At 55.7% G+C, this 57,095-nt stretch carries 56 protein-coding genes, 2 pseudogenes and 1 other annotated feature (2 of these 59 running past the window's edge); of the genes and pseudogenes, 51 read left to right on the top strand and 7 right to left on the bottom strand.

Annotated elements, in window-relative coordinates; genetic code table 11:
• The 4 genes from MJA45_RS16190 to MJA45_RS16175 form a co-directional block, all read left to right on the top strand.
• On the top strand, positions 1 to 803 hold the 3' portion of the coding sequence (locus MJA45_RS16190) for a carboxypeptidase M32 (protein ID WP_315602953.1). It extends 712 nt beyond the left edge of the window; 803 of the gene's 1,515 nt are visible here — the last part of the coding sequence; its start codon lies off the left edge, out of view; its stop codon occupies positions 801 to 803.
• A gap of 122 nt (positions 804 to 925) precedes the next feature.
• Positions 926 to 1,927 carry an ABC transporter substrate-binding protein gene (locus tag MJA45_RS16185; RefSeq protein ID WP_315602952.1) on the top strand — a complete coding sequence of 334 codons (1,002 nt, stop codon included), beginning with the start codon at positions 926 to 928 and terminating at the stop codon, positions 1,925 to 1,927.
• Positions 1,928 to 1,984: 57 nt separating this feature from the next.
• A complete protein-coding gene (locus MJA45_RS16180; RefSeq protein ID WP_315602951.1) occupies positions 1,985 to 2,767 on the top strand; it encodes an ABC transporter ATP-binding protein in 783 nt (260 codons plus the stop codon).
• Positions 2,768 to 2,817: 50 nt separating this feature from the next.
• Positions 2,818 to 3,600: an ABC transporter permease gene (locus MJA45_RS16175; RefSeq protein WP_407083164.1), complete on the top strand. Its 783-nt coding sequence runs from the start codon at positions 2,818 to 2,820 to the stop codon at positions 3,598 to 3,600.
• A 107-nt stretch (positions 3,601 to 3,707) separates the two neighbouring features.
• Here the strand turns inward: MJA45_RS16175 and MJA45_RS16170 are convergent, their stop codons facing one another.
• Positions 3,708 to 3,878 (bottom strand): hypothetical protein, encoded by a 171-nt coding sequence (locus MJA45_RS16170; protein WP_315602949.1) that lies wholly within the window; start codon positions 3,876 to 3,878, stop codon positions 3,708 to 3,710.
• Between the two features lie 98 nt (positions 3,879 to 3,976).
• Positions 3,977 to 4,393, bottom strand: a complete 417-nt coding sequence (locus MJA45_RS16165; protein WP_315602948.1) for a response regulator — start codon at positions 4,391 to 4,393, stop codon at positions 3,977 to 3,979.
• 254 nt (positions 4,394 to 4,647) lie between these two features.
• Here MJA45_RS16165 and MJA45_RS16160 point away from each other — a divergent pair, with 254 nt between their 5' ends.
• The 7 genes from MJA45_RS16160 (at position 4,648) to mutL (ending at position 13,985) form a co-directional block, all read left to right on the top strand.
• Positions 4,648 to 5,304, top strand: coding sequence for a Na-translocating system protein MpsC family protein (locus MJA45_RS16160; protein WP_315602947.1), 657 nt, complete (start codon positions 4,648 to 4,650; stop codon positions 5,302 to 5,304).
• Between the two features lie 123 nt (positions 5,305 to 5,427).
• Entirely contained in the window at positions 5,428 to 5,796 is a 369-nt protein-coding gene (locus MJA45_RS16155; RefSeq protein WP_407083049.1) for a response regulator, read from the top strand.
• Positions 5,797 to 5,879: 83 nt separating this feature from the next.
• A complete protein-coding gene (locus MJA45_RS16150; protein ID WP_315602945.1) occupies positions 5,880 to 6,869 on the top strand; it encodes an aromatic acid exporter family protein in 990 nt (329 codons plus the stop codon).
• A 129-nt stretch (positions 6,870 to 6,998) separates the two neighbouring features.
• Positions 6,999 to 7,565, top strand: coding sequence for an outer spore coat protein CotE (locus MJA45_RS16145; RefSeq protein ID WP_315602944.1), 567 nt, complete (start codon positions 6,999 to 7,001; stop codon positions 7,563 to 7,565).
• Between the two features lie 141 nt (positions 7,566 to 7,706).
• A complete protein-coding gene (locus MJA45_RS16140) occupies positions 7,707 to 9,149 on the top strand; it encodes a putative amidoligase domain-containing protein (RefSeq protein ID WP_315602943.1) in 1,443 nt (480 codons plus the stop codon).
• Between the two features lie 62 nt (positions 9,150 to 9,211).
• A complete protein-coding gene (gene mutS, locus MJA45_RS16135) occupies positions 9,212 to 11,992 on the top strand; it encodes a DNA mismatch repair protein MutS (protein WP_315602942.1) in 2,781 nt (926 codons plus the stop codon).
• A gap of 13 nt (positions 11,993 to 12,005) precedes the next feature.
• Complete coding sequence (mutL, locus tag MJA45_RS16130) at positions 12,006 to 13,985, top strand: DNA mismatch repair endonuclease MutL (protein ID WP_315602941.1); 1,980 nt, start codon at positions 12,006 to 12,008, stop codon at positions 13,983 to 13,985.
• Positions 13,986 to 14,126: 141 nt separating this feature from the next.
• Here the strand turns inward: mutL and MJA45_RS16125 are convergent, their stop codons facing one another.
• Positions 14,127 to 14,474 (bottom strand): hypothetical protein, encoded by a 348-nt coding sequence (locus MJA45_RS16125; protein ID WP_315602940.1) that lies wholly within the window; start codon positions 14,472 to 14,474, stop codon positions 14,127 to 14,129.
• A 187-nt stretch (positions 14,475 to 14,661) separates the two neighbouring features.
• Here MJA45_RS16125 and MJA45_RS16120 point away from each other — a divergent pair, with 187 nt between their 5' ends.
• From MJA45_RS16120 to MJA45_RS16090, 7 genes are all read left to right on the top strand, one after another.
• Positions 14,662 to 15,456 carry a class I SAM-dependent methyltransferase gene (locus MJA45_RS16120; protein ID WP_407083048.1) on the top strand — a complete coding sequence of 265 codons (795 nt, stop codon included), beginning with the start codon at positions 14,662 to 14,664 and terminating at the stop codon, positions 15,454 to 15,456.
• Positions 15,440 to 16,405, top strand: coding sequence for a tRNA (adenosine(37)-N6)-dimethylallyltransferase MiaA (gene miaA / locus MJA45_RS16115; protein WP_315602938.1), 966 nt, complete (start codon positions 15,440 to 15,442; stop codon positions 16,403 to 16,405). The genes MJA45_RS16120 and miaA overlap by 17 nt, the downstream gene beginning before the upstream one ends.
• Before the next feature lie 60 nt (positions 16,406 to 16,465).
• The gene (hfq, locus tag MJA45_RS16110) at positions 16,466 to 16,708 is read left to right on the top strand and encodes an RNA chaperone Hfq (RefSeq protein WP_315602937.1); all 243 of its coding nucleotides are present in this window, start codon (positions 16,466 to 16,468) and stop codon (positions 16,706 to 16,708) included.
• A gap of 213 nt (positions 16,709 to 16,921) precedes the next feature.
• A complete protein-coding gene (locus tag MJA45_RS16105) occupies positions 16,922 to 19,399 on the top strand; it encodes a transglycosylase domain-containing protein (RefSeq protein ID WP_315602936.1) in 2,478 nt (825 codons plus the stop codon).
• A 173-nt stretch (positions 19,400 to 19,572) separates the two neighbouring features.
• On the top strand, positions 19,573 to 20,262 hold the full coding sequence (locus tag MJA45_RS16100) for a peptidylprolyl isomerase (RefSeq protein ID WP_315602935.1): 690 nt from the start codon (positions 19,573 to 19,575) through the stop codon (positions 20,260 to 20,262).
• 14 nt (positions 20,263 to 20,276) lie between these two features.
• On the top strand, positions 20,277 to 20,981 hold the full coding sequence (locus MJA45_RS16095) for an alpha/beta hydrolase (protein WP_315602934.1): 705 nt from the start codon (positions 20,277 to 20,279) through the stop codon (positions 20,979 to 20,981).
• Positions 20,974 to 21,582, top strand: a complete 609-nt coding sequence (locus MJA45_RS16090) for a YdcF family protein (RefSeq protein ID WP_315602933.1) — start codon at positions 20,974 to 20,976, stop codon at positions 21,580 to 21,582. Before MJA45_RS16095 ends, MJA45_RS16090 begins: the two co-directional genes overlap by 8 nt.
• Here the strand turns inward: MJA45_RS16090 and MJA45_RS16085 are convergent.
• Positions 21,569 to 22,327, bottom strand: a complete 759-nt coding sequence (locus MJA45_RS16085; protein ID WP_315602932.1) for a GNAT family N-acetyltransferase — start codon at positions 22,325 to 22,327, stop codon at positions 21,569 to 21,571. The two genes, MJA45_RS16090 and MJA45_RS16085, sit on opposite strands and share 14 nt — an antisense overlap.
• Before the next feature lie 167 nt (positions 22,328 to 22,494).
• Here MJA45_RS16085 and MJA45_RS16080 point away from each other — a divergent pair.
• From MJA45_RS16080 to glnA, 10 genes and pseudogenes are all read left to right on the top strand, one after another.
• A pseudogene (locus tag MJA45_RS16080) lies at positions 22,495 to 23,061 on the top strand (AAA family ATPase); the annotation flags it as partial.
• Between the two features lie 454 nt (positions 23,062 to 23,515).
• Positions 23,516 to 23,716 carry a cold-shock protein gene (locus tag MJA45_RS16075; RefSeq protein WP_315602931.1) on the top strand — a complete coding sequence of 67 codons (201 nt, stop codon included), beginning with the start codon at positions 23,516 to 23,518 and terminating at the stop codon, positions 23,714 to 23,716.
• A 61-nt stretch (positions 23,717 to 23,777) separates the two neighbouring features.
• Positions 23,778 to 23,984 carry a cold-inducible protein YdjO-related protein gene (locus MJA45_RS16070; protein WP_315602930.1) on the top strand — a complete coding sequence of 69 codons (207 nt, stop codon included), beginning with the start codon at positions 23,778 to 23,780 and terminating at the stop codon, positions 23,982 to 23,984.
• 130 nt (positions 23,985 to 24,114) lie between these two features.
• A complete protein-coding gene (locus tag MJA45_RS16065; protein WP_315602929.1) occupies positions 24,115 to 24,276 on the top strand; it encodes a hypothetical protein in 162 nt (53 codons plus the stop codon).
• Positions 24,277 to 24,313: 37 nt separating this feature from the next.
• A complete protein-coding gene (locus MJA45_RS16060) occupies positions 24,314 to 25,855 on the top strand; it encodes a recombinase family protein (protein ID WP_315602928.1) in 1,542 nt (513 codons plus the stop codon).
• Positions 25,827 to 26,249 (top strand): annotated as a pseudogene (locus MJA45_RS16055) (AAA family ATPase); the annotation flags it as partial. The gene MJA45_RS16060 and the pseudogene MJA45_RS16055, both read left to right, overlap by 29 nt.
• Before the next feature lie 100 nt (positions 26,250 to 26,349).
• On the top strand, positions 26,350 to 27,678 hold the full coding sequence (gene hflX / locus MJA45_RS16050; protein WP_315602927.1) for a GTPase HflX: 1,329 nt from the start codon (positions 26,350 to 26,352) through the stop codon (positions 27,676 to 27,678).
• Positions 27,665 to 28,915 (top strand): methionine gamma-lyase family protein, encoded by a 1,251-nt coding sequence (locus MJA45_RS16045; protein WP_315602926.1) that lies wholly within the window; start codon positions 27,665 to 27,667, stop codon positions 28,913 to 28,915. Before hflX ends, MJA45_RS16045 begins: the two co-directional genes overlap by 14 nt.
• A gap of 78 nt (positions 28,916 to 28,993) precedes the next feature.
• Entirely contained in the window at positions 28,994 to 29,407 is a 414-nt protein-coding gene (locus MJA45_RS16040) for a MerR family transcriptional regulator (protein ID WP_315602925.1), read from the top strand.
• Positions 29,408 to 29,428: 21 nt separating this feature from the next.
• Positions 29,429 to 30,769: a type I glutamate--ammonia ligase gene (gene glnA / locus MJA45_RS16035; protein ID WP_407083047.1), complete on the top strand. Its 1,341-nt coding sequence runs from the start codon at positions 29,429 to 29,431 to the stop codon at positions 30,767 to 30,769.
• A 128-nt stretch (positions 30,770 to 30,897) separates the two neighbouring features.
• Here glnA and lexA read toward each other — a convergent pair whose 3' ends face one another.
• Entirely contained in the window at positions 30,898 to 31,515 is a 618-nt protein-coding gene (lexA, locus tag MJA45_RS16030; RefSeq protein ID WP_315602923.1) for a transcriptional repressor LexA, read from the bottom strand.
• A gap of 372 nt (positions 31,516 to 31,887) precedes the next feature.
• Between lexA and MJA45_RS16025 the strand changes: the two genes are divergently transcribed.
• The 4 genes from MJA45_RS16025 (at position 31,888) to MJA45_RS16010 (ending at position 33,748) form a co-directional block, all read left to right on the top strand.
• Positions 31,888 to 32,043 (top strand): LysM peptidoglycan-binding domain-containing protein, encoded by a 156-nt coding sequence (locus tag MJA45_RS16025; RefSeq protein ID WP_315602922.1) that lies wholly within the window; start codon positions 31,888 to 31,890, stop codon positions 32,041 to 32,043.
• 165 nt (positions 32,044 to 32,208) lie between these two features.
• Positions 32,209 to 32,400, top strand: coding sequence for a DUF896 domain-containing protein (locus tag MJA45_RS16020; RefSeq protein ID WP_315602921.1), 192 nt, complete (start codon positions 32,209 to 32,211; stop codon positions 32,398 to 32,400).
• A complete protein-coding gene (locus MJA45_RS16015) occupies positions 32,390 to 32,905 on the top strand; it encodes a hypothetical protein (RefSeq protein WP_315602920.1) in 516 nt (171 codons plus the stop codon). Before MJA45_RS16020 ends, MJA45_RS16015 begins: the two co-directional genes overlap by 11 nt.
• A 45-nt stretch (positions 32,906 to 32,950) precedes the next feature.
• Positions 32,951 to 33,748 carry an HAD family hydrolase gene (locus MJA45_RS16010; protein WP_315602919.1) on the top strand — a complete coding sequence of 266 codons (798 nt, stop codon included), beginning with the start codon at positions 32,951 to 32,953 and terminating at the stop codon, positions 33,746 to 33,748.
• A gap of 131 nt (positions 33,749 to 33,879) precedes the next feature.
• Here MJA45_RS16010 and MJA45_RS16005 read toward each other — a convergent pair whose 3' ends face one another.
• The gene (locus tag MJA45_RS16005) at positions 33,880 to 34,422 is read right to left on the bottom strand and encodes a 1,2-dihydroxy-3-keto-5-methylthiopentene dioxygenase (RefSeq protein WP_315602918.1); all 543 of its coding nucleotides are present in this window, start codon (positions 34,420 to 34,422) and stop codon (positions 33,880 to 33,882) included.
• A 233-nt stretch (positions 34,423 to 34,655) separates the two neighbouring features.
• Between MJA45_RS16005 and metH the strand changes: the two genes are divergently transcribed.
• The gene (metH, locus tag MJA45_RS16000; RefSeq protein WP_315602917.1) at positions 34,656 to 38,099 is read left to right on the top strand and encodes a methionine synthase; all 3,444 of its coding nucleotides are present in this window, start codon (positions 34,656 to 34,658) and stop codon (positions 38,097 to 38,099) included.
• 168 nt (positions 38,100 to 38,267) lie between these two features.
• Entirely contained in the window at positions 38,268 to 39,191 is a 924-nt protein-coding gene (rnz, locus tag MJA45_RS15995) for a ribonuclease Z (protein WP_315602916.1), read from the top strand.
• A 111-nt stretch (positions 39,192 to 39,302) separates the two neighbouring features.
• Here the strand turns inward: rnz and tlp are convergent, their stop codons facing one another.
• Positions 39,303 to 39,527, bottom strand: a complete 225-nt coding sequence (gene tlp / locus MJA45_RS15990; RefSeq protein WP_315602915.1) for a small acid-soluble spore protein Tlp — start codon at positions 39,525 to 39,527, stop codon at positions 39,303 to 39,305.
• Positions 39,528 to 39,876: 349 nt separating this feature from the next.
• On the opposite strand from tlp, the gene MJA45_RS15985 reads away from it, so the two are divergent.
• The 17 genes from MJA45_RS15985 to MJA45_RS15905 form a co-directional block, all read left to right on the top strand.
• On the top strand, positions 39,877 to 40,611 hold the full coding sequence (locus MJA45_RS15985) for a DNA-3-methyladenine glycosylase family protein (protein WP_315602914.1): 735 nt from the start codon (positions 39,877 to 39,879) through the stop codon (positions 40,609 to 40,611).
• 64 nt (positions 40,612 to 40,675) lie between these two features.
• Positions 40,676 to 41,977 (top strand): UDP-N-acetylglucosamine 1-carboxyvinyltransferase, encoded by a 1,302-nt coding sequence (gene murA, locus MJA45_RS15980; protein ID WP_407083163.1) that lies wholly within the window; start codon positions 40,676 to 40,678, stop codon positions 41,975 to 41,977.
• A 138-nt stretch (positions 41,978 to 42,115) separates the two neighbouring features.
• Entirely contained in the window at positions 42,116 to 42,469 is a 354-nt protein-coding gene (locus MJA45_RS15975) for a CidA/LrgA family protein (protein WP_315602912.1), read from the top strand.
• Positions 42,462 to 43,151: an LrgB family protein gene (locus tag MJA45_RS15970; RefSeq protein WP_315602911.1), complete on the top strand. Its 690-nt coding sequence runs from the start codon at positions 42,462 to 42,464 to the stop codon at positions 43,149 to 43,151. The genes MJA45_RS15975 and MJA45_RS15970 overlap by 8 nt, the downstream gene beginning before the upstream one ends.
• A gap of 281 nt (positions 43,152 to 43,432) precedes the next feature.
• Entirely contained in the window at positions 43,433 to 45,679 is a 2,247-nt protein-coding gene (locus tag MJA45_RS15965) for a DEAD/DEAH box helicase (protein ID WP_315602910.1), read from the top strand.
• A 16-nt stretch (positions 45,680 to 45,695) separates the two neighbouring features.
• Positions 45,696 to 46,973, top strand: a complete 1,278-nt coding sequence (locus MJA45_RS15960) for a ribonuclease H-like domain-containing protein (protein ID WP_315602909.1) — start codon at positions 45,696 to 45,698, stop codon at positions 46,971 to 46,973.
• A 124-nt stretch (positions 46,974 to 47,097) separates the two neighbouring features.
• Positions 47,098 to 47,907 carry an Fpg/Nei family DNA glycosylase gene (locus MJA45_RS15955; RefSeq protein WP_315602908.1) on the top strand — a complete coding sequence of 270 codons (810 nt, stop codon included), beginning with the start codon at positions 47,098 to 47,100 and terminating at the stop codon, positions 47,905 to 47,907.
• A gap of 12 nt (positions 47,908 to 47,919) precedes the next feature.
• Complete coding sequence (locus tag MJA45_RS15950; RefSeq protein WP_315602907.1) at positions 47,920 to 48,765, top strand: deoxyribonuclease IV; 846 nt, start codon at positions 47,920 to 47,922, stop codon at positions 48,763 to 48,765.
• A 59-nt stretch (positions 48,766 to 48,824) separates the two neighbouring features.
• Positions 48,825 to 49,601, top strand: a complete 777-nt coding sequence (locus MJA45_RS15945; protein ID WP_315608036.1) for an ABC transporter ATP-binding protein — start codon at positions 48,825 to 48,827, stop codon at positions 49,599 to 49,601.
• Between the two features lie 49 nt (positions 49,602 to 49,650).
• Positions 49,651 to 49,929: a binding site (T-box leader), on the top strand.
• An 89-nt stretch (positions 49,930 to 50,018) separates the two neighbouring features.
• Positions 50,019 to 50,966: a threonine ammonia-lyase gene (gene ilvA / locus MJA45_RS15940; RefSeq protein WP_315602906.1), complete on the top strand. Its 948-nt coding sequence runs from the start codon at positions 50,019 to 50,021 to the stop codon at positions 50,964 to 50,966.
• A 121-nt stretch (positions 50,967 to 51,087) separates the two neighbouring features.
• On the top strand, positions 51,088 to 52,719 hold the full coding sequence (locus tag MJA45_RS15935) for a serine/threonine protein kinase (RefSeq protein ID WP_315602905.1): 1,632 nt from the start codon (positions 51,088 to 51,090) through the stop codon (positions 52,717 to 52,719).
• A gap of 11 nt (positions 52,720 to 52,730) precedes the next feature.
• Positions 52,731 to 52,943, top strand: a complete 213-nt coding sequence (locus tag MJA45_RS15930; RefSeq protein WP_315602904.1) for a hypothetical protein — start codon at positions 52,731 to 52,733, stop codon at positions 52,941 to 52,943.
• Between the two features lie 47 nt (positions 52,944 to 52,990).
• Positions 52,991 to 54,100, top strand: coding sequence for a nucleotide-binding protein (locus MJA45_RS15925; protein WP_315602903.1), 1,110 nt, complete (start codon positions 52,991 to 52,993; stop codon positions 54,098 to 54,100).
• Between the two features lie 23 nt (positions 54,101 to 54,123).
• A complete protein-coding gene (locus MJA45_RS15920; protein WP_315608035.1) occupies positions 54,124 to 55,317 on the top strand; it encodes a TadA family conjugal transfer-associated ATPase in 1,194 nt (397 codons plus the stop codon).
• Between the two features lie 29 nt (positions 55,318 to 55,346).
• Positions 55,347 to 56,186 (top strand): type II secretion system F family protein, encoded by an 840-nt coding sequence (locus MJA45_RS15915; protein WP_315602902.1) that lies wholly within the window; start codon positions 55,347 to 55,349, stop codon positions 56,184 to 56,186.
• Between the two features lie 5 nt (positions 56,187 to 56,191).
• Positions 56,192 to 56,986: a type II secretion system F family protein gene (locus MJA45_RS15910; RefSeq protein WP_315602901.1), complete on the top strand. Its 795-nt coding sequence runs from the start codon at positions 56,192 to 56,194 to the stop codon at positions 56,984 to 56,986.
• Between the two features lie 23 nt (positions 56,987 to 57,009).
• Positions 57,010 to 57,095: the 5' portion of a Flp1 family type IVb pilin gene (locus MJA45_RS15905; RefSeq protein ID WP_315602900.1), read on the top strand. The gene runs 145 nt beyond the window's last position; the window shows 86 of its 231 coding nt (coding positions 1–86); its start codon is at positions 57,010 to 57,012; its stop codon lies off the right edge, out of view.

The following is a 57,095-nucleotide window of genomic DNA, read 5'->3' as shown; positions in this document are numbered from 1 at the left end:
CGTTCGCTACAGGCTTGAATCCGGGGGACGTCCGGATCACGACCCGCTACTTGCCGGAGGATGTGGTCAGCGCGTTGTTCGGTACGATCCACGAAGGCGGCCATGCCTTGTATGAGCAGAACATTTCGTCTGATCTCATCGGCACCAACCTGTGCACGGGCACGTCCATGGGCATTCACGAATCCCAGTCCAGGTTCTGGGAGAATATGGTCGGCCGCAGCCGTGAGTTCTGGAACCGGTACTACGGGGAGCTGCAGCGCACCTTTCCGGGTCAGCTGGATCAAGTGCATGTGGAAGATTTCTATCGGGGCATCAACGAAGTCAAGCCTTCCCTGATCCGGATTGAGGCCGATGAGCTGACCTATAACCTGCATATCATGATCCGCTATGAAATCGAGAAAGCCCTCTTCAGCGAATCGGTGAAGGTGGCCGACCTGCCGGAGTTCTGGAACAGCAAATACAAAGAATACCTGGGCGTCGAACCATCCAATGATGGAGAAGGCGTTCTACAGGACGTGCACTGGTCCGGCGGCTCCTTCGGCTATTTCCCTTCGTATGCGCTCGGCAACATGTATGCGGCCCAAATCCGGCACACGATGCGGCAGAAGCTTCCCCAATTTGATGAGCTGGCGGAGCAGGGCAATCTGATTCCGATCAAGAAATGGCTGACCGACGAGATTTATCAGTACGGGAAGCTCCTTACCCCGAATGAAATCATTACCCAGATTAGCGGGGAAGAGCTGAACCCGGACTATTTGGTCGCTTATCTGGAGGACAAATACAAAGAGATCTATAAGCTGTAAAAGTCCATTCGGCGAACCATCCCGGCCACGGGATGGTTTTTTGGTGTTCCATACAGGCTTTCACCCCGGCCTGGGCTTCTGCATAGGATGATAGGAGCAAAGGAACAAAAGGGGATGAGACAATGCGCCTGTGGAAATGGCCGGCTGCCGTCCTGCTTGCCGCGGCCTTAGTGGTTTTCCCGGCATGCGGCGGGGGTCAGGAGAAGGCCAAAATCAGAATCGGAGAGGTGACCCGATCGATTTTTTATGCCCCTCAGTATGTGGCCCTCTCGCAAGGATTTTTTAAGGAGGAGGGGCTGGAGGTCGAGCTGCAGACAACGGCGGGCGGAGACAAGACCATGACGGCGCTGCTTTCGAATGCAATCGATGTGGCACTGGTTGGCTCGGAGACGTCGATCTACGTGTACCAGCAGGGCTCGGACGATCCCGTCATCAATTTTGCCCAGCTGACCCAGACGGACGGTACGTTCCTGTTTGCCCGCAAGCCCGGAGCATCCTTCGATTGGAACCAGCTGAAGGGAAGCCAGTTCCTGGGACAGCGCAAGGGCGGCATGCCGCAGATGGCCGGGGAATTCACCTTAAAGAAGCATGGCATCAATCCGCAGAAGGATCTGACTCTTATCCAGAACGTGGATTTTGCCAACATTCCGGGTGCCTTCGCGTCAGGTACGGGGGATTATGTTCAATTATTCGAGCCCCAGGCCTCCATCTTTGAGAAGGAGGGACGAGGGAAAGTCGTCGCCTCGTTCGGAGTGGAGAGCGGGCATTTGCCGTACACCGTCTTTATGACCAAGAAGAGCTATCTGTCCAAAAATGGTGCCGCCGTTCAGAAATTCACCAATGCCGTTCAGAAGGCAGAGAAGTGGGTGGCCTCCAAGCCCGTAGAGGAAATCGTAACGGCGATTAAGCCTTATTTTCCGGATACGGACCAGGAAATCTTGAAGAATGTCGTGAAGCGCTACAAAGACCAAGGCTCCTTCGCGGAGGACGGAATCATCGACGAGGCGGAATGGAACAACCTTCAAGCGGTCATGGAGACGGCGGGAGAGCTGAAGACGAAGGTTCCGTTCGGTACGCTGGTTGACAACCGATTTGCGGAGAAGGCTAAGCAGGAGGTCAAGTAAGATGAGACAGCCTCCGTCCGGCCCGCAAGTCGGACGTTTGGGGAAGGGGGAAGGGACGTGGAACAGGCCGCTGTCCGGCTGGACGGAATTACGCAAGTTTACGTAACGGAGAAAGCCGCTTCACTCGCGGTGGACCGGATCAGCCTGCAAATCCGGCAAGGGGAGTTTGTCAGCCTGGTAGGGCCGAGCGGCTGCGGCAAAACCACCCTGCTCTCCATTATAGCGGGCCTTCTCAAGCCGACCCGGGGGACGGTAGAGCTGAACGGGAACCCGGTCACGGGTCCGAGTCCCCGCGTGGGTTACATGCTTCAGCAGGATTATCTTTTTCCGTGGAGGACTATCCTTCAGAATGCCCTGATCGGCCTGGAGCTGAACGGCCAGCTGACTGACAAAACCACCATCTACATTCTTCATCTTCTTGATGAAATGGGGCTGTTATCGACGAAGGACCGCTATCCGGCCGAATTGTCCGGAGGCATGAGGCAGCGGGTGGCCCTGGTCCGCACGATGGCGGTTCAGCCGGAGGTTATGCTTCTCGACGAACCGTTCTCCGCTCTCGATTATCAGACGAAGCTTCAGATGGAGGAGCTGGTCGCCCATACGCTTAGCTCCCATGGCAAAACTGCCCTGCTCGTGACGCATGACATTACCGAGGCGATTGCCATGAGCGACCGTATTCTCATCATGGACCGGAACCCGGGGAGAATCTCCCGCGAAATGGTCGTTCCCGATTCCATTCGCCGGGCCTCTCCGCTGAAAGCAAGAGAGGAGCCCGGTTTTCACGAATTGTTTCATGCCATTTGGCAGGAACTGGAGCCTTCGGAAAGAAAGAAGGGATAACGGTGTCAAAAACCGACCTCTTGGCTCGGCAGCCGGAATTAATCCGGCATATTCACAAGGAGTATCTGTCCGGAAAAAGGGCGAGGGGAAGAAAGGTTCTGGCCGTCCAGTTTCTAATCCTGGCCGGCTTTCTGGGGTTGTGGGAGGCGGCGGGGAGGCTGAAGTGGATCGATGTCCTCCTGTTCAGTTACCCGTCGAAGGTAACCGGCTTGTTGATCTCGAAGCTGCAGGACGGTTCGCTGCTCCCTCATATCGGAATCACGGTCACCGAAACCGTGATCGGGTTTCTGCTGGGGACCCTGTGCGGGACGGCTCTGGCCGTCGTCATCTGGTGGTCGCCTTTTCTCGAGAAGGTGCTCGATCCCTATATCGTCGTTCTGAACAGCATGCCTAAGGTAGCCTTGGGGCCGCTGTTTATCGTCGGCTTGGGACCGGGGTTGTTCTCCATCATCGGAATTACCCTGTCGGTTACGGTTATTGTAACCACCCTGGTCATCTTCTCCAGCTTCCGCGAGGTGGACCCCAATTATATTAAAGTCGTCAGGCTGTTCGGAGGAAACCGCGCGGCGGTTTTCCGCAAGGTGGTGCTTCCGGCCGCCTTTCCCGCTATCGTCTCGACCCTAAAGGTCAATGTGGGGCTGGCGTGGATCGGAGTCATTGTAGGGGAGTTCCTGGTGTCCAAAGAGGGGCTGGGCTATCTGATCATATATGGTTTCCAGGTGTTCAACTTCACGCTAGTCATCGGCAGCCTGTTTATTATCGCACTGGTCGCCGCCGTCATGTACCAGGCGGTGGTCTATTTGGAGGGAAAGCTGATCGGAGGCAGGCGCTGAGCGTAGAGCCGCCGTCGTCCAGCTTCCTTTCCCCTCACCTCCTTTACAACGCGAAGCCCCCCGCCTCAATGGAAGGCAGGGGGCTTCGAGCCGTCATGACAGCGCTGCTATTCTTCGTCTAATTCAGAATAGAATTCGTTCGGCTGGCTGTCCTCGTCCGCGTTATAATTTTTGATCTGACTCAACCGGCCGTTCCGGAGCTCTCCCCGGTCAACCGTTGGAGGACGGTGGGTTTCCCCGTCCCCGTCATGCTTGCTATTGTTGTAGGTGTTCGTCATGTTCTATCCTCCTCGGACGGTTATCGTACCGGGAGTTAGTGTGCCGCAGGACGGAACACCCTATGCTTATGCTTTTTCTCTCTAAAGGCAATCCGGCTTCACAAGTCCCCGTTTACGAGAATTTTCTGAATTCGTTCTCTTCTCAGCGGTTTCTCTACATAATCCACGGCTCCGGCCGACAAGCATTTTTGTTTATCGGCATAACCAGGGTCGGATGTCAGAACAACTAGGGAAACAGACGGATTCCCGAGACGAGCCGCTTGCACGATCTCGGCAACGGTCAGGCTGTTCCTGCTCAACAGCTCGAGGTCCAAAAGGACATAATCGAAAGGCTCCTTCGAGCAAGTCTCCACTAGTTCGGCTGCCGAAAAGGCGATTTCCGAAATGCAGCCCAGGGACTGGACGATCTTGGAAAGAACCTGCTGGTTGATTTCATGCTCTTCCCCTATAAGAATACGCAAAACCTTCTTCTCAGCGGCAACGGTACCTAAGCTCTCTTGCATGATGGATTTCAAGCTCTCCCTTCTTGCCGGTCAAACCTGCTTCTTAACACAAAATCAATACTTATTAACCACAAGGAAGTTCGGTGAAACACTAAAAAGAAAATGGATTACTTCCAAATAATGTAACAAGCATTTGTCATATAAGCGGAGATATTATATGATAGAGGGGGCAGCCGGACAGGAAAGCCGGCGGCTAAACAAACCTCAGCATTGTCATGTAAAGGCGGTTGGATCATTTGTCGGTTGGGAACGAACAGAGGAATCAATTGGCAAGTTATTTAGGCAAACAGCTTCGGGACCGTTTCGGCAAAGGACCGGAGTCCGTCTACGTATCTTCGGACTCTTGCTTTGTCACCCTGCATATCCGTAATTTTCTCGGACCCGTCGAGAAATTTCTTCTCAGCAAGCAGGAAGAGAAAGCTTTCCGTTATACCCGGGAACTGCTCATGAAATCCCTGCTGCCGGAACTGAGCGATTCCATCCGCGAAACTTTAGGCCTTGAAGTAGAAGAGCTATATTACGATTGGGGAATTTATAATTCCTCCGGGGTGATCGTAGGGGTAGCCAAAGGCTCGGATTGGGTTACGCAGTTCCCTGATTACAAGGGAAAGAAGGAACTCCACGAACAAATTAACCGGGTAAGCGCAGAAGTGCAGAAGTGGCCCGAAATGACAAACTCTTACTGGATGAATCCCAGAACGCTTATCGTAATGCGGCGGGGAATCCTGATCAAAATCGAGAAAGAGCTCATTTCCCTAGGTTTTGAAGAGGATTTGAAGATAACCAAGAGGAAGCTGGAGAAACGTCATCTTGCTGAAGAAACCGCGGTAGGCGAGCTGTTTGGCAAGACGGTATCCGATATTTATGTAGACTGGGACTTTTCCTTGGATACCAGTGCGATTGTATATACATTCCAGGATTAAAATACAGGCGGGAATGAACCGGACATGGTGACATGAGCCGGACGTGAGCCGAAGAGGGAGCTATGCTCCTTCTTCGGCTTTTCCTGTTCTTAGGGGGAGGAAGAAACGAACAAGTACCGTGTATTGTGTATCGAAGATAACCGTTTGAACATGGACCTAATGATTCATTTGTTTCGGACATTGCCGGATATGGAACTGATTTGCGCTGAGAATGCGGAAGCGGGGCTTGAACTGGCCCTTTCTGAGCAGCCGGCCCTTATTCTCATGGACATTCATCTTCCCGGCATGAACGGGTACGAGGCGCTTGAGGCCTTGCGTAATCACCGGGAAACGGCAGAGATTCCGGTGATCGCCCTAAGCTCGTTCGCCATGGCGGATGATATCGAGAAAGGGCTGGCCGCGGGCTTCGCCGAATATGTGACTAAGCCGATCGACATTAAAGCATTCATTTCCCTCATCGATAAAATGGTCCGCCGCTCGCCCGTCAAGTGATAACCCGTCCTTTCTTATGCTACAATAAGCCCAAAACCGACGCCGTCGCAGACGGTGAACGGACGGGAGAGGAAACGGGTCGAATGGGAATTCGCGTTATCAAAACCGCATTAGCCGCCTTGCTCGCCATCTACTTGGCCCAATATCTACAACTAAGCTCTGCGCTTTCGGCAGGGCTGTTGGCCGTTCTCGGAGTGGACGTCACCAAGAAGAAAGGGCTCGAGAGCGTCACCGCCCGTCTTCTGGCCTCCATACTGGGCCTGCTGCTAGGATCGGCGCTTTTTGCCGTGTTCGGTTTCCAGGTGTGGGTAATTGCAGTGTTTATTGTGGTTACTTATCCGGTGCTCTCCAAGCTTAAGCTGCAGGATGGAATTGTAACCAGCACCGTTATCATGATACATCTGTTTACCGCCAGGCAGGTGACCCTTCCCCTGCTGTGGAACGAAGTTCTTCTGCTCACGGTGGGACTCGGCACGGCAACCGTCATCAATCTGTTGTACATGCCGAAGGCGTACCGGAATCTCGAAGAGGCCAAGGAAGGGACGGAGGCCGCGTTCTCCTCGATCTTCGAACACCTGGCCCGTCATCTTCGCGACCCGGATCAGATCTGGAACGGACAAGAGATTATAAGGGCCGGGGACTCCATCCGAGATGGCTTGTCCCATGCTAGAACGGCTTCCGAGAACAGCCTGTTTCAGCAGCAGGAGGAATGGCCCCGTTATTTTGCCATGCGCAGCCTTCAGCTCGAATCCATCCAGCGGATGCTGGGGCTGGTTTCCCAAGTCCACGAGAGCCTTCCGCACGGACAGTCCATTGCCGCCCTCTTCGAGGAGCTGAGCGGGGATGTCCGAAGCGAGTACTACGCGGGCAATGTGGAGCGTAAGCTGGATGAGCTGGAGCGCGACTTTCAGCGGATGCCGCTGCCCGAAACCCGGCCTGAATTCGAGGTGCGGTCGGCTTTGCTGCAGCTTTGTCTCGAACTTAGAACCTATCTATCCGTCGCCAAGGCCCGAAAGAAACCGAGAAGAGAAGAGGCCGAACAGCCGGATGCCGGCAAGGGACGCCGGGCGTAAGGCAACTTCAGGCCGCGCACCTCAGACGCGGAGCAAAAAATATTTGTCCCCGCTTTCTGTCGTGGTATCAACATTCGCCCATGTCCTGCATACAATTTAAAAGAATGATTGTATGGAGGAGGTTGAAACATGTCTATCGCAGATAAAGATTTGCAATATCGCGAAATATTAACGAAGGCTGTATGCGGCAAAGGACGTAAATTCAGTCAGGTGAGCCATACCGTCACTCCGCCGAACGCTCCAACCAGCATCCTGGGTGCATGGATTATCAATAACCAGTATGAAGCGGTTAGATCATCGGAAGGGGTCGAGGTCATCGGTACTTATGACGTCAACATCTGGTATTCCTACGACAAGAACACCAAAACAGATGTCGCGAAGGAAACCATTTCGTACGTGGACGTCGTTCCGCTCACTTATCTAGACAAAAGACATAAGTCGTCCACCGCGGAAGTGTCGGCGGTTTCCACCCAGGAGCCAAACTGTGTGGAAGCAAGCGTATCCTCCCGCGGCGACGGAGTCGTTCTCCGGGTCGAACGCGAATTCCAGGTGGAGCTGGTCGCGGAGACCAAGGTAACCGTGGTCGTGAATCCGAAAGGCTTGGATGACCTGGAAGACAAAAGCCTTGATTTTGACAGCGGCGACGGAGACTTCGAGGATTTGGACCTCGATCTCCTGGAGGATGAGCTTTCCTAAGAGCAAGGATTATACCATAAGGTATGCGGAAGAAAGGGCTTTTGCTTAAGGGCAGATGCCCTCTTTTTCGCTATGCGGATGTATTGCGGCTTCCCTCCTCGGCGATGGACCCAGGGGGCGCCGACGTGGAGGGGGATGGAAATGAGCATATTCTTTCTGCATGGAGGAGAGCCCGGGTTGGCGAGTTTGCTTGACCGGCTTACCGTCAAGCAGGGAACCCGGCCACCGGAGGCCGGAAGCGGTACCATTGTCATCCGATGGGGAAAGACGGCGCCCGAGCCTCCGGAAACGAAGATCATCGGAAGAATCCGGCCGGTGCTTCGGGCGGAGCAGGCGAGGACCGTCGCCGCTCTGCTGACACAGGAAGGAATCCGCACCGTGGATAGGAAGAGAGGGAAGGAGGAGCCCTTTCACTATCAATACGTGGTGCCGGTTTTCGACACACGGGCAATCGGTTTGTTTGAGAAGAAGCTTCCCCATCACGATGGCCCTGCTTTTCGTCCCCACGACGAACAGTCCGGCCGGTTTCGGGAGATAGCTCTATCCGGTGCGCCCTTTCACGCCAAGCGCGCGGCGCGGCAGGCCGTCCGGGCGGTCTATGCGCTTGGTCTCGATTACGGAATCGTCAAGATCGCCACCACCCTGAAGGGAGAAACGCTGGTCGAAGAGGTCGATCCGTCCCCCATCCCGGGACCGCGGCTTTCCTCTTTGTTTGCCGCGGCGATTGAACGGCTGCGGAAGGAGAGAGAAGCCGGGGAATCACGCCCGGAACCGCTACTGCTTGGAGCGGATCCGGAGTTTCTGCTCCGCCGTCCCGGGGGCAGAATCGTCTCCGCCTCCCGCTATATGGAACGGATGGGGGAGGCTGGCTGTGACGGGATTATCTTAAGAGGCCAACGCGTGATTTTGCCGCTGGCCGAACTGCGGCCGGAGCCTAGTCCGTCCCCGCGGGTACTTGTCGAGAATCTTAAAGAGGCCATGCTTCGGGCCTCCAGTCAGATCACCGATCCCGAGCTGGAATGGCTTACCGGGGGCATGCCCGTCCCGGGATTTCCGTTAGGGGGTCACATACATTTCAGCGGCATTCCCCTCACTTCCCGTCTTTTAAGGACGTTGGATACCTATTTGGCCCTTCCCCTGGTTCTGCTCGAAGATGAGCAGTCGCGCCGGAGGCGGCCCCGCTACGGAAGCCTGGGTGACTTTCGCCGCAAACGCCATGGAGGATTCGAATACCGAGCCCTCCCCAGCTGGCTCGACCACCCGGAACGGGCGGCCGGAGTGCTGGCTCTGGCTCGGCTCATCGCGCTGAGCAGCGACAGCCTTATGCAGGAACCGCTCGACCATCCGGATATCCGCAAGCTTTATTATGCCGGAGACAGCACGAGGCTGCTGCCCGTCGCAAGAAAGCTATGGGAGGAGCTGGAGACGATGCCTGCCTATGGAGAATACGGAACGGAGCTGAATCGGCTGAAGAGAGAGATTCTGGAGGAAACCGGAAGGGCGGTCGCGGAGGATTTTCGCCCCGCCTGGAAAATCCCCCCCTTCGGCCCGGCCAAAACGCCTCTCCCGGAGATTATGGTATAATAGAAGCAATAGAGTCTGCCGGCTGCCGGCAGACCTCAGCTATTTCGTTTCTGGGGGTTCCTATGACGCAATACACACCGATGATGCAGCAATATTTGTCCGTAAAGGCCGAGGTCCCGGACGCTTTTTTGTTTTTCCGGCTTGGTGATTTCTATGAAATGTTTTTCGAAGACGCCGTGCTCGCCTCCCGAGAGCTCGAGCTGACGCTGACGGGGCGAGTCGGCGGAGCGGAAGAGAAAATCCCCATGTGCGGCGTTCCCTATCATTCCGCTGAGGCTTACATAATCCGGTTGATCGAGAAGGGCTACAAGGTGGCCATATGCGAGCAGGTGGAGGACCCGGCGGAAGCCAAAGGAGTCGTCCGGCGGGAAATCGTCCGAATCGTGACCCCCGGAACGCTGATGGAAGGAAAGCTGCTGAAGGAAGCCGCCAATAATTACATTGTGGCCGTATCCGAGGAAGACAGCGGATATGGGTTTGCCGCCTGCGACATGACGACAGGCGAGCTGTACGTCACTTCTCTGCCCTCCGCGACGGAAGGGCTTTTGGACGAAATCATCGCTTACAGCCCTTCCGAGCTTCTTGGCCCCGCCCGGCTTCTGGATGCCATCCGCCCGATTCTTCCTCCGGCTATGAAGCCGGTAGTCATGACGAGATGGGACAAGCGTGACGATCCCTTTCTGGAGGAGCACTTTAGAGACGGAGAGACCGGCGGTTTGGACGGGGCGTCCTTTGCAGCCGTTTCTTTCCTGATGGCCTACCTGAAGGACACCCAGAAAAGAACGCTCGTCCATATCACCCGCATCCGCACCTATGAAACCCGTCAGTTTATGACCATGGATCCTTTTACCCGGCGCAACCTGGAGCTGGTCGAGACGGTAAGGGACCGCTCGAAGAAAGGGTCTCTTCTGTGGCTGCTCGACTCCACGGTTACCTCCATGGGAGGCCGGATGCTGAGGCGGTGGGTGGAAAAGCCGCTCATGAACCGGTCTCACATCGAAGAGCGTCTCGAAGCGGTGGATCGTCTCTATCACCAGCTTATCGTACGGGAAGAGCTGCGGACGGCCCTCAAGGACGTCTATGATCTGGAACGGCTGGTGGCGCGGATCTCGTACGGAAACGCGAACGGCCGTGATTTGGTGGCCCTGAGAAAATCGCTCGAGCAGATTCCTTCCTTCCGGGAGGCGTGCGTGGACTCCGGCTCCGCAACGCTCGGAAAGCTGGTGGAAGGCATGGACGCCTGCCAGGATGTGCGGGAATGGATTGAGGCCGCTATCGTGGAGGAGCCCCCCGTCTCCGTAAGGGACGGAGGCTTAATCAAGGACGGGTACCATGAACACCTGGACAAGCTGAAAGAAGCAGACCGCGGAGGGAAACAGTGGATCGCGGAGCTGGAGCGGCGGGAGCGGGAGAGAACGGGCATTGGTTCGCTCAAAGTCGGATTTAACAAAGTATTCGGCTATTATATCGAAGTCACCCGCACTCACCTCGGCAAGCTGCCGGAGGGGCTGTATGAGCGCAAGCAGACGCTCGCCAATGCCGAACGGTTTATTACTCCGGAGCTGAAGGAAAAGGAAGCGCTCATTCTGGAAGCCCAGGAGAAGATGGTCGATATCGAATACGAGCTGTTCTCGGAGCTTAGGGAGAAGATCGCCGGTCAAATCGGACGGCTGCAAAAGCTCGCAGAAATCATCGGAACGGCCGATGTGTACCAGTCGCTTGCCACGGTCAGCGCCGCCAACCGGTTCGTTCGGCCGGTGCTTGGCGAAGGATACGATCTCCAGCTGGAGGAGGCCCGGCATCCGGTCGTGGAGGCGGTTATGAAGGAGGGTGCCTTCATTGCCAACAGCACCAGCCTGACCCGCGACGAAGCCCGCATCCTGCTTATAACCGGTCCCAACATGGCCGGCAAAAGCACCTACATGCGCCAGGTGGCCATCGTCTGCATCATGGCGCAGATCGGGTGCTTCGTCCCGGCGGAGCGGGCCGAGGTTCCTCTGACCGACCGGATCTTCACCCGGATCGGGGCGGCTGACGACCTGATTGGCGGACAAAGCACCTTCATGGTGGAGATGATGGACATCCAGGTCATGACCGAGAAAGCGACCGAGCGAAGTCTGGTGATCATCGACGAGCTGGGCCGGGGGACCTCGACGGGCGAAGGCATGGCCATCGCCCAGGCCGTCATCGAGTTTCTTCACCATGAGATTGGATGCAAAACGCTCGTTTCCACCCACTTCCATGAGCTGGCTCATCTGGAGGAAAGCCTGCCCTACCTGCAAAATTACTGCATGGCCGTCAAGGAAAGCGGCCAGCAGGTCACTTTCCTGCGCAAGCTGATCCGCGGGGCGGCGGATACGAGCTACGGCATCTACTGCGCGGAGATCGCCGGTCTGCCCGAGAGCATCATCCAGCGGTCGTACGACCTGCTGAATGCCTTTGAGGAGCGGGCGGCGGCCTCCGCCGAGCGGGAAGCGGCGGCAGGGGCGGAAACACCGGCTCCCGCGCGTAAGCCGCATGAATCGGAGGGAAGGATCGCCTCCGGAGAAGAGAGACTCGCTTCCGGAGACGCACGCGTTGTCAGGGAAGCGGCCGCCGGACAAGCTTATCCCGCCGGCCCTTCCGCAGAGGCGGACAAGAACGGGGAAGGAGCCGAGCCAGGCAGGCGCGGCGGAGGATTCGTGCAGCTCAGCCTGTTTGCCGAGGAGCCGGCACCCGTCCCGAAGAAGGCCGATTCCAAAGCCGACCTCCTCGCCGAACGGATCCGCCAGGCGGATTTGATTAACATGACTCCTTTGCAGGCGATGAACCTGCTCTACGAGCTAAAGCAGAAGCTTCAGTAAGGAGGAAGCGCAAGTGGCCAAAATAACGATACTGGACGATCATATTGCGAACCTGATTGCCGCGGGCGAGGTGGTCGAGAGACCCTCCTCGGTGGTGAAGGAGCTGGTCGAGAACGCGGTCGATGCGGGCAGCACCCGCATCGACGTGACGATCGAAGAGGGCGGGCTGAAGCTTATTCGGGTGAAGGACAACGGCTCCGGGATGGAGCCGGAGGACATCTCCCTCGCCTTCGAGCGCCACGCCACCAGCAAGATTGCCACCGGCCGGGATCTGTTCCAGATCCGGACGCTAGGGTTTCGGGGAGAGGCGCTGCCGAGCATTGCGTCCGTTGCCAAGGTGGACTGCACCACCTCCGCCGAGACGAGCGGCCTTGGCCGCCGTCTTGTCGTCGAAGGGGGGAAGGTGGAAGCCTTGGAGGAAGTCACCGCCCCGCGGGGGACGGATATTCTCGTCAAGGAGCTCTTCTACAATACCCCCGCCCGGTTGAAATACATGAAAACCATCCAGACGGAGCTCGGGCACGTCTCCGATTATATTTACCGGCTGGCCCTTGCCCATCCGGGTATCGCCCTGACCCTGAAGCACAACGGGCATACCCTGCTCCAAACGCTGGGAAATGGGGACCTGCTTCAGGTCATCGCGGCCATCTACGGGACGGCTACCGCCAAGAGCATGCTTCCCGTCGAAGGGGAGGACCTGGATTACCGGCTCCACGGCTTCGTGTCGAAGCCGGAGCTGACGCGGGCGAACCGGATGGCGCTGTCCGTGGTCGTGAACGGCCGCTACATCCGCAGCAACGCCCTCGCTCACGCCATCATGAGAGCTTATCACACCCTGCTGCCGATCAACCGCTATCCGGTGGCGGTGCTTCATCTGGAAATGGCCCCCTCCTTGCTGGATGTCAACGTGCATCCGGCGAAGCTCGAGGTCCGCTTCAGCAAGGAAGCCGAGCTGCTTGAGTTCACCGAGCAGCAGGTCCGGGCGGTGCTCCAGCGGCAGGTGCACATCCCGCAGGCGGCCAAGCAAAGCATCGGCCGCACCGCGGTCGTGCAGGAGCAGCTCGCGCTCTACCGCCCGGGCGCCGAGCCGGCCCCCGCCGCGGATGCGCCGCTGCCGCCGGCCCCGCCGGAGCCCGGCGGCGAGCCGGCCGCCGACGGCCAGCCGCCTGCCGCGAGCTGGCCGCAGGCCGAAGCCGCGGCGGCTTCGGCACCCGCGCGCAGCGGCGCACCGGCGGGCGGCTGGCCGGCTCCGGAGCGCTACGCCGGAGCTTCCGCGGCCCGCCCCTCGGGGGGCGGCAGCGGCGGCTCGGCTTGGCGGCCCGCGGTTCCGGCGCCGCCGCTGCCGGCGGACATGCTGGCCCGGCTCGCTTCGGCGCCGGATGCAGTCGGCGGGCCGGCCAGGCTGCCGGAGTTCCCGAAGCTCGCCCCGATCGGGCAGCTTCACGGCACGTACCTCGTCGCCCAGAACGAGGAGGGCATGTTCCTCATCGACCAGCATGCCGCTCACGAACGGATCAACTACGAGTATTATTACGAGAAGTTCGGCAAACCGGCAGAAGCGAGCCAGGAGCTCCTCGTTCCCATCACGCTGGAATTTACCCCGTCGGAGACGGAGCTGATGAAAGCCAGGCTGCCGGTATTCGAGCAGGCGGGCGTCTATATCGAGCCTTTCGGAGGGAATTCCTTCATTGTCCGGGCTTATCCCCACTGGTTCCCGGACGGGGAAGAGAAGCGAATCATCGAAGAGATGGCCGAGTGGATTCTTTCCGAGAGGAAGGCGGTGGACATCGCCAAATTGAGGGAGAAGGCCTCCACGCTGTGCTCTTGCAAAGCTTCCATTAAAGCGAACCAGAGCCAGACAAAGGTGGAGATGGAGGCTCTCCTCGATCGGCTGGCGGCCTGCCGGAATCCTTATACGTGCCCGCATGGCCGTCCCATCGTGGTCAGCTTCTCTACCTATGAGCTGGAGAAGATGTTCAAGCGCGTCATGTAAGCGTTCTGAGCATAAGGAACGGCCGTTTAATAAAACGATGGGGAATGCGCCTCCAGTTGGGGGCGTGTTCAGCCTAAAAAAGGGAGCCGGGCGTGTTCGCCCCGGCTCCCTTTATGATGACTTGGCTATTGGTCTCCCGGCTTATTTCTCTATGAGTTCATTGCCGTTCCTTGGCTGGAGAACCCTCATCTGCTCAATATGAGCTTTGGTTTCCGGAACCCCCAGCCGATGGATCAGCTTGTACACCTCTTGAAGGCGGATGTCCGACGGCAAATTCTTCTCGTCCTGGTCGTCCTCCGGAAACGCTTCATAAGGCGTTTTGGCCCGGCCGATCAGCCACTGCTCGGTATCCTCCGATTCTTCGATAAGCTCTTGAAGGAGCCCGACTTCCTCCGGCGTCGCTTCTATTTCAAATTCATATTCTTTCGATTCCTCCAAAGGAAGGATTTCATTTCTGCCTAGGCTTACCCCATAAGAAAGTTTGTCCATGATCGTTTCACTCCTCTTCTTAAGGCCTTTACACAACCAATACCCGATAAGCAGCCGCAAGAAACAGGAGAAGGGGCCTGGCTTATCAAACCCGGCCAAAAAGAGTATACTCGTTAAGGAAACCGCCGCAGGCCTGAAACGCTTCGTTGTCCACGAGAAAGCCGGGCTGCGGCAACATTAGGAGGAGGTGAACGGTTTGATTGTAACCACGTCCTACAATCCCTCCGAAACCATAGTGGGCCGCTCCCGCCAATGGGCCGCCGAGCTGGGAGCCCAATGGGTGCCGAGGAGGCGGCTGTCGATCCGCCAATTGAGGGAACGGTATGCGACGGCCGGCATTCTGCTCCAGACCGAGCGCCAGCTTCAATATTACCCGGAAGGGGAGGACTTCCTCTATTTTCATCCCAGCATGGCTCATGTGCGGATCAAAAGGCTGGAGAGAGGGGAGCCCGATCCGATGCTGGAGCTCTCGGGAGCGAGGCCAGGGGATGCTATCCTCGACTGCACGGCGGGACTTGCGTCCGACGCCCTGGTTTTTTCGTACGCCGCAGGAGCGTCGGGAAAGGTGACCGCCCTGGAAAGCGAACGCGTGCTGGCTCTTCTGCTGCGGGAAGGCTTGCAGGCTTATCCCACGGATCTGGCCCCGTTGGAGGAGGCGATGAGGAGAATCGAAATCCGGCATGCCGAGCATCTGTCGTATTTGCGCTCCCAGCCGGATGATAGCTGCGATATTGTCTATTTCGATCCGATGTTCCGGCTGCCTCTCGAGGACTCCAGTGCCATTTCCCCGCTTCGCCAGGCGGCGAATCCCCATCCTCTGTCACCGGAGGCCGTAAAGGAAGCGGTCCGCGTGGCACGCCGGAGAGTGGTTCTGAAGGACCACCGGGACAGTCCGGAGTTCGAGCGCCTCGGCTTTTACCGTCCGAAGCGGACCCGCACCAAAATTACATACGGAGTGATCGATTGTGGAACGTCATCTTGAGAACAAGCCGGAGCTTCTAGTCCTCATTGGGCCGACGGCTGTAGGCAAAACCAAGCTCAGTATAGCCCTGGCAAGGGCCCACGGGTGTGAAATCATATCCGGAGACTCCATGCAGGTATACCGGGGGATGGACATCGGAACAGCCAAGATCACCCCGGAGGAACAGCAGGGCGTTCCCCACCATCTGATCGATATTCTTAATCCGGACGAGCCCTTTTCGGCGGCCGATTTTCAGGAGCGGGCGGGTCAAGCTATCCGGGATATCCGTTCCCGGAACCGTCTGCCTTTTGTAGTGGGAGGGACGGGTCTTTATATTGAATCTTTATGCTACCAGTACCGGTTCAGCGAAGGGGGAGCGGATGAAGCGTTCCGCGAGGAGCAAATGAGGTATCTGCAGGACTACGGGCCCGAAGCGCTCCACGACCGCTTAAGGGAAGTGGATCCCCCGTCGGCTGACCGGCTGCATCCGAACGATTACCGCCGGGTGATCCGGGCGCTCGAAATCCATCACGTGACGGGCGCCACCTTGTCGGAACAGCTCGCCGGCCAGAACAAGGAATCTCCTTACCGGCTCTGCCTGATCGGGCTGACGATGGACAGGGCGCTGCTCTACAAACGGATCGAAGAAAGGATCGACGAGATGCTCGAAAAAGGGCTTCTGCGCGAAGTGCAAGGGCTTCTGGAGAGGGGCTGCTCCCCGGATTTGATTTCCATGCAGGCGTTGGGGTATAAAGAAATGGTGGGATATTTGCGCGGGGACTATTCCTATGAGCATGCCGTTTACCTGCTGAAACGGGACACCCGGAGGTTCGCCAAGCGGCAGCTTTCCTGGTTCCGGCATATGAAGGATATCCACTGGGTGGATGTGACGGATACGGTAAACTTTGCTGGGCATTTACAGACAATTAATGCTATAATAGCAACAAAGTATACCGAATCCGAAGCTTGACGGAAGCTCATCGAACTACGCGATGACGGGAATTTTTCCATATTTGAAGGGGGACCACTAATGAATAAGTCGATCAACATTCAAGACAATTTTCTTAACTCACTGCGTAAGGAAAGCATACCCGTTACCGTATACTTGACCAACGGTTTCCAAATCCGGGGATTGATTAAAGCGTTCGATAACTTCACCATCATTATCGACAGCGAAGGAAGACAGCAAATGGTGTACAAGCATGCCATTTCGACGTTTACTCCTCTTCGCTCGGTTCAATTCCTCCAGGATCATTCCGCAGAAGGCCAGTAATCCGGCAGGAGGGAAGGGCCTCTCGTAAGGAATCGTTATCCCCTATAGCAAATACCGGAACAACCCAATGTTGACTTGGGTTGTTCTTTTTATAAAAGCTTAAGAATTTGATAAGATGAATGTGCAGGAATTTCAGGGTAAGGTTCTGGTATACTCGTCAGGCAGGGTATAAGAATAGTAAATAGACAGAGACAGAAGGGGGAAATCATCCGAATGGCCAATAAACGCACATCCTCACCCTCCGGCAAGAAGAAGAAAAAGCCGTTCAGCTGGTCCAAGCTCCTTTCCTGGAGTCTGGTAGCTGCGGCACTGGCCATCATCTGCGGGCTCGCGGGTTACATTTTTATTATTTTCAACGGCCAGAAAGAGCTCAAGGCTAACATGGACAAGCTGAACATGCCTCAAGCCTCCACCATTTACGATGTGAACAAGAACGAGGTCACGAAGCTGGGGGTCAACCGGCAGGTGGTCGAGAATATTCCCGAGAAGGTGACGAATGCCTTCGTTGCGACGGAGGACCGGCGGTTCTGGGAGCATTCGGGAGTGGACTTCTGGTCCATCGGACGGGCTCTGGTTAAGGACGTTGTCGCCAGGTCCGCCGTGGAGGGCGGCAGCACCATCACCCAGCAGCTGGCGAAAAACATGTTTCTGAATGCGGACAAAACGCTGTTCCGCAAAGGGACGGAAATGTCCATTGCCATGGCGCTGGAAGGCCAGTTTACCAAGCAGCAAATTCTCGAGATGTATTTGAACCAGATCAACTTCGGCAAAGGCGCCCTGGGGATCCAGGCGGCCGCCAAGCGTTATTTCGGGGTCGACAAGCTGGATAATCTGGAAACGTGGCAGATTGCCACGCTGGCGGGAATCCCGAAGGCTCCGTCCAACTACAACCCGATCGACAACCCGGAGCGTTCCAAGGACCGACGAGCCGTCGTTCTGCAGCTTATGGCCGATCAGGGCTATATTACCCAGGCCGAGAAGGAGCAGGCGGCCAAAATGGAATACGACCCCAACAAGGCCGTCAAAGCGGGCTCCACGAACAAGTTCCTGACCTACACGGATTATGTGCTTAAAGAAGCTTCCGAGACCTACCAGATCGAGGAGAGTGTTCTCCGAAGTGGAGGCTACAAGATTTACACGACCTTGAATCCGATCGCCCAGCAAAATATGGAAGACACCTATAACAACGACAAGTTCTTCCAGAAGGACATGAACGGACTTCCTATGCAGAGCAGTATGGTGATTGTCGATAACAAGGATGGCGGAATTGTCGCCATGATCGGAGGACGGGACTACGAGAGCAAGGGACGCAACCGGGCGCTCGATCCGCGGTCTCCCGGATCCGCCATGAAGCCTCTGGTTGTGTATGCTCCCGCTATTGAAAGCGGAGAGTACGGTCCGAATTCAATGCTCAAGGATGAGCCCATCAATATCGGGGGATATGCTCCTAAGGATCTGGGTTCGTACCGCGGTCAAGTCGATATGACGACGGCTATCCAGAAGTCGATCAACGTTCCCGCTGTTTGGCTCTTGAACGAAATCGGCTTGAAGAAAGGCAAGACCTTCGCCTCCAACCTCGGGATCCCCTTCGACGAGAAGGATAATAACCTGGCGATTGCCCTGGGCGGGATGACGTACGGAGCCAGTCCGCTGCAGATGGCGCAGGCGTACAGCGCCTTCCCGAACAACGGAACCCAGTACAAGGCCCACGCCGTCCTTAGCATCGTCGATTCCGACGGCAAGGAAGTGGCAAGCTACAAAGGGGATAAAGGAAAGCAGGTCATGAAGCCGAAGACGGCTTATTACATGACCCAAATGATGCAGACGGTGCTCGAGCCGGGGGGAACCGGAACGGCCGGCAAAATGAACCGTCCGGCAGCAGGCAAGACCGGCTCCACCCAGCTGGACATCAAGGGATTGGAGAAGAACAACACCGACCTCTGGTTTGCCGGGTATACCCCGGAGTGGACCGCGGCCGTTTGGATGGGCTTCGACAGGACAGACAAAGATCACTATATTACGATGGGCAGCGGAGCGGCGGCCGCGATCTTCAAGGATGTCATGGAGAAATCGCTCGCCAAGGTTCCGGTTAAGCCTTTTGAACGCCCTAACGGAGTTTCGGATATTAAAGAACCTCCTAAGGGCATAGGAGACTTCGCCGCCACTTACTATCCCGATCTGAAGAAGGTCCGGATGACCTGGACGGCTTCCGAAGGCCAGACGTCTTATCAAATATACCGCAAGGACTCCCAGAGCGACTTCACCCTTCTGCAGGAAGTGAAGAGTCCGGCGGAGGTGTACGATACGACGGTTAAACCAGGGGAGACTTACCAGTATTACGTCATTCCCGTCAATCTGGAGAACAACGTGAAGGGAGAGAAGTCGAACGTTTCGGAAGTGGCCATTCCGTCCGAATCGCCGTCTCCGTCCCCAAGTCCGACGCCTTCCGCCACTCCTTCAGCGAGCCCGTCGGGCAGCCCGGGACCGGGAACCTCTCCTGGGCCGGGCCAAGGCTCTCCAGGTCCGAGCGGGCCGGGCAGGTCGCCGGAGCCGTCGGGCCAGCCAGGCAGCAGCCCGGGAGGAAACCGCACGCCTCGTCCATCGGCTACGTCAAGTCCTGCCCCGAGCCAGCCGGCTTCTTCTTCGGCTACGCCCGGACAGAGCGGTTCGCCCGCCCCTCAGAACCCATAAAGAGAGAGTGAGAAGAGCAGCCCCGGGCTGCTCTTTTTGGGTTGGGGAAGGAGAGAGGATTACGGGCGGGACCTATCCCTCCGGTTGGAGAGAAGGCGAGGGGAAGGGCTTTGGTTTCCCGTCGCGGTTTGCTATAATTTAAGCAGTTTAGCTGAACAGAAGGAGTCGTGGATATGAGGAAGGTTCGATTAGCAAGTATGGTTGGCCTGCTGGTGCTGGCGGGACTTTTAGCCTCCGGCTGCGGACAGGCTAAGAACGAGGGGAGTGCGGGAGGGAGTGCGCCGCCATCCCAATCCAGCGGAGGACAAGCCGCAGGCAAGAGCTGGTCGAAAGCGCCCGAGATGAAGATTGACCAGAACAAGAGCTACCAGGCCCAGGTCGATACATCCAAAGGAAGCTTCACTATTGATTTATTTGCCAAGGAAGCACCGATTACGGTGAACAACTTTGTTTTCTTGGCGAAGGAAAATTTCTATAACGGAATTACGTTTCACCGCATCATTAAAGAGTTTATGGTACAGACGGGGGATCCTCTCGGCACGGGAGCCGGCGGACCGGGTTATACGATCAAGGACGAGCGCAACATGACGCACAGCAAGTATGACGAGGGCATCGTGGCGATGGCCCGGACCCGGGCTCCGAACTCGGCAGGAAGCCAATTTTTTATATGCACGGGACCTTCCTGCGCCGGCCTGAATGCCCAGCCGGATTACGCCATTTTCGGCAAGGTAAGCCAGGGCATGGATACGGTTCAGAAAATCGCGTCGACTCCTGTAAAGATGGCGCAGGGCTCCCCGGATCAAACGCCCAGCCAGCCTACGGAGAAGGTAACCATCAACTCGGTCAAAATTATTGAAAAATAAAGGAGGCAGGCCCGTTGAGTGACCGCGCATGCCTGCTGCTGCATGGATTTACGGGGGGAGCCTACGAGGTACATCCCCTTGCCCGCCACCTGCATGATGGGGGATGGGATTGCTTCACGCCGACGCTTCCCGGGCACGGGGGCGATCTTAGAAAGCTGAAGAACGTGTCCCGCAGAGATTGGCTGAAGGCCGCTGAAGAGGAAGCGGATAAGCTGGCCGGACGGTACGGGAGGTTCGATTTGGTCGGCTTCTCCATGGGTGGCCTGATTGCCGCTTATTTGGCCAACCGGTATCCGGTCCGCCGCCTGGTGTTCTTGAATGCCGCCGTCTACTATGTAAGCCCGGCCCGGCTCGCCCGTGATGTGTACCGGCAATGGCGCAAAGGGGACACTTCCTATTACCGCCGCAAGGAACGCACTCCGCTGCCGGCCGTTGTCCAGTTCATGCGGCTCGTCCGCGAGCTTAAACCCGAATTTGACGAAGTGACCGCTTCGACCTTAATTGTTCAAGGCGCCCGCGATCAAATCGTTCATCCCTACAGCGCCCGTTATATTCATAAACGCCTCAAGGGGGATAAGGAGCTTCACTTCTTTCCGGAGTCCCGTCATATCATCTGCACGGATGTGGAAGCCAGGGAAGTGTTTACCCGTGTGGAAGGGTTTCTGGGCAGGGAAACGCGGGGAGACGGAAGGCCCCTTTCGGGTATTGGCCATGGGTAAACGGGGAAGAGCTTGGAGGAAGCCGGCGGCCATCCTCGTCCTTCTCGCTGTCCTATGGACAGGTTATATCCAGTGGCGGATCTATCACCTGGAAACCGAACCCCTGACGGGAAAAAGTGATGTAGGCATTGTTCTTGGAGCGTCCTTATGGAAGGATGAGCCCAGTCCGGGCTTGAAGGAAAGATTGGATCACGCTTACCGCCTGTACCGGGAAGGCCGGTTCGCCGTCTTCCTCGTATCAGGCGGGCTAGATGCGAACGGAGCGACCATCACGGAAGCCGAAGGCATGAGAAGGTATTTACTAGCGAAGGGAGTTCCGGAACAAGCCGTTCTAACCGAAACGAAGAGCACCTCCACCTACGAGAATTTACGGTTTTCCCAAGCCATTATGAAGGCGTCCGGCTTGAAAAGCTCCATCGTTATTACGCATGCTTATCATGGCGCCCGCTCGGAAGACATAGCCCGTTACTTGAGAATGGAGCCGTTCCAGGTGTCCGTATGCGGCTCCACCGTTCTGAATATGGCCTGGCACAAATCAAGAGAGACGCTTGCCTTCACGAAGTGGGAGCTGCAGAAGCTCGGAATGTTCATTCGCTCTTAACCCGGTAGTGGTAATCATACAGCCGTTCGAAGCCCGCTTTCCGGTAGAGCCGGACAGCGGGCTCGTTGTCTTCTATTACCTGCAGGTAGGTATGCTCCGCCCCTTGGGCGAGGCTCCACTGCGTCAATGCGCGGGCAATCTCGGTACCGATGCCCATCCGGCGATACCGTTGATCGGCCACCACATTGATCCAGCCGGCCCAGCCGTCCTCGGCAACAGCCGCCGCCATGCCCACCGTCTCGCCTTCCAGAAGAACGAGAAAGAAGCCCTTGGTAGGTTGAATGGAACGGAACATGCGTTCATAGACCGGCCGGCGGCTGTCCGGGAATTCTTCCATATCCAGAAACCGGTCAAGCCACTCCTCCTGCATGTCCATTTGAATATCGGTCTCGAAACCGGCGGTCGAACGGCCCAGATTTCGGTTAATCGTCTCTGTTCGAGCAGTCATGACCCAGCAGGGGACAATCTTCTCATACCCGAGCTGTTCCAAATGGGCGTCCAGCCCCTCAGGGGATCCGCTGCTAACCTGAAACTGGGACGGAAGCCCCTGCTCCCGGTAAAAGGCTTCCGCCGCGGCCAGCCAATCTCCTTCGGGATAGTCGCCGGCCGTCAGAACGCTGTTGGCTCTTTTGGTTACTCCTCTTGAAGCCCGGAGCCTCCAGGCGCCAAGCTCCACCTCCTTTTCCGGGGGCCATGTTCTTGCGGCCATTCTTTCGATCTTGCGAAACATGTCGGGACGTCTCATTCTCTCTGTACTCCTCCTGCGAACGGAATTCAACCTTATCGGTAAATAAGTATACATTTGAATGAATAAATATACAATCGGTTGCAGCAGAAAAAAATAGCCCAGGCACACATATGCCTGGGCTCCTGCGTATACTTTAAATACCCATTCGAAGAGGTGATGAGCTAATGAGCGGACGCAGCATCGTGACCGACCTGAAAAAGGAACAGCGCCCTTCCCGGCAGATCAATGTTGTCCTTCGTCAAGCCGAACCGGTTCCGGCTCCCTTGGAAGCCGAAGCGTCGGCACTATCCAAGGCAGCCGAGGCACCGGGGCCTTTTTCGGATATTCTAAAGGAATTCGACCGGATGACCGGTCTCGACAATGTCAAGGAGCTTCTCTACGAAGTCTACGCGCTCCTGACGATCAAGCAGTACCGGGCGGATGCCGGCCTGCAGAGTCCTTCCCAGGTTTACCATATGATCTTCAAAGGCAATCCCGGAACCGGTAAAACAACGGTGGCCCGTCTCGTCGCCAAGCTTTTTCAAGACATGGGCGTCCTGAGTAAAGGTCACTTGGTGGAAGCCGAGCGGGCCGACCTGGTTGGGGAGTATATCGGGCATACGGCCCTGAAAACGCGCGAGCTGATCAAGAAATCGCTCGGCGGCATTCTGTTCATCGACGAAGCCTACAGCCTCGCCCGAGGAGGCGAGAAAGACTTCGGCAAGGAAGCCATCGATGCGTTAGTCAAAAGCACCGCAGCCCTTTCCCGATTTATGCTACAATTTGCCCCGGTCTGCCGTTCGGCAGCCTAGCATCTTACTCTATATCCAATCTTGTTGAAGATTCTTGCTGTTCTTACCGTTAATGGGTCCAAAACAACGAAAGCCCTGCCTCTCTTTCATCCTTGCGGCTCCGAAGACCGCGCCAGTGAGAATCGGTACATCCAAATGTTACGGTTACTGCCTTTTCGTGCCTATTCGTGAGATCATACGCACCGTTCATCTTAGCGGGTTGTGGGAATAGATGAAACTAAAAGGGGATAGGTAGGAGGGGTAAATTGTAAACAAGTCTTAACTATACCAGAGGAAAAGGATAATGTAAAGGATAATTTTTGCTAAAGCTTTCTGAATAGTTCCCTACAATTAACATATACTGTTAAGGTTAAGACGAATATCTTGTCCATTTGGGTATGGAGGTTAGAAAAGAATGCAGAACGGTACGGTCAAATGGTTTAACCCCGACAAAGGCTATGGTTTTATTCAGCAGGAAGGCGGCACCGACGTGTTCGTTCATTACAGCGCGATCGCGGGAGAAGGCTTCAAGACATTGGAGGAAGGCCAGCGGGTCTCCTTTAATGTGGTTCAAGGCAACCGGGGAGCTCAAGCCGAGCAGGTTACAAAGCTGTAAGCGTCGCGTCAACAGGGCTGGTCTGAGTTAAACCAAGCATGAGGAAGAAGGAGGGGAAGGCATGTTTTCCAAAAAAATGCCCGAAATCATTCCGGAAGAAGACACGAATGTATGGGCTTGCTCGAGTCCGGAATGCAAAGGATGGATGAGGCAAAATTTTGCCTTTCAAGCGGTTCCCGATTGTCCCTTATGCGGCTCTGGCATGAATGAGGAATCCCGGATGCTTCCCGCTTTGACGAATACGACCCGCAATATGGCGTTCAGCTGATTCCTCCCGATATGCCCCAAGACTGCCAGCCGGCAGTCTTTTTCTTCGTTATGGCGCCGATTCCTGGAACAAGCCGCGGGGAATGGGACATTCTGTACTTCTCATATACATGGCGTCAGGAGGGATGCCCATGCCGAGAAAACCGCTGTCCGCCAAGGAGTTAACCGTGGAAGAGAGCTATACGGGAAGCGTGGAACAAACCGTACTGGTCATGGAGACACTGAGGGAAGCCTGGGAGGACCCGGACGGCCTCCTGCCGGTTTGTGCTGGAGAGGCAGGCGGATTACAATGAAGGAAAGGGGAATCCGCCCGCATCGGGGTAATAAGATATGACGGACTGGGCTATCATTTATGCCCGGGTGTCGACGGAGGATCAGGCTGAGAAGGGCTACAGCCTGGAAGCCCAGGTGGAGGACTGCCTCCGGAAGGCGGAGGAGCTCGGCTATGCCCGGGAGACGGTACGGATCCTGACCGATGAGGTATCCGGCGCCGGCATGGACCGTCCGGGCTTGAACCGGCTTCGGGAGCTGACGGCCTCCGTCCACAAGCCGGCGTGCGTCATCATGTACGACCCGGACCGGTTTGCCCGCAAGCTCGCCCATCAGCTGATCCTGACCGACGAAATCCTTAAAAACAAAGTCGGCCTTGAATTCGTTAACTTTACATGGAACAATACAGCAGAAGGGCGCATGTTCTACCAGCTTAGAGGCATGTTCGCTGAGTTCGAGCGCGAGAAGATCAAGGAGAGAACCATCCGCGGCCGGATGGCCAAAATCCAAAACCACGGGAAGCTGAGCTGCAATCCCCGGTTGTTCGGATATGCCTTTGACAAGGAGGAGGATGTTCTTCAGCCCGATCCTTTGACCGCTCCGGTGGTGAAGGAAATGTTCGAGCTCGCCGCGGAAGGACGCAGCGCAGCCGCCATCGCCCGCCTGCTGGAGGCGGAAGGAACACCCGGCCCCCGCGGAGAAGCCTGGCATGCCTCCACGGTTTCGCGTATTCTGCGGAACACGAGTTACCTCGGGACTTATATGGCGTATAAAGTCGATTATCATCAGGGCTTCCGGCGGAAGAGGCCGGTAGAGGAGCAGTTTCCCCTTCCTCTTGAGGCGCTGATCACGGAGGAGCTGTTCGACCGCGCCCAGCAGGCTTTGGAGAAGCACCGGAAGCATTCCGGAAGGCCGCCGGAGCGGGAATACCTGCTCGCCGGGCTGGGGCGGTGCAGCTGCGGACGTCCCATGGCCGCCGATCCCGGCTCCGGAGGAAGGACTTCCTATTACCGGTGCTCCGGGAAGAAGCGTTCCCGATCGCCGGCAGGGCGGGGGGAAGGAGCCGGGCCGCCCTGCGACAGCCCGTACTGGAGTACCGGTGTCGTGGATGGGGTAGTGTGGGACGCACTGGACGCCCACGTAACGGCATGGCTTAAGGCTCTGGCCGCCGGCCTGGCACCGAAATCTCTCGATAAGGCTTGCCAGGCTGCAGAGCAGAATCCGGACAGCTGTCCTCTCCTCCGGAAACGAAAGCAGCTGGAGGGCCGCAGGGAACGGCTGCTGGAGCTCTATTTGAGCGGAGGACTTGAACGTCCGGCTTACGAGCGCAAACGGCTGGAGCTGGAGAGGGAAAGGGAGACGCTGGAAAGCCGCCTGCGCGAGAAGAACCGGGGGCAGGTTCCTGCCCATAGGGGATGGGAGGAGACGGCGAACCGCTGGGAGTCGCTTCGGGGGAGCCTTTCTTTCGCAGAAAAGAGGAGGATGGCCGAGAAGCTACTGCTCCAGGTTGGTTTTCACAAGGGCTGGCGCCTGGAGCTGGAATACCGCACGGCCGAATTGCCGGGAAACCTTGACGATAGTCAAAGCCATGGAGGATTATAAAAATCAGTTCATCCTCATTCTGGCCGGCTATCCGGAGGAAATGGACTTTTTTCTCCAGCAGAATCCCGGGCTTCCTTCCCGGTTTCCGGTTCAGCTGGATTTTCCCGACTATACGGTCGACCAGCTGCTCCAGATCGCCAACCTGATGCTGAAAGAGCGGCAGTATGTGCTCGCTCCCAATGCCGAATGGAAGCTGCGCCAGCATCTTTCGAAGGAGAAGCACAGCTTCGGCGAATCGTTCAGCAACGCACGCTACGTCCGCAACCTGATTGAAAAGGCCCTTCGGCAGCAGGCGGTCCGGCTGCTTCAGCATACCATCGGGGTCCCTTCCCGTCAGGAGCTGATGACGCTGCGCCCGGAGGATTTCATGCTGGAGCGCGGCCGGACTCCATAATCCCGGTTAACCGGAAGGGGCATAGCGGTTCTAACAAGATCCATAACGCAAATTGTCTTATACTTACACTAAAGGACGCAGCAAAGGAGGCGGAACGACTATGAAACCCCATACCCATGAAGTGGCGGGTCCGAAGGACGAACGCGCGGTTCTCGTCAGCTTGGTGACCCAAGCCCAGAAAATAAGCGCCGAAATGGCGGAATACTCCCTTCAGGAGCTGGTCAGCCTCGCCGAAACGGCGGGAGTTGAAGTAGTGGAAACCATGACCCAGAACCGGGAAACCCCCGATACGAAATGGTTTATTGGCAAAGGGAAGGTCGATGAGCTTCGGGGACTGCTGGAAATGACGAAGGCGAACACCGCCATCTTCGATCAGGAGCTCTCGGGAGCCCAGGTTCGAAACCTGGAGGAAGCCTTGGATGTCAAAATCATTGACCGTACCCAGCTTATCCTCGACATTTTCGCCCAACGCGCGAAAACACGGGAAGGCATTCTGCAGGTCGAGCTTGCCCAGCTGAGCTATCTGTTGCCGCGTCTCTCCGGCCACGGGAAAAATCTTTCCCGTCTCGGCGGAGGAATCGGAACGCGGGGGCCAGGGGAGTCGAAGCTCGAGACCGACCGCCGGCACATCCGCAACCGCATCAGCGAGCTGAAGCGGCAGCTCGCCGAGGTAGTCCGGCACCGGACCCTTCACCGGGAGCGCCGCAAAAAGACGGGCATTTACCAAGTCGCCCTCGTCGGCTACACCAACGCAGGCAAGTCCACGCTGCTTAAGCAGCTCACGGACGCCGATGTGTACGTGGAGAACCAGTTGTTCGCGACGCTTGATCCCACCTCGCGCAACCTGGTCCTGCCAAGCGGCAAAGAGATCGTCCTGACGGATACCGTTGGATTCATCCAGAACCTGCCCCATGATTTGATCGCCGCCTTCCGGGCTACGCTCGAGGAAGCCAACGAAGCGGATCTCATTCTGCATGTCGTGGACGGCTCCTCGGAGATGAGGACGGAGCAGATGAAGGTTGTCGGCGAGGTTCTCGAAGAGCTCGGAGCCCACGGCAAAGAGCAGCTTACCTTGTTTAACAAGATTGATCTGCTGTCCCATCCCGAACAGGAGCTCCTGACCGTGGAAGGGGATTATCTGAAGGTGTCGGCCTACCGGGATAGTGATCTCGAGCGGATCAAGGAGCGCATCCAAGAGAGGCTCGCAGGAGACCGCAAAACGTTCCGGATTCCGGCGGATCGGGGCGATCTGATTTCGCTCGTGTACCGGATCGGCGACGTACTTACGACCGGGGAAGAAGAAGGGACGATGCTCCTGAAGGTTCAAGTGGACGAAACGGATTATGCGATAAACGGCTATAAGCTTGCGGACTACGAAGTGGACGGAGCAGAGGATAAGGGAGAGAAAGAACGGCATGACGGCATCTAAGCGAATCGAAGAGGTGGTGGATCAGGCGGAAGCTCTGATCGACGGCCGACTTAAGGAAATGGACCGAACGGTTGACCATAACCAGTGGAAGGTCATCCGGGCTTTTCAGAAATATCAAGTAAGCGATTTTCATTTTGCCGGCTCGACCGGGTACGGGTATAACGACAGAGGCCGCGAGGTGCTCGATCTGGTTTACGCGGAGGCGTTTGGAGCGGAGGCCGCTTTGGTGCGGCCTCATTTTGTGTCCGGGACGCACACGATCGGAACGGCTCTGTTCGGAGTTCTGCGCCCGGGGGACAAGCTGCTGTACATTACGGGGCGACCCTATGACACGCTCCACAAAGTCATTGGCCGGGGAAAGGACGGCTCCGGCTCCCTTGGGGACTGGGGCATCGCCTATGACGAGGCGCCTCTTCGCGGGGACGGATCTCCCGATTGGGATACCATTCGCGAGAAGCTGACCCCCGATACTCGGGTGGTAGGCATACAACGCTCCCGCGGCTACGATTGGCGGCCGTCCTTTACGGTGAGCCAGATTAAGGAAATGGTCGACTTCGTCAAAGGGATCCGGCCGGACGTGATCGTCTTCGTCGACAATTGCTACGGGGAGTTCACCGAGCGGACGGAGCCGACGGAGGCCGGCGTCGATCTTATGGCAGGCTCCCTCATCAAGAACCCGGGCGGCGGCATTGCGGCAACGGGAGGATATATCGCCGGCCGCGCCGATCTCGTGGAGAAAGCGGCCTACCGCTTGACCGCACCCGGAATCGGGGGAGAGGTAGGGGCGATGCTGGGAACGACGCGCAGCTTGTTCCAGGGCTTCTTCCTCGCTCCCCATCTGGTCGGACAGGCCCTCAAGGGTAGCGTCTTTGCTGCAGCCGTCTTCGAACGGCTCGGGTTTGAGACGCATCCCCGCTGGGAGGAGCCGCGGACCGACCTCATTCAGGCGATCCGCTTCACGGGAGAGGAGCACCTGATCGCCTTCGTGCAGGGCATCCAGAAGGCTTCGGCCGTCGATGCCCACGTCGTTCCCGAGCCGTGGGACATGCCGGGGTACGAGCACCCCGTTATCATGGCGGCGGGCACGTTCATGCAGGGCGGAAGCTTGGAGCTCTCGGCGGATGCTCCTATCCGGGAGCCGTATATCGGCTACATGCAGGGGGGCTTGACTTATTCCCACGCCAAGCTGGGGGTTCTATGCGCTCTTGAGAATATGGCCAAACGCGGATTATTGTAATTAAACCTCACATTTCTTGACACCTTTATGGGATAACGGTACAATAAATGTGACTAACCGTCACAGGAGTGATTGGCTATGGCTAACAATGATGAATTGCGCAAGAACATGGCGCTGTTCCCTATCGGGATAGTCATGAAATTAACCGATTTAACCGCCAGACAGATTCGGTATTATGAACAGCATGAATTGGTTAAGCCTGCCCGTACGGGCGGGAACCAGCGTTTGTACTCATTCATCGACGTACAACGGCTGCTTGAGATCAAAGATCTGATTGAGAAGGGCGTAAACATAGCCGGAATCAAACAGGTCCTGCTCCCGGTATCGGGTGATTCCGAGGAGGCGACGGTCATTACCGAACAAACCGAGATGAAGCGCAAGGAATTGACGGAAACCCAGCTCCACAAGATGCTCAAGCAGCAGTTGATCAGCGGCAAGCGTCCCGGTCAGGTTTCTCTGATTCAGGGAGAGCTTTCCCGATTTTTTCATTAATTCATGGGAGGAGATTTAACAGTGGGTTACAACAAAGGATATACCAAAGAAGATATTCTGCGCATTGCCAAAGAGGAAAACGTAAGATTCATCCGCCTGCAGTTTACGGATCTCCTCGGCACCATCAAGAATGTGGAAATCCCGGTCAGCCAGCTGGAAAAGGCATTGGACAACAAAATGATGTTCGACGGGTCTTCCATCGAAGGGTATGTGCGGATTGAGGAATCCGATATGTACCTGTATCCGGATCTCGACACCTGGGTCATTTTCCCTTGGGTGGCGGAAGACCGCATCGCCCGTCTGATTTGCGACATTTATCTGCCGGACGGCACTCCGTTTGCCGGGGATCCTCGCGGCATTCTGAAGAAAGTGCTGAAGGAAGCGAACGATAAAGGCTACTCGACGATGAACGTCGGACCAGAGCCGGAATTCTTCCTGTTCAAGTCCGACGAGAAGGGCAACCCGACGCTGGAGCTTAACGACCAAGGCGGTTACTTCGATTTAGCCCCTACGGACCTCGGGGAAAACTGCCGCCGCGAGATTGTGCTGACACTGGAGGAAATGGGCTTTGAGATCGAAGCTTCCCACCATGAGGTAGCCCCCGGCCAGCACGAAATCGACTTCAAATATGCCGACGCCATCAAAGCGGCCGACCAGATCCAGACGTTCAAGCTCGTGGTCAAGACGATCGCCCGCCAGCACGGCCTGCACGCGACCTTCATGCCGAAGCCGCTGTTCGGGGTGAACGGCTCCGGGATGCACTGCCACCAGTCCTTGTTCCGCGGCAGCGAGAACGCCTTCTACGACGAGAAGGATAAGCTGGGCTTGAGCGATGAGGCGAGACAATACATGGCGGGAATCTTGAAGCACGCCCGCTCGTTCGCCGCCATCACGAATCCGACGGTGAACTCTTACAAGCGTCTTGTTCCCGGGTATGAGGCTCCTTGCTACGTGGCCTGGTCGGCGAGCAACCGCAGTCCGATGATCCGGATCCCGGCTTCCCGCGGGCTGAGCACCCGGGTGGAAGTGCGCAATCCGGACCCGGCCGCCAACCCTTATCTGGCTCTCGCCGTTATGTTGAAGGCCGGCTTGGACGGCATCGAGAACAAGATGTCTCTGCCGGCTCCGACCGACCGCAACATCTATGTCATGAGCGAAGAAGAGAGAGAAGAGCAAGGCATCCCAAGCCTGCCGGCCGATTTGAAAGAGGCCTTGAACGAGCTCATTCGCGACGAAGTGATCTGCGACGCTCTGGGCGAGCATGCTCTTTCCCATTTCTATGAGCTGAAAGAAATCGAGTGGGACATGTACCGCACCCAGGTTCATTCCTGGGAACGCGATCAGTATATCACCCTTTATTAATCTTGCTTGCAAACGACCCCTTGGCCTTCGGGCCAAGGGGTTTCGTGTTTTGCCGATAGGGGGCGGAGAGAGCGGTGCAGCCAAAAAAGACCTGCGCCGAGGAGGCACAGGTCTTGGTAGAGTTCCTACTATTGAATGTCGCGGAAGATTCCGATGACCTTCCCGAGAATCGTTACGTTCTGAAGTAGAATCGGCTCCATCGTCGGATTCTCCGGCTGGAGGCGGATATGATCGCGCTCTTTATAGAAGGTCTTGACTGTCGCTTCATCATCTTCCGTCATGGCGACGACAATTTCGCCGTTATTGGCATTCGGCTGCTGGCGGACGATGACATAGTCGCCGTTGTGAATGCCCGCATCGATCATACTTTCACCGATGACGGAAAGCATGAAGACGTTGTCATCCCCGACATAATGCATGGGGAGCGGGAAATAATCCTCGATATTCTCGGTTGCGGTAATGGGTACCCCTGCCGTAACTTTACCGATCAGAGGGACTCGGGCAACCGAGAAGGAGAACATGGCTTCGCTGTCCTCTCCTAAGAGCTCAATCGCCCTCGGCTTGGTAGGATCGCGGCGGATCAGACCCTTCTTCTCCAGACGTTCGAGGTGGCCGTGCACGGTAGAACTGGAGGCTAGTCCGACCGCTTCCCCGATTTCCCGGACGGAAGGCGGATAGCCTTTCTCACGCACTTCGGTTTTGATAAAATCCAGGATCGCCTGCTGGCGGCCGGAAATTTTGCTCACAGTCATCACTCCAATAGGAAATATTAAGGAAAGTATATCATAGAACCGGAGTTCGTACAAACATTAGTTCGAGTTTCGACAAATCCAGCTCTCCTCAAAAAGGGAAACAAATGTTCTAAAAATGGTTGACCTGAACACATGTTCGTGTTATTCTCGTAACAGAACAAATGTTTGGGGGAGATTTCGGTGAATTCCTTTACGAAGACGGTAAGCAGTAAGCGTTCTGGGACGGTAAGCCATAAGCGTTCGGGCAAGGCTATTCGTTATCTTGTTCTTACTTTGGCCGTAGCTCTTTCGTTCTCCTTCGGCCTATTCTTTAAAGCATACGCGGGGAGCAGCGACGATCTGCAATCCCTTCCCGCTTCTCATAAAATGACGGATGTAATTAAGGGGGATACGCTCTGGAGCATTGCCCAGGAGAACGCTCCTAAGGGAGAGAGCGTGCGTTCGTATATGCAGCAGATCAAGAAGCTTAATCATCTGGAAGGAACTACTCTTAGACCGGGACAAATTCTATACTTGCCCTAACCCGGTGCAATGGGTTGTCCTCCTAACGCGAATTTAGAGCACTTTATGGACTGGCTTTCCGTAGACACGGAAGGCCTTTTGACATTCTAGCCGTCCCTTGACAGGCCGGGGGGTTAATGGCAAAGTAAGAAAGAAACGAGCCGTACAGCAGGGAGGCGAAACCTAATGGGAATGGACGAAACCATTGCAAGAATTAACGAACTGGCGCGCAAAGCCAAAACCGTAGGTCTTACCGACGAGGAAGTGGAAGAACGAAACGAGCTTCGCAAAATTTATATAGAAGCTTTCAAATCCAGTCTGAAGGTTCAACTGGATTCCATTAAGTATGTAGAGGATGAGGAAGACAATGTCCCGTAAGTGGGAACGAATGGTAGAGAAGAACCGGAAGACCGCTAACAAGCGCAGGCTTAAGCAGGGACAGGAGCGAATTTCCTACTCGGGCACCGAAGAGGTGGAAGTGTTTCGCGGCAGAAGCTGGATTCTGCCCCTCGTTCTCATTCTGTTCGCCGCAGCTTATGCCCTCGCTTTCTACGGATACTATGACCAGGATACTTCGTTCTGGATTACGGTAGCCTGTTACGGTCTGCTTGGTCTCTTCCTGTTTGCGTTCCGGCGGCCTATCCTCCGGATCGGTCGGAACCGGATCTCCTCGCGGCGGTTCGCCGGCGACAAGTGGCTGGAACCGGGAGAGATCGACGAGATTATTCTTTCGCCGAGAACCGCGGTTATTCAGCTGAAGGAGAAGAGAGTCCGCTGGATCTTTACCCGTTTCCTTCACCGGATGCCGATCGGGGATCTTTCCGCCAGGCTGAGGGAGTACGCCGCACGTCACGGCGTGAAGCTGACGGAGCAGAGCAAGTAAGCGGTTGTTACCGCAAACACCAGAGATAGAGAAGGGGAGCAGATAATGGCATTGAAGGCGGTTTTGTTTGATCTGGATGATACGCTTCTTTGGGACGAGCGCAGCGTCCGGGAGGCCTTTGAGGCAACCTGCCGTTCAGCGGCTGAATGGTATCCGGACATCAAGCCGGAGGAACTGGAAGCGTCCGTCCGTAAGGAAGCCCGGGCTTTATATGAAGGATATGAAACGTATCCTTTTACCCAGATGATCGGAATCAATCCCTTTGAAGGGTTATGGGCTAACTTTACGGAAGGGGAGCATGACAGCTTCCGCAAGCTGCAGGCGTTAGCGCCGGGCTACCGGAAGGAGGCTTGGACGCGCGGACTGAAAGGAATCGGCATTGAAGACGCCGGGCTGGGAGCTGAACTGGCGGAGCGGTTTCCTAGAGAACGCCGGGCCCGGCCGATTGTGTACGAAGAAACCTTTGAAGTTCTCGATTCCCTCAAGGGAAAGGTCAAGCTGCTCCTTCTTACGAACGGATCCCCGGATCTTCAGCAAGAAAAGCTGGCGGGCTTTCCGGAGCTGGCCGCCTACTTTGATCATATCCTCATTTCGGGCACATTCGGAGAGGGCAAGCCGGCCGTTACTATCTTTAACCACGCGGCAGGTCTGCTCGAAATCGATCCCGCCGAAGGGCTCATGGTGGGGGACAAGCTGACCACCGATATCAAAGGCTCCGCTGCCATCGGCATGAAGAACGTCTGGATCAATTCTCACGGGGCCGAGATCACCGGAGACGTGACTCCCACCTATGAGATCGGCCGATTAAGGGAGCTTCTTCCGATTGTGGAATCCCTGCTTTAATCCATAAATGAGAAACCCGCCTGGGCGCTGAAGCCCGGGCGGGTTTGTTTTACGGATATCTTTATTCACAACTGCTGCACAAGGAAGCTGTCTTTCTCCCGGCCTCATGCCGTCTAAATGCTTAATAAGACTTAGGCCTTGATGAAGGCTGGGTCATCGAACGGATGAGCAATCCAGCCCTCGGTTTCGATGAACAGACGGACGGCGACGATTTTACGGTCCTCCATGAGGGTAAAGAAGTGCGGTTTGTGCTCCGGTACCGAGATAACATCGCCGGCGGTCAGTTCGACGTCGAAGTAGCCGACATCGTCCGTTCCTTTGATAATGAAGATCCCGTTGCCCGCCGTGATGGCGCGAACCTCATCCTCGGTATGGGTATGCACCTGCTCGAATTTCTTCAGCAGCTCTTCAATGTTCGGAGTTGCCTCGGACAGCACGACGATGTCCCAGGTGCGGTAGCCGCGTCTTGCCGCCAAGTCGCGAATCTCGGAGTCGAAGGTTTGGAGAATTTGAGCCTTCTCCTCATCGGAAAGATCGAATCTTTCCTGCAGGCTGGCGGGGAGCTTGCCCGGGTCCCAATGCTCATAAAGCACTTCCTGCTTATCGAGAAAAGCTTTGACCTGCTCTTCCCCGGTGATGCGTTCGTTGGTGCTGCGAATGCGAATTTCGGCCATGATGAACGTCCTCCTCTAACAATCTTTACTCTATGTTTTCTATTATAAAGCACGACTCCCCCGGTTGTCGATGAAGGGGACAGAAATATTCCGGGTAAAACGATGGGAAATAACTTGGATTTGAGTCTTTTATAAATCCGTAGGTTTTGGTAAACTAATTTTTAATCAAACAGAGAGATAATGGACCAACGGACGGTTACTCGGGCGGTCAAGTGGAAAGGGAGTTTGCTATGATGACGAAACCATCACTGCAGGAGCAGCTGCAGAAGAAGATTATGATTTTGGACGGCGCCATGGGAACGATGATCCAGCAGGAGAATCTGACGGAAGAGGATTTCGGAGGAGAAGACCTGGACGGCTGCAACGAGATTCTGGTGCTGACCCGGCCGGATGTCATCCGGAAGATTCATGAGGCTTATTTCGCCGCGGGGTCGGATATTATTGAAACGAACACCTTCGGGGCGACGAGTGTCGTTCTTGCCGAATACGGGCTTCAAGACCGGGCCGAGGAAATCAACAAAGCAGCGGCGAAGCTGGCGGTGGAGGCAGCCGAAAAATACTCCACACCGGAATGGCCCCGTTACGTGGCGGGAGCCTTAGGACCGACGACCAAAACGTTGTCGGTTACAGGAGGCGTAACCTTTGACGAGCTGGTGGACAGCTACTACGAACAAGCGAAAGCATTAATCGAATCGAAGGTGGATGCGCTTCTACTGGAGACGTCCCAGGATACCTTGAACGTAAAAGCGGGAAGTCTCGGAATACGCCGGGCTATGGACGAGTTAGGGGTTCAGCTTCCCATCATGATTTCCGGTACGATCGAGCCTATGGGAACGACCCTTGCGGGTCAGAACATCGAATCGTTCTACATTTCGCTGGAGCATCTGAATCCCATCTCCGTCGGATTGAACTGCGCCACCGGCCCCGAATTCATGAGGGATCATATCCGGTCGCTGTCGCAAATTGCCGGAATGGCCGTCAGCTGTTACCCGAACGCCGGGCTTCCCGATGAGAACGGACATTACCATGAATCGCCGGAGTCACTGGCGAAGAAAATGGCCGGTTTTGCCGAGCGGGGCTGGCTGAACATTGCCGGCGGCTGCTGCGGGACGACTCCGGAGCATATCCATGCTCTCGCCGAAACGCTTAAGGATTATGCGCCGCGTCCGCAAACGGGTACCCATCCGCCTGCCGTTTCCGGAATCGAGACGGTCTACATCGAGCCGGAGAACCGGCCCGTAATGGTAGGGGAACGGACGAACGTTTCGGGCTCGCGTAAGTTCAAGCGCCTCATCAAAGAAGGAAAATACGAGGAAGCTTCCGAGGTCGCCCGCGCCCAGGTCAAGAAAGGCGCTCATATCATCGACATCAATCTTCAGGATACGGATATCGATGAGGCTTACGCGATGGAAACTTTCCTTCAGCAGGTCGTTAAGAAGGTCAAGGTTCCCCTCATGATCGACTCGACCTATGACCATATCATTGAGCTCGGGCTGAAATATTCCCAAGGAAAAGCGGTCATCAACTCCATCAATCTGGAGGACGGCGAATCCAAGTTCGAAGCGATCGTTCCCCTGATTCATAAATACGGAGCAGCCGTGGTCTGCATTCTCATTGATGAGAGTGGGCAGGCCGTCTCCCGCCAGGCCAAAATCGAGGTTGCCACGCGCGCCTACGACCTGCTGGTAAACAAGTACGGCTTGAAGCCGCACGATATTATTTTTGACCCGAATATGTTCCCGATCGGCTCCGGCGACCCTCAATACCTGGGATCCGCGGTAGAGACCATTGAAGGAATCAAGCTCATCAAAGAGAAGTTTCCCGAGTGCAAAACCATTCTCGGCTTGAGCAACATCTCGTTCGGCCTTCCGCCTGCAGGACGTGAGGTGCTGAATTCCGTTTACCTCTATCACTGTACGAAGGCTGGATTGGATTACGCCATAGTCAACACGGAGACGCTGGAGCGCTATGCCTCCATTCCGGAGCATGAGAGAGAGCTGGCGGAGAACCTGATCTTCAACACGAACGATGAGACGCTCGCCGAATTCGTGTCCGTTTTCCGGGAGAAGAAAGTCGACAAGATCGAGAAGATCTCCAACCTGAGCTTGGAGGAGCGTCTCGCTTCCTATGTCGTGGAGGGAACGAAGGAAGGGCTCATTCCCGACCTGGAGGAAGCCCTGAAGAAATATCCGCCGCTTCAAGTGATAAACGGACCGCTTATGAAAGGGATGGAAGAGGTCGGGCGGCTCTTTAATAACAACGAGCTGATCGTGGCCGAGGTTCTTCAGAGCGCAGAGGTCATGAAGGCCTCCGTGGCTTACCTGGAGCCTTTTATGGAGAAGAACGAATCCGCGGTAAAAGGAAAGATTCTGCTCGCCACCGTCAAGGGAGACGTTCACGACATTGGCAAAAACCTGGTGGAGATCATTCTCTCCAACAACGGGTACCAGATTGTGAACCTGGGGATCAAGGTACCGCCGGAGCAGCTGATTCAAGCTTTCCGGGAAGAGAAGCCCGACGCCATCGGCCTATCCGGCCTGCTGGTCAAATCCGCCCAGCAAATGGTCGTGACGGCGCAGGATTTGAAGACGGCCGGCATCGACGTGCCGATTCTTGTCGGAGGCGCCGCGCTCACGCGCAAGTTCACCAAAACACGCATTCTTCCGGAATATGACGGCTTGGTTCTCTATGCGAAGGACGCCATGGATGGCCTCGACATCGCAAACAAGCTGAGCGACAGCCAGCAGCGTCAGAAGCTGATTGACGAGCTGCGGGAGTGGAAGGAATCCGACGTGATGGAAACCGGCCGCAAGCCCTCGGACAACATCGTTCCGTCGCGAGCCAGAAGCACGGCGATTTCTCAAGATGCGCCGGTCTTTATCCCACCCGATACCGAACGTCACATCCTCCGGGAATACCCGCTTCCTCACCTGCTTCCTTACGTGAATCAGGAGATGCTGCTTGGGAAGCATCTGGGAATCCGCGGATCGGTGGAGAAGCTTCTTAAGGAAGGCGATCCGAAGGCCACTCAGCTAAAAGAAGTGGTGGACGGGATTTATGCGGAAGCCCAGTCGGAGGGCATCATCAAAGCTCACGGCATGTACCGGTTCTTCCCGGCCCAGTCAGAAGGTAACGATATTCTCGTCTATGACCCGGACGACCATTCCCGCGTCATTCAGCGGTTCTCGTTCCCCCGTCAGGAGGTGGATCCGTTCCTCTGCCTCGCCGATTTCCTGAAATCGACCGAGAGCGGCACGATGGATTATGTCGGCTTCCTGGTGGTCACCGCCGGGCATGGAATCCGGGAGCTCTCCGGGCAGTGGAAGGACCAGGGCGATTACCTGCGTTCCCATGCGCTCCAGGCATGCGCCCTGGAGACGGCCGAGGCCTTTGCCGAACGGATACATCACATCATGAGAGATGTGTGGGGCTTCCCGGATCCGGCCGAAATGACCATGAAGCAGCGGCACGGAGCCCGTTACCAGGGAATCCGGGTATCCTTCGGTTACCCGGCTTGTCCGAACCTGGAGGACCAGGAGCTTCTTTTCCAGCTGATGAAGCCGGAAGACATCGGGGTAGAGCTCACGGAAGGCTGCATGATGGATCCCGAAGCCTCCGTCTCCGCGATGGTGTTCGCCCATCCTCAAGCCCAATATTTCAATGTGGATAAGGTTTAAAATCTACCGAAAAGCGTTAATTCTTTTAGAGAATTAGCGCTTTTTTTCTGGTTTTTAATGGCTCCCTATCCAATAGGGTTAACAAGAATCCCTGGAAGGGAAGAGAATAAATACCAGGTTTTTTGGCAAAATAATGAAACCGGTACATGATGGATGGAGGAAGCCTTGATGGAATACTATTTTCTGGGAACGGGAGCGGGGAGGCCTTCCAAGCAGCGGAACGTAACATCCGGGATATTGAATCTGCTGGCAGAATGCGGGACTTGCTGGCTGTTCGACTGCGGAGAAGGGACCCAGCACCAGCTGATGAAATCCCCCTATAAGCCGGGTAAAATATCCAAAGTGTTCGTCACTCATTTACACGGAGATCATATTTTTGGCCTTCCGGGTTTTCTGACAAGCCGTTCGTATCAGGGAGGCCACTCGAAGGTAACCGTGTACGGACCTCCGGGCATCCAACTCTTTCTGAAAACAGTCTTCCAGGTGAGCGAATCTCATCTGGATTACGAGCTCGAAGTGGTGGAAATCCAGGAAGGGATTGTCATGGAGGATAACCGGTTTAAAGTGGAAGCCGCCATGGTGGATCATCGGATTGACAGCTTCGGGTACCGGGTTACCGAGAAGGCGGGGGAGCGTCCCCTCTACGCAGGGAAGCTGAAAGAGAGAGGAATTGCGCCTGGCCCTCTGTTTGCCCAATTGAAGCGCGGGGAATCCGTCTGCCTGGAGAATGGGGAACAGCTTCACGCGAAGGATTTTCTCGGACCCGCCGTTACCGGCCGAACGCTTGCGGTTATTGGAGATACGAGAAGCTGCGCCCGCTCGGTTGAGCTTGCCCAAGACTGCGATCTGCTCGTACACGAGGCGACTTTTGCCCATCGGCATCAAAGCCTGGCAGCGGATTACGGTCATTCCACCGCGGTGGAGGCGGCGGAGATCGCCAAGGAGGCGGGAGTCCAGAAGCTGGTTATCACCCATCTGAGCTCCCGTTACCAGGAAGAGGAGGCGGGGCTGCTGGCAGAGGCAAAGGAGATTTTCCCGGAGACTTATTTGGCTCACGATTTCTGGGGAACGGCAGTTCCAAAAAGGAAATAAGATAGGGATCCCCTTAAAAAGAAGAGCCGATTACGAATACTATGGCCGGGGCAGCTGTCACCTATGAAAAAGGCCTCTTCCCGAGGGAAAAGGCTTCAAAGGAAGCAATGCTTAAACGTCCTGCGAGTGGGCTTCGTCCTTAACTTCTTCCCTGAAAGCGGCAAGGCTTTCCCGGCGGCGGTCGTTCTTGTTCTGAAGGGTTTCCCGTTCTTCGGAAGAAATCTCATCGGCATGCTCGTTAAGGTAGCTTTCGGACTCCTCCAGGTTGTCGATCGTGTTCTGGATGTGTTCCTGCAAATGTTCTACGTTGTCTGCGCGATTGTCCGGTTTGGCCATGGCAGCCACCTCCTGTTGAAATTTGGTCGGTTAACCAAAACCTAATGTAACCCGGCATGCAGTGGCTTATTCATGGGGCGCCGGAATTATGGTTCCCTGCGGGATTAAAGTATGATAAGCTAATAGCTGGGTTTTTGGGAGGGAGTTACCGATGACTGTATTCCGTATTAGTCCGAATCCGCCATATGATTTTGACGCCATGATTCGACGGTTTCAGCAAAATTCTCATCCTTTGTACCGCATAGAACCTAAAACGTTGATTCGCACCATCCGCGTTAGGGGTAACATATACTTAATAAGAATAGCTTCTATCGGTGAAGTCGACTCACCGGAGCTGTTAGTGGAGGTTATGGAAACCGTCAAGGAAACCGAGCTGCCCTTCATCCGGAAAACGGTGGAGAACATGCTGTCGGTGGACGTGGATCTGGGTACATATTACCTTCAACTCCAGAAACACCAAAAAATTGCTTTCCTTGCCGAACGGCTGTATGGCCTGCGCATTATCCGGGAAGCGGATCCTTATGAATGTCTTATCAAGACCATTATCGGGCAGCAGATGAATCTTTCCTTCGCCGCCACGCTCGTCCGGAGATTGGTTGAAACCGTCTCGACGCCCTTGCTTTTCGAAGGAACGGCCTACTATCCTTTTCCGTCTCCGGAGGAGATCGCCTCCTTGTCGTACGAGCAACTAACCCAGCTGCAATTCAGCCGCCGAAAGGCCGAGTATGTCATCGATCTTTCTCGAAAAACAGCGGAGGGCGGGTTAAAATTCGACGATTTGGACAGAAAAAGGAATGAGGAGATTATGGAGAGGCTTCTGCCCGAGAGAGGCGTCGGCCGCTGGACGGTAGAATGTTTCCTGCTCTTCGGCCTAGGAAGGACGGACCTGCTTCCCGCGGCAGATATTGGACTGAGAAATGCCGTAAAGAAATGGTACGGGCTAAAAGAACAGCCAACCGAGGCCGATATAAGAAGAATGGGTGCCGATTGGACACCCTGGTCCAGCTACTTCACTTTCTATCTTTGGGAAAGCTTGAACCAGCCGGATCTCATGCCTGCCATACCGGATCCTACGGAACCATAACCAGAGAACAAAGAGAAAAGAATAAATCAAAGACCGTACTATTCGGGGGGAGGAACCTAACATGATGAAATGGATAGAAGTCGCGAACTCAGGTCCTTTGAAGGGCAGCGTCCGGATTCCCGGTTCCAAGAACAGTTCGCTCGCTCTGCTGGCTGCCGCCTGCATGGCGGACGGAGAGGTTCGATTAAAGGGAATTCCCAACATTTTGGATTTCCGGTTTATTCAGGAAATAGCCGCAGGAGCCGGCATTTCCATGAAGCGGGAGATAAACGGAGATGTGATTATCAACGGAGGAACCATCACATCCGCCGACCTGAACCGGGAGAGAACGTCGTCTTACCGTGCTTCCTATTATTTCATAGGAGCGCTGCTTTCCAAGATGGGAAGGGTGAGCATTGGGTATCCCGGAGGAGACAATTTCGTATCCCGGCCCATCGATCAGCATGTGAAAGCTCTGAAGGCGATGGGAGCCGAGGTTTCCTTTATGGAGGATCATTATAAGGTCGAAGCCTCCAAGCTGACAGGGGCAGATATTTATTTCGACATGATCACCTCCGGAGCCACCATCAATGCCATTTTGCTGGCGGCTCTTGCCGAAGGAACAACGGTTCTGAGGAACGCGGCGAAAGATCCCGAAGTCGTGGATACTGCTAACTTCATCAACCGAATGGGCGGTAAAGTATTCGGCGCAGGAACCGACACGATTCGCATCGAAGGAGTCAAAAGACTGTCCGGCTGCGAATACAACGTCATTCCGGACCGCCTGATCGCCGGGGCTTTCCTGATGGCGGCCGGGATGACCAAGGGAACGGTGACGGTCGAGGATACCATTCCCGAGCACCTTGGTTCCTGCATTTCGAAGCTGAGGGAAATCGGAATGAACATTGAGGTGGGCGAGAACAGCATTACGGCTTACGGAGAGTCTTCTCTACGGGCTACCCGGGTACGGACCGGCATGTACCCGTCGTTCGCCACCGACCTTCAGCAGCCGCTGACCTCTCTGCTTCTGCTGTCTCCGGGCCGCAGCATCATAACGGAGAGGGTTTACCCCGAGCGCTTTAATCATGTGCCCCAGCTTAAACGAATGGGAGCGCGCATCGAAGTCCGCCGCGGCAGTGCCTTTATTCAAGGGGGCTCCCAGCTGAAAGGGAACTTCGTTCACGCTTCGGATGTGCGTGCCGGCACCTGCCTGATCATGGCGGGACTGGTGGCCGAAGGGACGACCCGCATTACCGGGGTGGAGCACATCGAACGCGGCTATGAGAATGTGATCGGCCTTTTCCGTGACCTGGGAGCGGAGCTCACCTACCGGGAAGGCGAGTACGGCCAGACCGAGCAGGCATCGGACCTCATGGTCGGGGTGTAATAGAATGGGAAACCGGCTGAATGGCTGGTTGGAAGGAGGGACCCCTTACCAGGGGGTCCCTTTTTCGGTATGATGGAAAGTAGCTGTGGGACCCAGGGGAGAATGACCGGGGAATCCGGGTGAAGAAGGGGCGACGCCATGCTTGGGTTGGGAATTTTGCTTGGATTCCATTTTCTTGGAGTTCTGCTGCAGCACGGACTGGGCTTGCCTCTGCCGGCCAATGTGATAGGACTTGTGCTGTTTACCGCTTCCTTGTTTATGGGGATTGTGAAGCTGGAGTGGGTGGAGGCTTCCGCTCAATTTCTGCTTGACCATCTGCTGTTGTTTTTTGCTCCGGTTCTCGTCGGATTAATCGGCCTTTACCCGGTCATCGAGCGGAATGCGTATGCCATGGTGATCAGCCTGGTCGTCAGCACTCTGGTGTCGCTTGCCGCGGCAGGCTGGATGACGCAGGGGTTGGGCCGCAGAGGGGGAAGAAGGGGCCATGAGTAGTTTCGAATGGCTGAATCGGCCGGAATTCGGGGTTACCGTCACGGTTGCCGCATATGTAACGGCCCGCCGGCTGCATCTGAGGTGGAGCCGGCTTCATCCGCTTTTCGTCACGGCAGGGGCGCTGATCCTTTTTCTGATTGTGACGGGAATTCCCTACGAGGCCTACAAAGCCGGCGGTGATGTGATTTATTTTTTTCTTGGACCGGGAACAGTTGCCCTTGGAGTGCCTCTGTATAAGCACGCCACCCGGATTCGGCAGAGTCTGGTCCCGGTGCTTGCCGGGATTACGGTCGGAACGGTTGCTTCCATTCTGTTCTCCGCCTTGCTCGTCTGGATGCTGGGAGGAACACGCGAGCTGCTGCTCAGCATTCTCCCCAAATCCGCTTCCACTCCGATTGCGATAGAGGTGGTCCGGACGTTAGGCGGCACGCCTGAGCTAGGAGCCGTCATCACCTCCTTGACCGGCTTGCTCGGAAGCATGATCGGTCCCGAATTTTTACGGCTTTGCGGGGTTCGGAGCGATGTCGCCATCGGAACGGCCATCGGAACCGCTTCGCATGGAATCGGGACGGCCCGGCTGGTCCGGGAATCGGAGCTTCAGGCCAGTATGAGCAGCTTGGCCATGGGTATCGCCGGTATTCTGACCTCTCTTCTCCTCGGAACCTTGAGCGGATGGATCTAGGGAAATAGTTCGCGGATTTAGCAGAAACATTTCCCGGGAATGCGCAGGATGTGACATAAGCCGATAAGCGAACAGGCCTTTAAATGGCGTGAATTTTCTGACTTTCGACAGCTTTTGGCGGTTAAAGACCTCCGTTCGACAAGGCCAGCTGATTTTCCTGAGGGAAATCATCAGCTGGTTTATTTGGTGTTTTCCAGGGGAAACAAGGCGGTTAGCATTGCCTGGGGAACGTATATTCTGTAGAATGGGGAGTACATCATTCCCTTTATAGGAGTTAAAGCATGCGTAAGAAAACTTTGCCCGAACTAATCGAGGATCTGCGCTCCAATGAAAATATAATCAACTGGCACGAGATGCCTCCGCAGGAAGCCAGAACGAGGCCCATTCCGGAAAGTGTCGATCCCCGGCTTCGGAAAGCACTGGAGAAGCGCGGCATAAAGGAAGTTTATACCCACCAGCACTCGGCGTACGAAACGGTGCAGAGAGGGGAAAACATCGTCGCCGTTACTCCTACGGCCTCGGGGAAGACGCTGTGTTATAACCTGCCGGTGCTGCAGGCTATTGCCGCGGACGACTCGAGCCGAGCGCTGTATTTGTTTCCGACAAAGGCGCTTGCCCAGGACCAGAAGAGCGAGTTGAACGAGATTATCGACGAAATGGGCATTGACATCAAAAGCTATACCTATGATGGAGACACTTCCCCCGCCATCCGGCAAATCGTTCGCAAAGCCGGTCATATCGTCATAACGAATCCGGATATGCTGCATTCGGCCATTCTGCCGCATCATACCAAATGGGTCAGCCTGTTCGAGAACCTTAAATACATCGTGATCGACGAATTGCATACGTACCGGGGCGTATTCGGAAGCCATGTGGCCAATCTCATCCGGCGGCTTAAGCGGATCTGCGCCTTCTACGGCAGCCGTTCCGTGTTCATCTGTACATCGGCGACCATCGCCAACCCGAAGGAATTGGCGGAGCAGTTGACCGGCACCCCCATGCGTCTAATCGACGACAACGGGGCTCCGCGCGGCCGGAAGCATTTTGTTTTCTACAATCCTCCGGTTGTCAACAAGCCGCTGAACATCCGCCGAAGCGCCACTGTAGAGGTTAACCACCTTGCGCAGGAGTTTCTTAAGAATAAGATCCAGACCATTGTTTTTGCGAGAAGCCGGGTAAGGGTGGAGCTTATCCTTAGCCACATTCAGGAACTCGTTAAGAACGAGCTGGGGACGAAGTCCATCCGGGGATACCGCGGAGGATACCTGCCCAAGCAGAGACGGGAGATCGAGCGGGGCTTGCGCGAAGGAGAGATTCTGGGCGTTGTCAGCACGAATGCCCTGGAGCTGGGTGTTGACATCGGCCAGCTTCAGGTTTGCGTCATGACCGGCTATCCCGGCAGCATAGCGAGCACCTGGCAGCAGGCGGGACGAGCCGGACGAAGACATGGTGAAGCCCTGATCGTCATGGTGGCCTCTTCTACCCCGATCGACCAATATATTGTGCAGAACCCGGATTATTTCTTTGACCGGAGCCCGGAATCGGCGCGGATTAATCCCGAGAATCTGATTATTCTTGTCGATCATCTGAAATGTGCGGCGTACGAGCTGCCGTTCAAGGGAACAGAGGAGTTCGGCCCGCTGGACGTTACCGATATTATGGAATACCTGGTTGAGGAACGGGTGCTGCACCGGCATGACGAAACGTTCTATTGGGCGAATCAGTCTTTTCCGGCAAGTGAAATCAGCCTTCGCTCCGCTTCCCAGGAGAACGTGGTCATCGTCGACCAGTCGGACGTCGCCAACGTAAGAATCATCGGCGAGATGGATCGCTTCAGCGCCATGACCCTGCTTCATGACGAGGCCATCTATCTTCATGAGGGCGTGCAGTATCAAGTGGAGAAGCTGGACTGGGAGCATAAGAAAGCTTATGTCCGGGAAGTCGATGTCGAATATTATACGGATGCCAATCTGGCCGTCAATCTTAAGGTTCTGGAACTGGACCGGACAACGAGCCGGGAGAGAACCGCCGTGCATTTCGGAGATGTAGCGGTCAACGTCATGCCGACCATTTTCAAGAAGATCAAGCTGACGACCTTCGAAAATATCGGATCCGGTCCGATTCACCTGCCGGAAGAAGAGCTGCATACGAGTGCCGCCTGGATCGAATGGAGGGAAACGGATCCCGAGCTCGGAAAGAAGACCCTGGAGCAGCTGCTGCTCGGGATAGCCAACGTGCTGAAGCACATCGTTCCGGTTATGGCCATGTGCGACCGCAGGGATATTCACGTGGTTTCCCAGATCAAAGCGGCTCATACGGGACTGCCCACCATATTCGTCTATGACCATTATCCGGGAGGAATCGGATTGGCCGAAGATGTGTACAAACGAATTGACGAAGTCAAACAGGCGGCCAGCACCTTAATTCAAAAGTGCCCATGTAAGGATGGATGCCCATCATGTATAGGAACCGAAATAGAAGGAATCAACGGCAAACACAAAAGTATACAGCTCCTGAAGCAGCTGTAGAGCTTGGAGTCCGGCCATGAGCGGGCTCAAGGACCGGTTAAACCGGCTTAAACGGACCACGGCGGAACAGAAGCCGGCGGTAAGGACAGAGGCGTTAGGAGGAGACTGGGAGCAGCTTCAGGCCGTTATGGAGATCAACGATTGGGGTTCGTTCATCAAGCGCTCCTGCCGCTATCCGCTGACCCACAAGCACGGCAAACACCGGCTGGGGGACCTGCATGAATATGCCGATGGCTTACAGGCCTTCCATCCGGGCTTCCCGGTTCACCCGGAGTGCCTGCTGTTTCTGGATACCGAGACAACCGGGCTTGGGGTAGGAGCCGGCAATGTTCCGTTTATGCTGGGGTTGGGGTTCTACCAAGAAGAGGAGTTTGTCGTAGAGCAGCTGTTTATCCGGAACCCCGCGGAAGAGATGGCGATGCTGGCTTACGTCCAATCCATCATCGGCCGCTTCACTCACTTGGTGTCCTATAACGGCCGGACCTTCGACTGGCCGCTCGTAAAGAACCGGTACGTGCTTAACCGCATGGAGTTGGACGATTCCCTGCGGCATCTTGATTTTCTCTATCCGTCCCGAAGCCTGTGGAGGCATACGATGCCCTCCTGCCGGCTGGGTAAGGTGGAAGAGCAGCATTTGGCTTTCAACCGGACAGAGGATGTGCCGGGCTCCTTAGCCCCCACGCTTTATTTTGAGTATCTGGCCGAGCACGATCCTAAAGTGATGGAAGGAGTGTTCGTGCATAACGAGCACGACATTTTGTCGCTTGCGGGACTGGCGGTTCACTTCAGCCGGGCATTGGCCGGCGAGCTGCCCTATTTTCTTATGGTGGAGGAAGAGGTGTTCCGGCTCGGGTTATGGCTGGACAGAATGGGACAGCACGAGCATGCCTCAGAAGTGTTCGGACACCTTCTGGACCGGCCGGAGGAGGCTTCCGCCGGATATTGGGTGCAGATAGCCGCTTCTTTCAAGAAAAGAGGGGAAGAGCGGAAAGCGGTGGAGCTCTGGACAAAGGCCGCCGATTTCCAGAAAGGCCATTCGCTGCATTCGTTGGAGCCGCTGGTGGAGCTTGCCATGTTCTATGAGCATAAGAGAAAGGACTTCGGAACCGCCTTGTATTATGCCGAGGAGGCGTTGAGCCAGGCGTGGACCCGCAGCAGGCTGTCGAGGGGAACCGCCAAGCAGAGGAGTCAGCTGGAGCAGCTGAACAAGCGGGTGGACCGTCTTCGACTCAAGCGCGATAAAGCGATGGGGAAGACCTCTCCGAAGGAGCCGTCTCACCCGACTCTTTTCTAAGTCTTGGGACGTGAACGGATGAGAATACCATGATGGTTCGGTTCGGGGATGAAGGATGGTCAGGAATAAAAAGGAAGGGATGGTGGAAAACTAAGGAGATATCGATAGTGGTGGAGGAAACCCTATGCCCGAATTGCCGGAAATGGAAACCTATAGAAGGCTGCTCTCTTCGCGAATAATAGATCGTCCCCTAACAGACGTTGAAGTAGGACGGGAGAAATCCATCAATGTGCCGGTTCCGGTTTTCCGAGAAACCTTAATCGGCAATTCCATAACCGGGATCGAAAGAAGGGCCAAGCACCTTCTTTTCTATCTGTCGAGCGGGGAAAAGTTGCTCCTTCACTTGATGCTGGGGGGCTGGATGTTCTATGGAAGACCGGAGGACAAGCCGGACCGGACCGTTCAGGTGGAAGTGAGCTTCGGGGACGAGCGTCTTTATTTCATCGGGCTGCGGCTTGGCTATTTGCATCTGCATAAGGAGGCGGAGGTGGAAAGCCTGCTCGGCAAGCTGGGGCCGGAGCCGCTTTCCCCCGATTTTACCGCAGAGCGGCTCACCGGTCTTCTATCCGGCAAGAGAGGGATACTCAAGACCACCTTGGTCGACCAAAGCTTCCTGTCGGGAATCGGGAACTGTTATTCCGATGAGATTTGTTTCGAAGCGGGCCTTCTGCCGTCCCGAACCTTGCCTACCCTGACCGGGCCGGAAACGAGGCGCTTGTCTATCTCCATGCAGGCGGTGTTAAAAGAGGCGGTCGCTTACGGCGGGTACATGGAGGATCCCTTGTATAAGGGAGACCGGTTAACGGGCGGCTACAACGAACGCTGCCGCGTGTACGACCGGAAAGGAGAGCCCTGCTTGCGCTGCGGACGTCCAGTCATCCAGGTAGAGCTTGCTTCCCGGAAATGCTTTTACTGCGAAAATTGTCAACATTGAGGAGGCGAGGCCATGTATGTCGGGAGCCACATCAGCATTCGTCACGGGTATTCCGGGGCGGCCCGGACCGCCCTGTCTCTTGAGGCGAACGCCTTTCAATATTTCCCCAAAAACCCCCGCAGCCTGACCGTCAAGCAGGTCGACACCCAGGACGCGGCTGCCTGCGCGGAGCTAAGCCGGTCTAACGGGCTCGTTTCCATTTCCCATTCTCCGTATCCATCCAACTTGGCGATAGCAGAACCGGGCTTGGCGGAGGCCGTTGCCGCGTCCCTGCGCAATGATCTGGACATCACCAATGCATGCGGCTCTATCGGGGTTGTTGTTCACTTCGGCAAGTCCAAGCAAAAGGACCCACTGCAGGGCTACAAGGACATTATCGGCAGCTTAAACCGGATTCTGGAGGGCTGGGAAGGCGAGTCCTTGATTCTTCTTGAGAATCAAGCAGGTGAAGGAACGGGGATGGGCATGACCCTGCGGGAGCTGACCCAGATCCGGTCCTTGACGGAGCGCCCGGACAAGATCGGATTTTGTCTGGATACGTGCCATGCTTTCGCGGCGGGGATCTGGACAGGAGACAATTGGGAGGCTATGGCGGAGGAAGGACATGAAACGGGTTATTGGGAGCACCTCCGCGCCGTTCATCTGAACGATTCCGTCTATCCCTCGGGTTCCAGGCGGGATCGTCACGCCAACATCGGACAGGGGCAGATCGGGGTAGAGAACCTGGTCCGGCTGATCACTAGTCCCGAAATGAAGGGGATTCCGCTTATTCTGGAGACGGGAAGCGGGCCGGACGGCACCCACCGGGAGGAGATCGCCCTGGTCAAGGAGTTGGCTTCAAGGGCTGGAAAACTTTAACCTGACAGGCTACAATAAGATAATATGTGCTACCAGTCCAGGGTAAAGTGGTGAACCAAGTGATCAAGCTGACGGATATTTATTTTAAGCGGGAAGAACGAACGATAATTAAGGGCATTAACCTTCAGGTGAAGCCCGCTGAACAATGGGTCATTCTCGGACGTAACGGCTCCGGCAAGACCACCCTTCTCGAGATGATCAACGGCTATTTGTTTCCGAGCTCGGGTAAAGTCGAAGTTATGGGCAATCTGTACGGCACGGTCGATTTAAGAGAGGTCCGCAAAAAAATCGGCTACATTTCCCAATCACTCTTCGAGAAGCTAAATCTCGGCGATCCCGTTTGGGAGGTGGTGGCCACCGGAGAATACGGGTTTCTGCGCTTCTATCAGACCATTCCCCAGGAGGTCATCGACAAGGCGGAAGAGATGCTGAATTTTGTCGGATTAAGCCATGTGGCCAAGCAGCCCCTCGGCACTTTGTCGCAAGGAGAGAGGAAGAAGGTCATGCTGGCCCGGTCGTTGATGACGGAGCCCTCCATTCTGATTCTGGACGAGCCTTGTGCCGGCCTTGATCTGTACGAGCGCGAGAAGCTTCTGGAGAATATCGACCAGCTGGCCGGACGCGGCATCACGACGATCTATGTCACCCATCATGTGGAAGAGATTATGCCGTTGTACACGCATGTAGTCCTTATCGATCAAGGAGAAACGGTGGCTTCCGGACCGAAGAAGGAAGTTTTGACAGCCGAGAATTTGGGCCGGGCCTTCGGCATTACGTTATCCTTGGAATGGAATAGAGAACGCCCTTGGATCAAAGTGCTTGATAACCATTTCTAAATCGGGTATTATAAGATCATTATCTTTTTCAGAAAATTCAATTAACCCCTCAAAGCCCATGAAGAGGAAGAGTAAGCTAGTTTGCTGAACCCAGAGAGCCGGCGGCTGCTGCGAAGCCGGTGTTCCGCTTTAGCTGAAAATCACCTCCGAGGCGTAATCCGAACTCTGCTCCTCCGTGATTTATCCATGCGAGGCTCTTAGTAGGAACAACCGGACCTCCACCGTTACCGGGAGCGGCATATGATGGTATGCCGGATAAGTGCCAGCGGCCTTTTTTTAGGGCATGCTGGAAGTAGGGTGGTAACGCGAGCAGGCTCTCGTCCCTTGGGGATGAGGGCTTTTTTTGTTATTTTGAATATTAAGGATAAAGTCAGGAGTGGTTCAATTGGGGATTACACGGTAACGTACCAAAAGGTAGTGGAGGCACAGAAGCTTCTGAAAGGAATCATTCACGAGACGCCGCTGCAGGCTTCCCGAACGTTCAGCGCCATGAGCGAAAGCCAGGTGTATTTGAAGCTGGAAAATCTGCAGAAGACGGGCGCCTTCAAAATTCGAGGAGCCTTCGTTAAAGCGGCCCGCCTGTCGGCGGAAGCCCGAGCCAAAGGGCTTATCACCGCTTCGGCGGGCAATCATGCCCAAGGGGTGGCCTGCGCCGCCGCCCATTTCGGCGTCCCCTCCATTATCGTCATGCCCGAAGCCGCTCCGTCGGCGAAGGTACAGGCCACGGAAGGGTATGGATCGAAGGTCGTGCTGCACGGGGCGAATTACGATGAAGCCTACCGGCATGCGCTGCAGCTTTCCGAGGAAAAAGGAGCCTGCTTTGTGCATGCCTTCGACGACGAAGACATCATCTCCGGGCAGGGAACGGTAGGCTTGGAGATTCTTCAGTCCCTTCCGGATGTCGAGACCATTGTTGTCCCGGTCGGAGGAGGCGGCTTGATCAGTGGCATTGCGGCTGCCGTCAAAACACTTAAGCCGGAAGTGGAAATCATCGGGGTGCAGCCGGAGCAGGCTTCTTCCGGATTCCTTTCGTGGCAGGCCGGCCAGCGTATGATCGTGCCCGCTCCCCGGTCCATTGCCGACGGCTTGTGCGTGCAGACCCCCGGCCTTCTCCCCTTTGAGATGATCCGGCAGCAGGTAGATACGATGTGCACCGTTTCCGAAGCAGAATTAACGGAAGCGATGATGCTTCTGCTCGAACGATCCAAGCTTCTAGTGGAAGGAGCGGGAGCAGCTCCGTTGGCCGCGCTGCTAAGCGGTCGGCTTCCGCTTAAAGGACGGAAGACCGTACTTGTCGTCAGCGGAGGGAACGTTGACCTGGGAAGGCTGGCCGGCTTAACGGCATCACGAAACCTGGTCAGCTGAACGTGTCCTTAGCTATTAATGATGCTTACCATTAATGGCATTAAGTAAATTAAAGCTGGATTTTTGCCCGCCGTCCCCCTATAATCCATCTCAATTGGAGAGAAAAGGGGGAAATTAACATTTGATCATCGATAAACTGCCTATCCAGGAAGGGGAGCTTTTGGCGGGGAGATACCGGATCGGTGAGCGCTTAGGCGCCGGGGGAATGGGAGCCGTCTTTCTCGCGGAGGATAGGAAGCTCCCCGGAAAGAAATGGGCGGTAAAGGCTTCGGTCCGTCACTCCCATAATTTAAAAGGATTCGAGGAGGAGGCCCGGCTTCTGGCTCGTCTGGACCATCCTTTTCTGCCTAAGATTGCCGACTTCTTTCCTCCCGACAGCCACGGGTTCAGTTATCTGATCATGGATTATGTCAGCGGGGAGGATCTGCTGCAAAAGCATCAAAGGGGGAGGCTCTCGGAGCGGCAAATCATCCGTTATGCTTCCCAGCTGTGCGATCTGTTCCAGTATTTACATAATTTGGCTCCAACGCCTGTGATCTACCGGGATTTGAAGCCGTCCAATGTCATGATCGACGAGCAGGACAATGTCCGGCTGATCGATTTCGGAATCGCCCGTTGTTACTCAAGCGGACAGAGCTCGGATACGATCCAGTTGGGGACCATAGGCTTTGCCGCACCTGAGCAGTTCGAGAACAAGCAAACCGATGCCCGGACCGACCTCTACACTTTAGGAGCAATGATGTACTATCTGCTGACCGGAGCTCATCCTTACGACAAGGAAGGATGGAGCGGGGAGAGGGAAAGCCTGCTGCCGGCAGGCAGACGGCTAACCGCAGTCGTGCACCGGCTGCTGGAGAAGAATCCCCAAGACCGGTATTCTTCTGCGTTTGACCTGAAAGTGGATTTGGACCGGCTTCTGTACCAGACAGAAGCCGGAAGAGAGGGTAACGCCGGAAGCAGCGGTTCTATCCCCCGTAAGCTCATTGCGATCGGGAGCTTATACCCCGGGGCCGGCTCCACTTACATAAGCCTTGCCTTGTGCCATACGCTTCGCCAACTGAAGGTGGCCCATGCCCTGGTGGAATCGACATCCGTTCAGCCGGAGCTCTATAGTCTCCTTTACGGAGACCGGTATGCCCCTAAGGACTATAAGCCGCTTGTCACCCGGGTCGAAGAAGGAACCGAGGGAGAGCACATTCCTTGGAGGTCGGGCTTGACGGAGTGGGTTCCCCTTCATCCGGACCGCTCTCCGGCCGGCTGGTCCAAGGAAAAGCTGTACCGTCTGCTTCATGCCGTCAAAACGGATATTACGATTGTGGATCTATCCACCGGTTGGGAGCATGAGGAGGCCGTTGAGCTGTGCGATCGAGCCGATCTTGTGGTTGTAGTGGCCGGGCCTCATCCCGGCAAGCTCGGCTCTCCTTCCAGCCGTGAGCTCGCGGCAAGGCTGGCGGAACAGAGGGCGGAAGACAAAGCTCTTGTGCTTGCGGCCAACCGGGACCAGCCGTTTCCCCGCCGACGGGAATGGCTGGCTTCCCTGCCCTGGGAGCCGCTGATCCGGATCCCCGAGGAGCGGGGAGGAACGGTCTTGGAATGGCAGTGGAAGGGGGAGGGAATCCCCGAGAGCTATGGCCCTTCCGCTCCATGGCTTCCGGCCATGCGGCCCATGCTTGAGAAACTATTGCCTAAGGACCGACTGGAGAGGGAAAGCCATAAAGGAGCAGGACTGTTCAAGTGGTTGTCTGTCCGGTAGGGGAGATCCATATGGAGAGTCCTGAACACCGGGCCATATTTTTTCACAAGTTGCAGAGCCTCGCCGAAAAGGAAAATGCAGGGTTGCAGGCTTTTGATGAGTGTGTTATATTACAAACTAACTTAACAACCACAGGCGGAAGCACCGTCGTGGCCATCTTAGTTCGAGATGGTTGCGGCGGTGCTTTTTGCGTTCTGGTCAACAAGAAGGAGGGAATTCTTTAGGAAAGTTCACCTGCACAGGCAGGTAAAACTTAACGGGAGGATGATGAATGAGGAAGCTTACACTGGGACTTCTGGATGCCGATCCGGACTATATGGGATTGTTGACGTCCTATATCCGTTCCTCGGACTATGCTAAGCGTCTGGTCGTGAAGCAGTTTACGGGGAAGCAGGCGTTGGAGCAATATGTAAACAACCAGGGGAGGCTGGATCTGTTGTTCGCCGACAGCCGGTGTGCCGCAGAGCTGTCCCCTCACCCGGCTTACGGGGTACGGATTGAAGCGTGCCATCACTTGGAAGGAGAAACAACCTTAGGGCAAGCCTTGAACAAATACCAGCCGCTGAACCGGCTCCTTCCCCAGCTGATTGCTATTGGTGCCGAAAATGTGAGTCTTTCGGAAGAAGGGACCGGAACGGCGAACCGCAGCCGGACCCGAATCCTTTCCGTGTACTCGGCGGTTGGGGGAGCCGGCAAGACGACGGTTGCCTGCAACCTGGCAGCCGCCTTAGGGCTGCAGGGCCACAAAGTCTTCTACTTAAATCTGGAGGGGGTGGGGTCCGAGCTGATCTTTCAGTCAACGGGAGATGGCGGGGGGTTTGCCAAAATGCTTTACTACCTGAAAGCCCAGCCGGAGCATGCTTCCGCTAAGCTGCTAGCCTTAAAGAGCATCGATCCCGAAACGAAGGTGGAATTTCTGCCTCCCCTTTCCCACATTCCGGAAATGAAGGAGGTCCGGGAAGAAGAAACGGTCCGGCTGGTGGAGGCGATCGTGGATACCGGGGATTATGACGCAGTCGTGATGGATTTGGACTCGATCCCGGAGGATCGGGTGCAGGCGGCCTTTTCCCAGAGCGATGTCATTCTATGGCTGCTTCAGGATGACCGCAACCACTTGCACAAAGCCGCTCTGCTTTATACCGAGCTTCAGAAAGCCGCCCGTTGGAAGCCCGGCGCCTTATCCTTTATTCTCAACCGGTATACGGGACGTCTGGTGAACGATTTCAGTTCCCTTCCTTGGGAAATCAGCGGACATTTCCCTTATGTTCCGGAATGGAAGGAAGTCCGGGAGAGTAAGCAGCTTAAGGAGCAACCGATTTTTCGCGAGCAGGTTATGCAGTGGTATCTCCGTTACGGAAGAGAGGAGGCGACCCCGTCTTGAACGAGGAGGAGCTAGTTTCCGTCATGAGGAGGAATCTGGTCGAAAGGCTGGATCGGTTCGGCTCGGTGGGAGACGACCAGCTGAAGGAATGGATAGACAGTGAAGTGCTGGAATGGGCGGGAGGAGAGCCTTTGACCGCTTCCGCCAAGAAACGAATCGCCGACCGGCTGTTTCATTCCTTCCGGGGACTCGATGTGCTCCAGCCGCTAATGGAGGACCGCAGTATTTCGGAGGTGATGATCAACCGCCACGATGAAGTCTTCATCGAACAGAACGGGAGGGTAAGCCGATCTCCCGTCCGCTTCGAAAGCGCCGAGAAGCTGGAGGATGTCATCCAGTCCATTGTGGCCAAAGTAAACCGCGTGGTGAATGATGCAAGTCCGATTGTCGATGCGCGCCTCTCGGACGGCTCCCGGGTGAACGTTGTTCTTCCGCCCATCGCCTTAAAAGGTCCAACCATGACCATAAGGAAGTTTCCGGATCGTCCGATCACGGTGGAAGAACTGATCCGGCTGGGAGCTATTCCGGAGGAGGCAGCCGAGATGCTCCGAAGGCTCGTGCAGGCTCATTACAATATTTTCATTGGCGGGGGGACCGGGTCCGGCAAGACGACTTTTCTGAATGCACTGGCCCGCTTCATTCCTGAGGATGAACGGGTGATCACCATAGAAGACTCGGCGGAGCTGCACATGGATACCATTCCGAATCTGGTTAGTCTGGAGACTCGAAATGCCAATACCGAAGGCAAAGGGGAGATCACCATCCGGGATTTAATCCGGTCCTCCTTACGAATGCGTCCGAACCGGATCATCGTCGGGGAAGTAAGGGGCGCGGAAGCGATGGATATGCTGCAGGCCATGAATACCGGGCATGACGGTTCCTTATCTACCGGACATGCTAACTCCTCCGTGGATATGATCAGCCGGCTGGAGACGATGGTGCTGAGCGGAGCGGACCTTCCCCTGCCAGTCGTCAGAAGTCAAATTGCATCGGCCCTCGATATTATCATTCATTTGTCGCGGCTGAAGGACAAATCCCGCAAAGTAACCGAGATCCAAGAAGTGGCGGGAATCCGGAACGGAGAGGTGGTGCTTCATCCCTTGTACATCTTCTCCGAAGAAGAGGGCGGGCGGCTGGTGCCGACGGGGCGCCGGCTCTTACCTACGGAGAAAGCCAAGAAAGCCGGCTTATGCACGGTGGAGAGGGACGCGGGATGAAGACAACGGCGGTTGCAGCGGTTCTAGGATTGTTAACGTGGTTAATGATGGGGCATCTGGACAAGCGAAGAAAGAACCTGGCGTTCAAACCACCGGTCTCCCGACCAAAGGGAGAAGGGGAGGAGGCGGAGCGGTATTCAACGTATACCTTGACGGGCAAAGAGAAGGGCTTCCATCTGCTTCTGGCGGGATGCCTGCTGTTCGCAGCCGGCTACTTGTTCTACAAAAGCTTCCTTATCGCAGCCATGTGCTCTTGCCTGGCCCTGCTTTATCCGAGAATCGTAGTGAAAGGAATGATTCGCAAAAGAAAGGAGCAACTGAACGGACAGTTCAAGCAGGCGTTGTACTCCTTGGCGACATCCTTATCCGCCGGAAAGTCGGTCGAGAATGCTTTCCGTGATGTTTTGCAGGATCTTATGCTGCTCTATCCGGACCCTTCGACGCCGATCTTGAAGGAATTCCGGAGGATTGCCGGTAAACTTGACCGCGGCGAGACGGTGGAGCAGGCTCTGTCGGATCTTTCGGAGCGGGCCGACCTGGACGATATCCGCAGCTTTACGGAGGTGTTCGTCATTTGCAAGCGATCCGGAGGGAACTTGATCGAGGTGATGAGACGGACCTCCAACATGATCGGAGAGAAGGTGGAGATCAAGCAGGAGATTCAGGTCCTCATTGCTCAAAAGAGATTCGAGGCGAAAGTGCTGGGTGCGGCTCCGCTCGCCATTATCGCTCTGCTGAGCTTGAGTTCCCCGGACTACATGGCCCCTTTATATGACGGAGCTTCCGGTATGGCCATCATGACCTTGTCCCTCATTCTTTTGGCGGGCTGTCTAGCGATCATTATCAAAATCATGGATATAAAGGTGTGACGAACTTGCCCGATCAGGAGGGACTTCTTTCCCCGGCAACCGGGATATGGAGAATGCTGGATCCTGTCGCTTCCTCTTTCCTAAGAAGAACCCGGCTGCCCCAGAAAGCCTCGCATTTGATGCTCAATCTCCAGCTAAAGCTGTCGGCCCTCTACGGAGCGGATATGACACCGGCCCATGCCGAGCGCTATCTCCGCAAGATGACCTCCGCCTTTCTGCTCGGTCTTACCGGAGCCGTGCTCCTTGGAGCCGCTTCCGGATCTTGGGGAGAAAGCCTCGGAGGCGGTTTGTTCGCGGCTCTGCTGGCACCGGTGCTGTTATACCGCCAGCTCGACCGGGAGATCAAGCGCAAAAAAAGAAGCATGATCATGGATCTTCCGGAATTTCTTAACAAGCTTACGCTCTTGGTTAATGCAGGGGAAACCGTTCAGAGAGCTTTGCTCCGCTGCACGGCGGCAGGAAGTAAGGAGTCGCCTCTCTATCGGGAGCTTCAGCAGATGGCCAATGAACTCACGAACAACATTTCCTTGAAGCGGGCCATGGAGGATTTCAGCAGGCGCTGTGCCGTCCAGGAGGTTTCTCAATTCACGACGACCCTTCTGCTTAACTACAAGAGGGGAGGCAAGGAGTTCGTAACGGCTTTGCGGGAGCTGTCCCGTTCCCTCTGGGAGAGGCGGAAAGCCCTAACCAAAACGATGGGGGAGGAGGCTTCCTCCAAGCTGGTTTTTCCGATGGTCGTGATCTTTCTGATCGTGACCGTCATCGTAGCCTCGCCCGCTGTTCTGCTCATGAACCATTAATTATTTTGAGAGGAATGAAGGATATGTGGAAATCGATACAAAGGAAAGCAAAGGCTTTCTGGAAGGAAGAGGACGGCCTGGGAACGCTGGAAATGCTGCTTATTCTGGC

This window comes from Paenibacillus aurantius, from assembly GCF_032268605.1.
Classification (GTDB): Bacteria; Bacillota; Bacilli; order Paenibacillales; family NBRC-103111; genus Paenibacillus_AO; species Paenibacillus_AO aurantius.
The sequence above is the reverse complement of the archived record's forward strand: the minus strand, read 5'-3'. Positions and strand labels throughout refer to the sequence as shown.

What these genes read in the sequence shown, in the direction of transcription:
- MJA45_RS16085 (WP_315602932.1), bottom strand. Translation starts at nt 22,327, where the DNA reads ATGAGACGTCCCGACATGTTTCGCAAGATCGAAAGAATGGCCGCAAGA.
- MJA45_RS16020 (WP_315602921.1), top strand. Translation starts at nt 32,209, where the DNA reads ATGGGAATGGACGAAACCATTGCAAGAATTAACGAACTGGCGCGCAAA.
- MJA45_RS15970 (WP_315602911.1), top strand. Translation starts at nt 42,462, where the DNA reads ATGAGTAGTTTCGAATGGCTGAATCGGCCGGAATTCGGGGTTACCGTC.
- MJA45_RS16060 (WP_315602928.1), top strand. Translation starts at nt 24,314, where the DNA reads ATGACGGACTGGGCTATCATTTATGCCCGGGTGTCGACGGAGGATCAG.
- MJA45_RS16100 (WP_315602935.1), top strand. Translation starts at nt 19,573, where the DNA reads ATGAGGAAGGTTCGATTAGCAAGTATGGTTGGCCTGCTGGTGCTGGCG.
- hflX (WP_315602927.1), top strand. Translation starts at nt 26,350, where the DNA reads ATGAAACCCCATACCCATGAAGTGGCGGGTCCGAAGGACGAACGCGCG.
- MJA45_RS16045 (WP_315602926.1), top strand. Translation starts at nt 27,665, where the DNA reads ATGACGGCATCTAAGCGAATCGAAGAGGTGGTGGATCAGGCGGAAGCT.
- hfq (WP_315602937.1), top strand. Translation starts at nt 16,466, where the DNA reads ATGAATAAGTCGATCAACATTCAAGACAATTTTCTTAACTCACTGCGT.
- tlp (WP_315602915.1), bottom strand. Translation starts at nt 39,527, where the DNA reads ATGGCCAAACCGGACAATCGCGCAGACAACGTAGAACATTTGCAGGAA.
- MJA45_RS15985 (WP_315602914.1), top strand. Translation starts at nt 39,877, where the DNA reads ATGGAAACCGTCAAGGAAACCGAGCTGCCCTTCATCCGGAAAACGGTG.
- MJA45_RS16010 (WP_315602919.1), top strand. Translation starts at nt 32,951, where the DNA reads ATGGCATTGAAGGCGGTTTTGTTTGATCTGGATGATACGCTTCTTTGG.
- MJA45_RS16075 (WP_315602931.1), top strand. Translation starts at nt 23,516, where the DNA reads ATGCAGAACGGTACGGTCAAATGGTTTAACCCCGACAAAGGCTATGGT.
- MJA45_RS15950 (WP_315602907.1), top strand. Translation starts at nt 47,920, where the DNA reads ATGTATGTCGGGAGCCACATCAGCATTCGTCACGGGTATTCCGGGGCG.
- MJA45_RS16105 (WP_315602936.1), top strand. Translation starts at nt 16,922, where the DNA reads ATGGCCAATAAACGCACATCCTCACCCTCCGGCAAGAAGAAGAAAAAG.
- MJA45_RS15965 (WP_315602910.1), top strand. Translation starts at nt 43,433, where the DNA reads ATGCGTAAGAAAACTTTGCCCGAACTAATCGAGGATCTGCGCTCCAAT.
- MJA45_RS16150 (WP_315602945.1), top strand. Translation starts at nt 5,880, where the DNA reads ATGGGAATTCGCGTTATCAAAACCGCATTAGCCGCCTTGCTCGCCATC.
- MJA45_RS16090 (WP_315602933.1), top strand. Translation starts at nt 20,974, where the DNA reads ATGGGTAAACGGGGAAGAGCTTGGAGGAAGCCGGCGGCCATCCTCGTC.
- MJA45_RS16125 (WP_315602940.1), bottom strand. Translation starts at nt 14,474, where the DNA reads ATGGACAAACTTTCTTATGGGGTAAGCCTAGGCAGAAATGAAATCCTT.
- MJA45_RS16040 (WP_315602925.1), top strand. Translation starts at nt 28,994, where the DNA reads ATGGCTAACAATGATGAATTGCGCAAGAACATGGCGCTGTTCCCTATC.
- MJA45_RS16005 (WP_315602918.1), bottom strand. Translation starts at nt 34,422, where the DNA reads ATGGCCGAAATTCGCATTCGCAGCACCAACGAACGCATCACCGGGGAA.
- MJA45_RS16065 (WP_315602929.1), top strand. Translation starts at nt 24,115, where the DNA reads ATGCCGAGAAAACCGCTGTCCGCCAAGGAGTTAACCGTGGAAGAGAGC.
- rnz (WP_315602916.1), top strand. Translation starts at nt 38,268, where the DNA reads ATGGAATACTATTTTCTGGGAACGGGAGCGGGGAGGCCTTCCAAGCAG.
- mutS (WP_315602942.1), top strand. Translation starts at nt 9,212, where the DNA reads ATGACGCAATACACACCGATGATGCAGCAATATTTGTCCGTAAAGGCC.
- metH (WP_315602917.1), top strand. Translation starts at nt 34,656, where the DNA reads ATGACGAAACCATCACTGCAGGAGCAGCTGCAGAAGAAGATTATGATT.
- MJA45_RS15925 (WP_315602903.1), top strand. Translation starts at nt 52,991, where the DNA reads ATGAGGAAGCTTACACTGGGACTTCTGGATGCCGATCCGGACTATATG.
- MJA45_RS15930 (WP_315602904.1), top strand. Translation starts at nt 52,731, where the DNA reads ATGGAGAGTCCTGAACACCGGGCCATATTTTTTCACAAGTTGCAGAGC.
- MJA45_RS16140 (WP_315602943.1), top strand. Translation starts at nt 7,707, where the DNA reads ATGAGCATATTCTTTCTGCATGGAGGAGAGCCCGGGTTGGCGAGTTTG.
- MJA45_RS16025 (WP_315602922.1), top strand. Translation starts at nt 31,888, where the DNA reads ATGACGGATGTAATTAAGGGGGATACGCTCTGGAGCATTGCCCAGGAG.
- MJA45_RS15975 (WP_315602912.1), top strand. Translation starts at nt 42,116, where the DNA reads ATGCTTGGGTTGGGAATTTTGCTTGGATTCCATTTTCTTGGAGTTCTG.
- MJA45_RS15920 (WP_315608035.1), top strand. Translation starts at nt 54,124, where the DNA reads ATGAGGAGGAATCTGGTCGAAAGGCTGGATCGGTTCGGCTCGGTGGGA.
- MJA45_RS16145 (WP_315602944.1), top strand. Translation starts at nt 6,999, where the DNA reads ATGTCTATCGCAGATAAAGATTTGCAATATCGCGAAATATTAACGAAG.
- MJA45_RS16170 (WP_315602949.1), bottom strand. Translation starts at nt 3,878, where the DNA reads ATGACGAACACCTACAACAATAGCAAGCATGACGGGGACGGGGAAACC.
- MJA45_RS15960 (WP_315602909.1), top strand. Translation starts at nt 45,696, where the DNA reads ATGAGCGGGCTCAAGGACCGGTTAAACCGGCTTAAACGGACCACGGCG.
- MJA45_RS15955 (WP_315602908.1), top strand. Translation starts at nt 47,098, where the DNA reads ATGCCCGAATTGCCGGAAATGGAAACCTATAGAAGGCTGCTCTCTTCG.
- murA (WP_407083163.1), top strand. Translation starts at nt 40,676, where the DNA reads ATGAAATGGATAGAAGTCGCGAACTCAGGTCCTTTGAAGGGCAGCGTC.
- MJA45_RS16185 (WP_315602952.1), top strand. Translation starts at nt 926, where the DNA reads ATGCGCCTGTGGAAATGGCCGGCTGCCGTCCTGCTTGCCGCGGCCTTA.
- MJA45_RS16070 (WP_315602930.1), top strand. Translation starts at nt 23,778, where the DNA reads ATGTTTTCCAAAAAAATGCCCGAAATCATTCCGGAAGAAGACACGAAT.
- MJA45_RS16015 (WP_315602920.1), top strand. Translation starts at nt 32,390, where the DNA reads ATGTCCCGTAAGTGGGAACGAATGGTAGAGAAGAACCGGAAGACCGCT.